Origin of the sequence: Granulicella sp. dw_53 (assembly GCF_018449545.1) — a bacterium.
Taxonomy (GTDB): domain Bacteria; phylum Acidobacteriota; class Terriglobia; order Terriglobales; family Acidobacteriaceae; genus Edaphobacter.
Map to the genome: position 1 here is coordinate 1 of NZ_JAAVUR010000020.1, position 57,671 is coordinate 57,671.

43 protein-coding genes, 1 tRNA gene and 1 pseudogene (1 of these 45 running past the window's edge) are annotated in these 57,671 nt (G+C 59.7%); 22 read left to right on the top strand and 23 right to left on the bottom strand.

Going from position 1 to position 57,671, the window contains the following annotated elements; all coding sequences use genetic code 11:
- Positions 1 to 812: pseudogene (locus tag HB393_RS25405) on the bottom strand (hypothetical protein); the annotation flags it as partial.
- A 163-nt stretch (positions 813 to 975) separates the two neighbouring features.
- Between HB393_RS25405 and HB393_RS22190 the strand changes: the two are divergent.
- Complete coding sequence (locus HB393_RS22190) at positions 976 to 2,763, top strand: tetratricopeptide repeat protein (protein ID WP_213807404.1); 1,788 nt, start codon at positions 976 to 978, stop codon at positions 2,761 to 2,763.
- Positions 2,764 to 2,826: 63 nt separating this feature from the next.
- On the opposite strand, the gene HB393_RS22195 is transcribed toward HB393_RS22190, so the two are convergent.
- Both HB393_RS22195 and galU read right to left on the bottom strand, forming a co-directional pair.
- The gene (locus HB393_RS22195; RefSeq protein WP_213807405.1) at positions 2,827 to 3,294 is read right to left on the bottom strand and encodes a ferritin-like domain-containing protein; all 468 of its coding nucleotides are present in this window, start codon (positions 3,292 to 3,294) and stop codon (positions 2,827 to 2,829) included.
- Positions 3,295 to 3,370: 76 nt separating this feature from the next.
- A complete protein-coding gene (gene galU, locus HB393_RS22200; RefSeq protein ID WP_213807406.1) occupies positions 3,371 to 4,249 on the bottom strand; it encodes a UTP--glucose-1-phosphate uridylyltransferase GalU in 879 nt (292 codons plus the stop codon).
- 171 nt (positions 4,250 to 4,420) lie between these two features.
- Between galU and poxB the strand changes: the two genes are divergently transcribed.
- Positions 4,421 to 6,136, top strand: a complete 1,716-nt coding sequence (gene poxB, locus HB393_RS22205; RefSeq protein ID WP_213807407.1) for a ubiquinone-dependent pyruvate dehydrogenase — start codon at positions 4,421 to 4,423, stop codon at positions 6,134 to 6,136.
- A 203-nt stretch (positions 6,137 to 6,339) separates the two neighbouring features.
- A complete protein-coding gene (locus tag HB393_RS22210; RefSeq protein WP_213807408.1) occupies positions 6,340 to 6,885 on the top strand; it encodes a hypothetical protein in 546 nt (181 codons plus the stop codon).
- Between the two features lie 93 nt (positions 6,886 to 6,978).
- On the opposite strand, the gene HB393_RS22215 is transcribed toward HB393_RS22210, so the two are convergent.
- From HB393_RS22215 to HB393_RS22245, 7 genes are all read right to left on the bottom strand, one after another.
- Positions 6,979 to 8,784, bottom strand: a complete 1,806-nt coding sequence (locus HB393_RS22215) for a DUF885 domain-containing protein (protein WP_213807409.1) — start codon at positions 8,782 to 8,784, stop codon at positions 6,979 to 6,981.
- Between the two features lie 49 nt (positions 8,785 to 8,833).
- Positions 8,834 to 10,531, bottom strand: coding sequence for a trehalase family glycosidase (locus HB393_RS22220; protein ID WP_213807410.1), 1,698 nt, complete (start codon positions 10,529 to 10,531; stop codon positions 8,834 to 8,836).
- 203 nt (positions 10,532 to 10,734) lie between these two features.
- Positions 10,735 to 11,892, bottom strand: a complete 1,158-nt coding sequence (locus tag HB393_RS22225; RefSeq protein ID WP_213807411.1) for a glycoside hydrolase family 172 protein — start codon at positions 11,890 to 11,892, stop codon at positions 10,735 to 10,737.
- A gap of 92 nt (positions 11,893 to 11,984) precedes the next feature.
- Complete coding sequence (gene mfd / locus HB393_RS22230; RefSeq protein ID WP_213807412.1) at positions 11,985 to 15,704, bottom strand: transcription-repair coupling factor; 3,720 nt, start codon at positions 15,702 to 15,704, stop codon at positions 11,985 to 11,987.
- 286 nt (positions 15,705 to 15,990) lie between these two features.
- Positions 15,991 to 17,202: a hypothetical protein gene (locus HB393_RS22235; RefSeq protein WP_213807413.1), complete on the bottom strand. Its 1,212-nt coding sequence runs from the start codon at positions 17,200 to 17,202 to the stop codon at positions 15,991 to 15,993.
- An 87-nt stretch (positions 17,203 to 17,289) separates the two neighbouring features.
- On the bottom strand, positions 17,290 to 18,576 hold the full coding sequence (locus HB393_RS22240; protein WP_213807414.1) for a glycosyl hydrolase family 18 protein: 1,287 nt from the start codon (positions 18,574 to 18,576) through the stop codon (positions 17,290 to 17,292).
- Between the two features lie 161 nt (positions 18,577 to 18,737).
- Positions 18,738 to 19,757, bottom strand: coding sequence for a glycosyltransferase (locus HB393_RS22245; protein ID WP_213807415.1), 1,020 nt, complete (start codon positions 19,755 to 19,757; stop codon positions 18,738 to 18,740).
- A 530-nt stretch (positions 19,758 to 20,287) separates the two neighbouring features.
- Between HB393_RS22245 and HB393_RS22250 the strand changes: the two genes are divergently transcribed.
- A complete protein-coding gene (locus HB393_RS22250; protein WP_213807416.1) occupies positions 20,288 to 21,037 on the top strand; it encodes a hypothetical protein in 750 nt (249 codons plus the stop codon).
- 24 nt (positions 21,038 to 21,061) lie between these two features.
- Here the strand turns inward: HB393_RS22250 and HB393_RS22255 are convergent, their stop codons facing one another.
- From HB393_RS22255 to HB393_RS22270, 4 genes are all read right to left on the bottom strand, one after another.
- Positions 21,062 to 21,901, bottom strand: coding sequence for a glycosyltransferase family 2 protein (locus HB393_RS22255; RefSeq protein WP_213807417.1), 840 nt, complete (start codon positions 21,899 to 21,901; stop codon positions 21,062 to 21,064).
- Positions 21,902 to 22,106: 205 nt separating this feature from the next.
- A complete protein-coding gene (locus tag HB393_RS22260; RefSeq protein WP_213807418.1) occupies positions 22,107 to 24,503 on the bottom strand; it encodes a FlgD immunoglobulin-like domain containing protein in 2,397 nt (798 codons plus the stop codon).
- An 84-nt stretch (positions 24,504 to 24,587) separates the two neighbouring features.
- Complete coding sequence (locus HB393_RS22265; protein ID WP_213807419.1) at positions 24,588 to 27,221, bottom strand: hypothetical protein; 2,634 nt, start codon at positions 27,219 to 27,221, stop codon at positions 24,588 to 24,590.
- A 666-nt stretch (positions 27,222 to 27,887) separates the two neighbouring features.
- Positions 27,888 to 27,979, bottom strand: a tRNA-Ser gene (locus tag HB393_RS22270).
- 61 nt (positions 27,980 to 28,040) lie between these two features.
- Between HB393_RS22270 and queG the strand changes: the two genes are divergently transcribed.
- The 5 genes from queG (at position 28,041) to HB393_RS22295 (ending at position 34,388) form a co-directional block, all read left to right on the top strand.
- Positions 28,041 to 29,204 carry a tRNA epoxyqueuosine(34) reductase QueG gene (gene queG / locus HB393_RS22275; protein WP_213807420.1) on the top strand — a complete coding sequence of 388 codons (1,164 nt, stop codon included), beginning with the start codon at positions 28,041 to 28,043 and terminating at the stop codon, positions 29,202 to 29,204.
- 95 nt (positions 29,205 to 29,299) lie between these two features.
- A complete protein-coding gene (locus tag HB393_RS22280) occupies positions 29,300 to 30,244 on the top strand; it encodes a YihY/virulence factor BrkB family protein (protein ID WP_345945375.1) in 945 nt (314 codons plus the stop codon).
- A 9-nt stretch (positions 30,245 to 30,253) separates the two neighbouring features.
- Entirely contained in the window at positions 30,254 to 32,458 is a 2,205-nt protein-coding gene (locus HB393_RS22285; protein WP_255551510.1) for a SpoIIE family protein phosphatase, read from the top strand.
- A gap of 5 nt (positions 32,459 to 32,463) precedes the next feature.
- Positions 32,464 to 33,006 carry an MOSC domain-containing protein gene (locus tag HB393_RS22290; protein WP_213807422.1) on the top strand — a complete coding sequence of 181 codons (543 nt, stop codon included), beginning with the start codon at positions 32,464 to 32,466 and terminating at the stop codon, positions 33,004 to 33,006.
- A gap of 149 nt (positions 33,007 to 33,155) precedes the next feature.
- The gene (locus HB393_RS22295) at positions 33,156 to 34,388 is read left to right on the top strand and encodes a YncE family protein (RefSeq protein WP_218624046.1); all 1,233 of its coding nucleotides are present in this window, start codon (positions 33,156 to 33,158) and stop codon (positions 34,386 to 34,388) included.
- A gap of 37 nt (positions 34,389 to 34,425) precedes the next feature.
- Here the strand turns inward: HB393_RS22295 and HB393_RS22300 are convergent, their stop codons facing one another.
- The 4 genes from HB393_RS22300 to HB393_RS22315 all read right to left on the bottom strand — a co-directional run bounded on the left by HB393_RS22300 (position 34,426) and on the right by HB393_RS22315 (position 40,138).
- Positions 34,426 to 34,893: a cupin domain-containing protein gene (locus HB393_RS22300; RefSeq protein WP_213807423.1), complete on the bottom strand. Its 468-nt coding sequence runs from the start codon at positions 34,891 to 34,893 to the stop codon at positions 34,426 to 34,428.
- Positions 34,894 to 35,030: 137 nt separating this feature from the next.
- Positions 35,031 to 35,870 (bottom strand): protein-L-isoaspartate(D-aspartate) O-methyltransferase, encoded by an 840-nt coding sequence (locus HB393_RS22305; RefSeq protein WP_213807424.1) that lies wholly within the window; start codon positions 35,868 to 35,870, stop codon positions 35,031 to 35,033.
- Between the two features lie 308 nt (positions 35,871 to 36,178).
- Positions 36,179 to 38,623 carry a glycoside hydrolase family 2 TIM barrel-domain containing protein gene (locus tag HB393_RS22310; RefSeq protein ID WP_213807425.1) on the bottom strand — a complete coding sequence of 815 codons (2,445 nt, stop codon included), beginning with the start codon at positions 38,621 to 38,623 and terminating at the stop codon, positions 36,179 to 36,181.
- Positions 38,624 to 38,701: 78 nt separating this feature from the next.
- Positions 38,702 to 40,138 carry an oligogalacturonate lyase family protein gene (locus HB393_RS22315; RefSeq protein ID WP_213807426.1) on the bottom strand — a complete coding sequence of 479 codons (1,437 nt, stop codon included), beginning with the start codon at positions 40,136 to 40,138 and terminating at the stop codon, positions 38,702 to 38,704.
- Between the two features lie 176 nt (positions 40,139 to 40,314).
- On the opposite strand from HB393_RS22315, the gene HB393_RS22320 reads away from it, so the two are divergent.
- On the top strand, positions 40,315 to 41,490 hold the full coding sequence (locus HB393_RS22320) for an oxidoreductase (protein ID WP_213807427.1): 1,176 nt from the start codon (positions 40,315 to 40,317) through the stop codon (positions 41,488 to 41,490).
- A 65-nt stretch (positions 41,491 to 41,555) separates the two neighbouring features.
- Here the strand turns inward: HB393_RS22320 and HB393_RS22325 are convergent, their stop codons facing one another.
- Both HB393_RS22325 and HB393_RS22330 read right to left on the bottom strand, forming a co-directional pair.
- A complete protein-coding gene (locus HB393_RS22325; protein ID WP_213807428.1) occupies positions 41,556 to 41,792 on the bottom strand; it encodes a hypothetical protein in 237 nt (78 codons plus the stop codon).
- 149 nt (positions 41,793 to 41,941) lie between these two features.
- A complete protein-coding gene (locus HB393_RS22330) occupies positions 41,942 to 42,382 on the bottom strand; it encodes a DUF6526 family protein (protein WP_213807429.1) in 441 nt (146 codons plus the stop codon).
- A 117-nt stretch (positions 42,383 to 42,499) separates the two neighbouring features.
- Between HB393_RS22330 and HB393_RS22335 the strand changes: the two genes are divergently transcribed.
- The 8 genes from HB393_RS22335 (at position 42,500) to HB393_RS22370 (ending at position 51,118) form a co-directional block, all read left to right on the top strand.
- Positions 42,500 to 43,381: a deoxyribonuclease IV gene (locus tag HB393_RS22335; protein ID WP_213807430.1), complete on the top strand. Its 882-nt coding sequence runs from the start codon at positions 42,500 to 42,502 to the stop codon at positions 43,379 to 43,381.
- 155 nt (positions 43,382 to 43,536) lie between these two features.
- Positions 43,537 to 43,830, top strand: coding sequence for a hypothetical protein (locus HB393_RS22340; protein WP_213807431.1), 294 nt, complete (start codon positions 43,537 to 43,539; stop codon positions 43,828 to 43,830).
- Positions 43,831 to 43,981: 151 nt separating this feature from the next.
- Positions 43,982 to 44,209 (top strand): hypothetical protein, encoded by a 228-nt coding sequence (locus HB393_RS22345; protein ID WP_213807432.1) that lies wholly within the window; start codon positions 43,982 to 43,984, stop codon positions 44,207 to 44,209.
- Positions 44,210 to 44,339: 130 nt separating this feature from the next.
- A complete protein-coding gene (gene leuS / locus HB393_RS22350; RefSeq protein ID WP_213807433.1) occupies positions 44,340 to 46,907 on the top strand; it encodes a leucine--tRNA ligase in 2,568 nt (855 codons plus the stop codon).
- Entirely contained in the window at positions 46,908 to 47,867 is a 960-nt protein-coding gene (locus HB393_RS22355; RefSeq protein WP_345945378.1) for a hypothetical protein, read from the top strand.
- A 77-nt stretch (positions 47,868 to 47,944) separates the two neighbouring features.
- Positions 47,945 to 48,115, top strand: a complete 171-nt coding sequence (locus HB393_RS22360) for a hypothetical protein (protein ID WP_213807434.1) — start codon at positions 47,945 to 47,947, stop codon at positions 48,113 to 48,115.
- A 51-nt stretch (positions 48,116 to 48,166) separates the two neighbouring features.
- Positions 48,167 to 49,726 carry a glutamine-hydrolyzing GMP synthase gene (guaA, locus tag HB393_RS22365; protein ID WP_213807435.1) on the top strand — a complete coding sequence of 520 codons (1,560 nt, stop codon included), beginning with the start codon at positions 48,167 to 48,169 and terminating at the stop codon, positions 49,724 to 49,726.
- A 30-nt stretch (positions 49,727 to 49,756) separates the two neighbouring features.
- Entirely contained in the window at positions 49,757 to 51,118 is a 1,362-nt protein-coding gene (locus HB393_RS22370; RefSeq protein ID WP_213807436.1) for a POTRA domain-containing protein, read from the top strand.
- Between the two features lie 77 nt (positions 51,119 to 51,195).
- Here the strand turns inward: HB393_RS22370 and HB393_RS22375 are convergent, their stop codons facing one another.
- Positions 51,196 to 52,185 carry a tagatose 1,6-diphosphate aldolase gene (locus HB393_RS22375; RefSeq protein WP_213807437.1) on the bottom strand — a complete coding sequence of 330 codons (990 nt, stop codon included), beginning with the start codon at positions 52,183 to 52,185 and terminating at the stop codon, positions 51,196 to 51,198.
- An 831-nt stretch (positions 52,186 to 53,016) separates the two neighbouring features.
- Between HB393_RS22375 and HB393_RS22380 the strand changes: the two genes are divergently transcribed.
- Positions 53,017 to 53,871 carry an alpha/beta hydrolase gene (locus tag HB393_RS22380; RefSeq protein WP_213807438.1) on the top strand — a complete coding sequence of 285 codons (855 nt, stop codon included), beginning with the start codon at positions 53,017 to 53,019 and terminating at the stop codon, positions 53,869 to 53,871.
- A gap of 58 nt (positions 53,872 to 53,929) precedes the next feature.
- Here HB393_RS22380 and HB393_RS22385 read toward each other — a convergent pair whose 3' ends face one another.
- Both HB393_RS22385 and rph read right to left on the bottom strand, forming a co-directional pair.
- Positions 53,930 to 54,364 carry a low affinity iron permease family protein gene (locus tag HB393_RS22385; protein ID WP_213807439.1) on the bottom strand — a complete coding sequence of 145 codons (435 nt, stop codon included), beginning with the start codon at positions 54,362 to 54,364 and terminating at the stop codon, positions 53,930 to 53,932.
- Between the two features lie 90 nt (positions 54,365 to 54,454).
- A complete protein-coding gene (gene rph / locus HB393_RS22390) occupies positions 54,455 to 55,198 on the bottom strand; it encodes a ribonuclease PH (protein ID WP_213807440.1) in 744 nt (247 codons plus the stop codon).
- A gap of 273 nt (positions 55,199 to 55,471) precedes the next feature.
- Between rph and HB393_RS22395 the strand changes: the two genes are divergently transcribed.
- The 3 genes from HB393_RS22395 to HB393_RS22405 form a co-directional block, all read left to right on the top strand.
- Positions 55,472 to 55,909: a hypothetical protein gene (locus HB393_RS22395; RefSeq protein ID WP_213807441.1), complete on the top strand. Its 438-nt coding sequence runs from the start codon at positions 55,472 to 55,474 to the stop codon at positions 55,907 to 55,909.
- Positions 55,897 to 57,477, top strand: a complete 1,581-nt coding sequence (locus HB393_RS22400; protein WP_255551511.1) for a sigma-54 dependent transcriptional regulator — start codon at positions 55,897 to 55,899, stop codon at positions 57,475 to 57,477. Before HB393_RS22395 ends, HB393_RS22400 begins: the two co-directional genes overlap by 13 nt.
- A gap of 193 nt (positions 57,478 to 57,670) precedes the next feature.
- Position 57,671, top strand: a 1-nt sliver of a protein-coding gene (locus HB393_RS22405) for a CDGSH iron-sulfur domain-containing protein (protein ID WP_213807442.1). 236 nt of this gene lie beyond the right edge of the window; just 1 of its 237 coding nucleotides falls inside the window; the start codon is cut by the window's right edge — 1 of its three bases falls inside, at position 57,671; its stop codon lies off the right edge, out of view.

A 57,671-nucleotide genomic window follows, 5' to 3' on the forward strand; every position in this document is an offset into this window, starting at 1 on the left:
GGGGGGGGGGGGGGGGGGGGGGTGGGGGGGGGGGGGAGGGGGGGGGGGGGGGGGGGGGGGGGGGGGGGGGGGGGGGGGGGGGGGGGGGGGGCGGTGGGGGTGGGGGGGGGGGGGGGAGTCGCGCGGAGGCGGGACGTGGCGTGGAGAGTGTGCGTGGCGGTGGGGGGGTGGGGGGGGGGGGTGGTTTGGTTGGGGGTGGGGGGTGCGGGGGGGGGGGCTGCGGCGGTGCGGGTTTGGAGTGCGAGGGTGGCGGAGAGGATGGCGTAGAGGGTGAATCCGGCGAGCCAGAGGATGCGCTGGTGATGGAGGGTGAGGTGGGGCTCGATGATGGCGGGGTAGACGAAGAGGGCGAGAAGCGAGCCGATGTTGGAGAGGGCGAAGAGGCGGTAGGGTACGGCGGAGGACTCGGTGCGGGCTAGCCAGACTTGCAGGAGGGGGCTGGTGGAGGCGAGGAGCAGGAAGGGGAGTCCGATGGAGAGCGAGAGGTTGAGAAAGATGGTGCGGACTGGGTTTCCTGAGTTGCTGGGGGCTGTGTAGGGAAGGGCGAGAGTCGCTAGAGCGGCGGCGAGGAGGATGAGGTGCGCTTTCGCGGGCCAGCGTTTGCTGGTGGGCCGGGTGAGCCAGTGGGCGTAGAGGTAGCCGAGCAGGAGGGTGATCTGGAAGAAGACGAGGCAGGTCATCCAGACGGCGGAGGAGCCTCCGAGGATGGGGAGGAGTTGCTTGGCGGCGATGGGTTCTACGAGGAAGAGGAGTAAGGCGGAGAGGAAGATGGTAGAGGCGTAGAGGTTGGTGGTTCCGGTGCCCTTCTGCATGGGGTGAATTCTAGAGCCTGTTATGAACTTGACCTAATACGCTTTGTGCTTGGCTGCGAAGAGCTTGTGCGATCGGGCAGGACTATATATCTGCATCTGCCATCTTCGTCCTTGGATTTGCACTCCAGAGAGGGCGCAGTGAGAATGGGGGCAGGAGTGTTTCTTGCGAAAATCGATCGCTACTTTGTTGCGCTGGGGATCTTTGCATGAGGTGAAGAGCACTCTGTTGCTTACTGGGGTTTGGGTTCTTCTTCTCTACGGGTACTCGATTACAGCGGGTTTTGCGACGTATGACGATTCCGTGATGGTTGTCGGGAATCCGGCGGCGCAGTCTGTAAGTGCCAGCCTGCAATACTTCACCAAGACGGTGTCTTTTGCTTCCGATCTGCGCAGCAGTGGCGACTCGTTCTACCGGCCTCTGTTCTGGCTGAGCCTGGGATTGGACGCCAGTGTGTGGGGGCTGAATCCGGTTGGCTTTCATGTGACCGATCTTGTCCTGCATTGGCTCAATGGTGTCGTTCTATTTTTTATACTGCGGCGGTTGCGTTTTTCTCACGCGCTCTCTTTATTGACCGTCGTGGTTTGGTTGGGCCTGCCTATTCACTCCGAGGCTGTTGCGTGGATTGCGGGGCGCAGCTACAGCCTCTCTACTTTTTTTCTTTTGGCCGCGCTTTTGTGTGGGCAGCGTTACTTGAGTACGCGATCCGGGCTGGCATTCGGTGGCTATTTGCTGGGGGCGGTGTGCGCTCTCTTTTCGCATGAGCAAGGGATTTTGCTGCTGCCGCTGCTTGCTTTGCTGGCTGCGGTTGAAAGGGCAGAGAGGTCCAGAGGGGCGGTGCTGCTTTACTCGGGCGCGTTGGGCGTTGATGTGTTCTACCTTGCTGTTGCGCATCGGGTGGGAGCATCGGTGGTCCATCACTTTGGTGCGCTTTCGTCCATGGCGCTCTATTGGGTGAAGTACATCTGGTGGGTTCTCTTTCCGTTGCACATGAGCATCGAGCGCTCCACGGATGCTCCGGTGGCTGGCTGGTCTTTGAAGGCGGTGGCGGCGTTCCTTGCCGTGGGTGTTGTTGTGGGGCTGGTGGCGTTTTTTGTTCGAAGTGCTCCCAGCGTTCGCCTGGGGCTTGCATGGTTGTTTGTCTGCTTGTTGCCCTTCTCTGGCGTGGTCGTCATTTATCAGGGAATGGCTGAGCGGTTTGCGTATCTCGCGTCTGTGGGGTTGGCTCTTTGTTTGTGCTCGCTTTGTCTTAGCTTGGCGCCCAACGTGAGGACGGTCGCTCTTGCCGGACTTGTGGTGTGGGCGGCGTGGGGAGCGGTGCGGCTCCAACTGCGGCTGTCTGACTGGCGCGATCCGGCGAGGCTGTATGAGAGCTCTTTGAAGGCGACTCCGCGCAGCTTGAAGCTTCACTACAATCTGGGGGCTTTTTGGGAAGAGGACGGGCGCTTCGGCGAGGCGCTCAACAATTATCAAGATGCATTGCAGATCGATAGCAATTACGAGCCCGCGATCGCTGGGGAGGGGAATGCCTATCTGCAGTTGAACCAACCGGAACAGGCTCGGCAGATGTTCGAACGGGCTCTGCTGCTGAAGCGGGACGACGTCAAGACGATCAACAACTATGGGTTGTCGCTGCAGAGGCTGGGGCGGGTCAACGATGCGAAGCTGCAGTATCTGCGAGCGATTGGGCTGGCTCCTACAGACGATACGGCGTACTGCAGCCTAGCGGTGCTTTTCTTTCGTGCGGGGGCTTCCGATGTGGCGGAGATGTTGTTTAAGAAGGCGATTCTTGTGAACCAGACGGACCCGTTGCCGTACTCGAATCTGGCGGAGATCTATGCCAAGAGCGGACGTGTTGCGATGGCGCTTCCGCTCTACAGGAAGGTACTGGAGCTTGATCCAGGTGACTCTTCCGCGCTGGCTGCGCTTCAGAGCCTCAGCTCTGCGCGGTAGATGGTTTGTCGGGGACAGAAGAGTGAAGCCCTGCGACGGGGATGCCGAGGCAGGGCTGGTGGTTTAGTCGGCGATGCCTACGTTGGGGACGTTGATGCCGAGGGCGGTGGCAAGGGCGGTCTGGTGGTCCTGTTCCTGGATGAGGATCTGGCGGATCTGCTCGGCGGTAGCGAACTCGCCTAGCTCGTCGCACTGCTTGATGCGGCGGCGGTAGTTGCGGATGGTCTCGTTCTCGGCTTCGAGGTCGAAGCGGAGCATGTCTTCGGCCTTCTCCGAGGTGCGGACGGGCTTGGGGACGGTGGTGGGCATTCCGCCGAGGTAGTCGATCTGGTTGGAGAGGATGATGGCGTGGGCGAGCTCTTCGGTGGCGTGAACCGCGAGCTCTTCGGCGATGTTCATGTAAGCCGCGCCCTTGAGGACTTGAGAGTAGTTGACGTAGGCGATGATGGCCTGGAACTCGCGGGATAGATCTTCGTTGAGGAGATCTATGAGTTTTTCGCGGGTGATGGAAGGTGCGGTTTCGTTCGGCATGTAATTTAGTCTCTCCGTGCTGGCCATTCTAATTGAGTGATTCAAATAGGATGCGACAGCACGGAGGGAAGTTTGGTTACAGGGGGAAGGTCTTGAGCCAGGCGCGGAAGTCAGGGCCGAGTTTTTCGTGCTTGAGGGCGAGCTCGACGGTGGCGCGGAGAAAGCCTTGTTTGTCGCCGGCGTCGTGGCGCTTGCCTTCGTAGCTGAAGCCGTAGACCTTCTCGAACTGGAGGAGGGCCTTGATGCCGTCGGTGAGCTGAAGCTCGCCGCCCGCGCCGGGGGTGAGCTTTTCGAGCAGCTCGAAGATGCGCGGGGTGAGGATGTAGCGGCCGATGATGGCGTTCTGGCTGGGGGCCTCGGAGGGCTTGGGCTTTTCGACCATGTTCTTGACGGCGAGGAGGCGGGGATTTTTGGGGTCGGGAGTGCAGTCGAGGCAGCCGTAGTTCTGGATGGCGTCGCCGGCGACGACCTCGGAGCCGAGGATGGAGGACTGGGTCTCGTTGAAGGCTTCGACCATCTGCTTCATGCAAGGGGTGGTCGCGTCGACGATGTCGTCGGGGAGGAGGACGCAGAAGGGCTCGTTGCCGACGAGTTCTTTGGCCATGAGGACGGCGTGGCCGAGGCCGAGCGCTTCGGGCTGGCGGGTGTAGGTGATCTTGGCGAGCTTGGAGACGGAGCGGGCGATCTCGAGGAGGGCGGTCTTGTTCTTGGCCGCGAGGGAGGCTTCGAGCTCGGGGGAGCGATCGAAGTGATCTTCCATGGTGGTCTTGCCGCGTCCGGTGACGATGATGATCTCGGTGCAACCGGCGGCTACAGCCTCTTCGACGCCGTATTGGATGAGGGGCTTGTCGACGAGACAGAGCATCTCTTTCGGAGTCGCCTTGGTGGCGGGAAGGAAGCGGGTACCCATACCTGCGGCGGGGAAGACGGCTTTGCGAATTTTCATTTGCGACATTTGGGGAGGAACCTCAAAGCAAATAAGAATGTGACTCGAGTTAAGCGTAACAAAGTGTTGCGTTTTGGACTGTGCAACGTTTGGGGCAGGACATTTGTACCTATTTCTGCGGTTTGCATCCTATGTTTTTACGGACGACGGTCCAGGGATCTTATTTGAGGAGTGGTCGAGATGGCTAAGGCAGCAGAGATCTTTGTCGGGACGCTGGTGCAGGCGGGCGTGAAGCGGGTTTATGGGGTGGCGGGGGACTCGCTGAACGGGATTACAGAGGCGATCCGGGCACAGGACGGGATCGAGTGGATGATGGTGCGGCATGAAGAGGTCGCGGCGTTTGCAGCGGGGGCCGAGGCGGCGATGACGGGGGAGTTGACCGTCTGCGCGGGGAGTTGTGGGCCGGGGAATTTGCACCTTATTAATGGATTGCATGATTGTCACCGGAGCCGGCTTCCGGTGCTGGCGATTGCGGCGCAGGTGCCGAGCGCGGAGGTGGGGACAGGTTATTTTCAGGAGACGAAGCCGGAGCATCTGTTTCAGACTTGCAGCGACTTCTGCGAGGTGGTGACACAGGTGGAGCAGATTCCGCGGGTGCTGGCGATTGCGATGCGGACGGCGATTGCGAAGCGGTGCGTGGCGGTGGTGGTGATTCCGGGGGATGTGCTGACGCGGGAGTGCAGCTCGAAGGCGATCGCGCTGGGGCTGGATGGTCCGGCGGAGTCGGTGCTGCCTCCGCCACGAGCTTTGCAAGCTGCGGTAGAGCTGCTGAATGGCACCAAGAAGGTTACGATTTTGGCCGGGGCTGGATGCGCGAACGCCAGGGCGGAGGTGCTGGCGTTGGCAGAGGTGCTGCAGGCTCCGATGGTGGTGGCGCTGAGGGGCAAGGAGTATCTGGAGTATGACAATCCCTATTTTGTTGGGTTGAATGGATTGATTGGGATGACCTCGGGGCATCGGGCGGTGATGCAGTGCGATACGTTGCTGATGTTGGGGACGGACTTTCCTTATTCGCAGTTCTATCCGGAGGACGCGAAGGTGATCCAGGTGGATATTCGCGGGGAGCAGATTGGACGACGTACGAAGGTGGATGTGGGGTTGATTGGGGATGTGAAGTACACGCTGCGGGCGATGACTTCGATGTTGAAGAAGAAGAAGAGTGGGCATCTGGAGGACTCGGTGAAAGCCTTCAAGAAGGTGCGGAAGGAGCTGGACGACCGGGCGGTGGTGGGGAAGGAGAAGGTGGTGCATCCGCAGTATCTGACGAAGCTGGTCAGTGATACGGCTGCGAAGGATGCGGTGTTTCTTTGCGATACGGGAACTCCTACGACCTGGGCGGCACGGTATCTGGCGATGAATGGACGGCGGAGGCTGTTGGGGTCATTCAGCCATGGGACGATGGCGAATGCTCTGCCCCAGGCGATCGGGGTGCAGGCGTCGAGTGGCAAGCGGCAGGTGGTGGCGCTCTGTGGCGATGGTGGGCTGTCGATGTTGATGGGGGACTTGTTGACGCTGCGACAGCAGAGGCTGCCGGTGAAGGTGGTGGTCTACAACAACGGCGCGCTGGCGTTTGTAGAGCAGGAGATGAAGGCCGCAGGGATCGATATGTATGGAACGGAGTTTGTTCCGCAGAACTTCGCGAAGATCGGCGAGGCGGTGGGGATTCGGTCGTGGCGCGTGGATAAGCCGGAGCAGGTGGGAGCGGCTCTGGCGGAAGCTTTTGCGCACGATGGTCCGGCGCTGATCGATGTGGCTGTGGCGCGGCAGGAGCTTTCGCTGCCACCGATGATCTCGGCAGCGCAGGCGGTGGGCTTCAACCTGTATATGGTGAAGGCGATGCTGCATGGGAATGGGACGGATGTGCTGGATATGGCGAAGACGAATTTGTGGCGGTAGGGTTATTCATCGTCCGTTAACCATCTGAAGACATGGATGTTTGATGGGTAGCTTTCTTTGGGTCTCGAATGCTCAACTGAGGTGAAGATACTGAGCGACGCGGGACCGCCCGGCAATCGGTAAAGCTTCCGGCACGACTGCCGATGGTTCTTAGCACCTTCGCCTCAGAGCTTGTACGCGAATCGAAGTGCGAGGGGTGCCTCATGGAGACCGAGCCATATTCTTTACGCCAACTGTTCCACGAAGTGGTCGCTGAGTGCTACGTCAAACATGCTGGTATGGATGACGGAGAGGTGACGAGTTATGTCGCTGATCTGTTGACCGACTTCAGCAATGCGGATCGCTTGTACAGGCTGCGCGATGCGCAGGGGCGTCCGCTGGAGGACATGGCCACGATGCTGCTGGCGAGCGATCCGGTGCTGGGTTCGGCTCCTTCGTTCGAGGCGGAGCGCGAGATTCGTAAGCATATCGGGGACTACACGCTGTTCCATACGGGGATGTATCCGGAGCTGCTGAACTCCTGGCCGCACCAGGATGGGCAGCGGTATCTTGAGATGGTTCAGGCGGGTAAAGACAGCTACTACGTGGTGAGCCAGTTCAATGTGTTTGAGTATGCGGTGGAAGCTCCGTTGTTTGAACGGTTGGCGGAGAGCTTTGAGCTTTGTATCTATGGGTTGAATAAGGTGCGTGGGGAGTTGGAGCGATTGCATGTGCAGCGGGATCTGGAGAAGCCGACGCGGTTGATGTAAGGGGACGAAGTGCGATTCGCTTCGCGAATACCCCACCCTATTTGCGATGAGACTGCAAAAAGGGTGGGGCACCCGGTTTCGTGGCGTGGGTTATTAGAGGACGGGGGAGTCGTCGTGGAGCATGACTTTGCGGATGATCTTGAGGGGGGCTGGGCCTTGGCGCATGAAGGAGTCGTGGAAGTTCTGGAGGTTGAAGGCTGTGCCTTGTTTGGCTTTGAGGTCTTCGCGGAGCTTCATGATTTCCAGCTTGCCTAAGGTGTAGTAGAGGTAGGTGGCGTCGGCGGTGCCGCGTTTGGTTTCGACGAGGCCAACGGATGGGGATTGGTAGCCTTCTTTGACGAAGAAGGCCGCGGCCTGATCGATGGTCCAGGCGCCGGAGGGTTCGCCCTGGGCGGTGTGGAGCTTGATGGAGTTGACGAAGCGGGCGTCGCGGAGGAGGGCGTCCTGAAGCTGGCCGAGGCGGATGAGCTTCGATTCGCGTTCGGTGAGCTTTTTGTCAGAGCCGGGTGAGCTGGAGCCGGGTGCGGCGTAGCCCTCGTCGAGCATCATCTGTTCGGTGTAGTGGGCCCAGCCTTCGATGTTGCTGTTGGATCCGACGAGCTTGCGGACCTTGGAGGGGAACTGATCCTGCCAGAGGAACTGGATGTAGTGGCCGGGGTAGGCCTCGTGGACGGCGGTGGAGATGATGGTGCCGATGTTGAACTGGGCCATGTGTTCAGCGAGGTGCTCGGGGGTCCAGCTCTTCTCGGGGAGGGTGACGTTGAAGTAGGCCTTGGTGGAGTGGGTCTCGAAGGGGCCGGGAGGGTCCATGGAGGCGGAGGTGGTGGCGCGCATGAAGGGCGGCGTCTCTTCGAGGGTGGGCTCGACCTTGGAGGGAACGGTGATGATGTGGTGGGTCTGGATGAAGTCGACGAGACTGGCGAAGGTGTCCTGGAAGGCGCTGAGGAGCTTGTCGGGCGCGGGGTGGATGGTGGCGAGCTCGGCTAGGACCTGGTCGGGGGTCTTGGAGGGGTCGAGCTCGTGGGCGATGCGTTTGAACTCGGCCTGGTTCTTGTGGAGGTCGGTGTAGGCGATGTCGAGGAGGCGGTCGAGGGGGATGTCGACGGCTTCGTCGTAGAGGAGCTTCTTGCGGAAGGTGTCGGGGCCTAGGCGGTAGTCCCCGTTGGAGCGAGGGAGGAGGTCGGACTTCATCCAGGCGCCGTAGTCCTTGAGCGCTTCGATGACGGCGGCGTTGGACTTGGCGAAGGCGGCTTTGGCGTTGGCGTCCGTAGCGTCTGCGAAGGCCGAGGGGACGTCTTTCTGGAAGAAGCTGACGAGGCCGTCGATCTGTTCGAGGGCGATCTCGGTGAAGATCTTGGGCGGGTTCTTGAGGTTCTTGCGGGCTTCGAGGAGGACGGCGGGCATCAGCTTTTCGCGTTCGACGGCGGCGCGGAGGCGGGTGTTGACGGGGGCGTAGGGGCGCTCCATGAGGACGAAGACGCTGCCGGTGATGCCGGAGGAGTAGTTGTCGGGGTTCTTCTCCCAGTTGCGGATGACCTCGAGGGAGAGAAGCTGGGAGCGGATGCTGGAGAGGAGGATGTCGCGGTCAGCGGCGATGGAGGCGTCGAGCGCCGCGGGGTCGATGGCGGCGATCTTCTTCTCGTACTCGTGGAGTGCGGCGACCTGCTTCTGGATGGTGGCGGCGGAGTAGTCCTCGAGTTGGGTGTCGTACTGGTGGAGGCCGACGGCGGTGCCTGCGGTTGGGGAGAAGTGGAAGTAGACGTCGTTGAAGTACTGGTCGGAGAAGAAGGAGAAGGTCTGGACCGCTCCGTCGGCGGAGAGGCGCTGGGCTGGAGCGGTGGGGGCGAGAGACAGGGCTGTGGCGAGCGCCGAGATGGCGAATTTGAAGAAGCGTGACATGCGGGGACGGGCCTCTGGAGACAGTGTAATCGGAGGCCCGTTTTGTTGGTTAGTGGTTAGGTTTTGGGGCCAGGAGGTTAGTCATGCGGAGGTAGACTCCGTTGGTCCAGCCGAAGCCTACGACGTTGGCCTTGTATCCGGCGGCGACGCTGATGTTGGCTGAGCCGCTGACGACGTTGTATTTCTCGCGGATGGTGCCGTCGTGGCGGTAATTCTCTGCGACGGTGCGGGTGAATTTGCGGGAGAGACGCTGGGCGTCGGCGTGGAAGCCGTAGGCGTCGAGGCCTTTGACGGCGAGCCAGTTGGTGGGAGCCCAGCCATAGGGGAGATCCCATTGGGTGCCGGAGTTGTCGTCGCTGTTGGCGAGGCCCCCGTCGCGCTCGAAGAGGCTTAGGTGCTGCTGGATGGCGGCGGCTTGTTTTGGAGTGGCGAGGCCGGCCCAGAGGGGGTAGAAGGCGGTGAGGTAGTTGTAGGTGGAGGGTTGGCGGGTGACGAAGTTGTAGTCGTAGAACATGCCTGCGGTGGGGTTCCAGAGGAGGCGGTTGATGGCGGCTTTGCGTTTGGCGGCGCGGTTGGCCCATGTCGAGGCTTCGCTGGGGCGGCCTAGGATTTCGGCGAAGTGCTGCATGTCTTTTTCGTACTTGTAGAGGAGGGAGTTGAGGCAGACGGGGGCGAACTGATCGGTGGAGCCGCTGAAGGGGCCGAAGCGAAAGCTGGTGTCGAAGCCGGACTCGCGCATGGCGCGGTCGCCGCTGAAGAAGGCGGCGGTGAGGCGGTGTCCGTTGGCGTAGGCGGAGGCGCAGACCTTGAGGGCGCGGATGTCGCAGCTTGTGGTGGCGAGGGTTTCGGCCTGGGTGGGGGTGGGGTGTTCAGACGCTTCGAGGAGGTAGGAGGTCTTGATGTCGGGATGCGATAGGAGCCAGCGGATGACGTCGGGGTAGTAGGTGCTGTCGTCGGCCATCTCGGGGACAGGGCCGGGGGCGACGTCGGAGTAGCGGGCGAGACCGGTGTCGCCCGCGAGGTGGGGGGCGGCGGTCCAGAGGGCGTAGTCGCGCTGGGCGTAGGCGTAAGCTCGCTCGAGCCACTTGCGGGATTGCAGGGAGCTGGGTGATTGCTCGTAGACCTCGCGGATCATGGAGCTGAGGAAGGGCGGCTGGGAGCGGGTGAGGTAGTAGGTGCGGTTGGCGTTGAGGAGTGCGCCGTAGTTCTCGATCTCGAAGAAGAAGTTTTCGACCATGCCGCGGGCGAGGTCGGTGCGGTGGTCGGCGACGAGGCCGAGGAGGATGAAGTAGCTGTCCCAACCGTACATCTCGTTGAAGCGGCCGCCGGGGACGACGTAAGGGTTGGGGAGGTAGAGCAGGCCCTCTTTGGGGATCTCGGAGACGCGGACGTCGCCGAGGTGGGTGATGGCGCGGGGGAGGTGTACGATCTGGACTCCGCACTGGGTCTGCAGGGCGGCTACCGCGGGTGGGATGGGCATTCCGGCGGGGAGGTAGAGGATGGGGGCTGCGGAGGCTGTTTGGGGGGTGGCGGTGAGCTTGGTGTTGTTTTCGACTTTGATGTCGACGATGGATTTGCAGTCGGACATGGAGCGGCTGAGGGTGTCCCAACTGGAGTGGATGTAGGGGAGGATTGCAGGCCGCTGCGATGGTTGCTGCGCATGGCTGGCTGGGATGAGGGTGAAGGAGAGGGCAAGAGCGAGCAGCTGAGTGAGGATTTTCGTGCGGCTCTGGATGGAGTGGGCCATGCTCATCCTCATCAGATGCAATGGGAAGACTGTTGGTTATAGACCGGATGGTTGGCGGATGGGGAGGTTGCGGATGATCTTGTGCGGGAGCGTGTGCCGGCGGGCGATGTCATCGGGGAGATGGCAGGAGAGAGCATAGGAGGATTGTAGTCGTGCTGGCTGTTGGATTTGGTCCGACACTGCAGACCTGGAGGCTTGCGTGGTCAGCGATTCGGGGTGGTGGGCTGGCCGGTGGGGCTGGTGTTTCCGGGGCCTCCGACGATGTGGAGCGTGGGGACTCGTTCGTCTACAGGCGGCAGTGGCGGAAAGGCTAGATGCGGCTCACTCTGATACCAGTAGGCGACGGAGGAGTAGTTGTCTGAGCGGTGGTTGGCGTGGCCGTGTTCGATTGTGGCACGCATGCTCTTGGTGAATGGGATAGGCGAGTCGAGGTGGAAGCGATAGACGCTGCTGCGCGAACCGGCTTCCTCCTTGCCGACGACGGGTGCGCCGTAGAGCTGAAAGGAGAAGGGGGAGCCGAAGTCCCATGCGCCGAGGAAGTAGTCCTCGGCACCGGTTCCGGCGATGGCGGGAAGTGGGGCTTCGTCGATGAAGAACATGTCGTTGCCCTCGCCCCACCAGCCGTCCTGATTCTGCAGGATGGACATGGTGACGCCAAGGAAGTGGCCCTCGCCCTTGGCTTCGAACCAGATGTAGTTCTCGTCGCCGTTGGGGTTGCGCTTGAGGTTTACGAGTGGGTCGGCGTTGCCGTACCACTCGCCGGTCCAACCGTGGTTGGGCGATGCCTGACGGTATTGAGCGTGGAAGTAGTAGGTGTATGGAGGCAGAGGACGGGTGTCGGAGCGGTACTCGATGTTGTAGTAGAGGCTGCTGGCTGTGAATTTTCCCTCGTTGGTGACGGTGATCCGGGCGTGTTTGGCGTAGGGCATGGGGAAGAAGCTGTTGAGGGCTCTGTTGTTGCCTACGGAGAGCAACTCGGATTGCCAGGCGATGTAGTCGCCGGTGCCGAGGCCGAAGAAGTCCCCGATGGGAGCCTCGACGCTGGGCGTGGCTTCGCCGTCCCAATAGATGCGGAGGACGATGCGCTTGAGGTGATAGGGTTCGGGGTCGCTGATGGTGAACCAAAGATGGGAGAGTAGGCCGGGACCATCGACGTCGAGTACGGTGCGTGTCTCTCCGGGGCCGACTCCGCGGTAGTCGGCGTTGCCTCCGGTTCCTTCTTTGCTGGTCGCGCGATGGAGGGTATAGGTCTGCTTCTGCGTGATGTCGGGCATCCAGCCTGAGTTTTGGGCGAATGTTGTCGTGGAGAGCAGGCCGAGGATAAAGGCGGCAGAGAGTGAAAGCTGTGGCAGCGTGCGCATGGCTCTCCTACGAGATGAGCTGGTCTCGGCGTGGCAACCTATTGAACTCCAGATTCGTTGAAAAGGTCAAAGAATCTGGAGCGATGGTTTTGCTAAGTGGATTGCAGAGCGTCGAGGAGAGCGCGGGTTTCGGTGAGGACGTCTTCGGCCTTTGCGGAGGTAAGCGGCCAGCGGAGGATACCTTGCGGTGTGAACTGAGCTCCGCGTTTGGTGTTGCGGCTGACGAGGCGCATGAGGACGCCGGGGTCTACGCGGTGATCGCGGGCGGGTGCTACGCCTGGAGCTGTGGCCGGGGCTCCGCCGGAGAGGGCTTCGGCGAATTTGAGGTGGAGCATCTCTACGAAGGTCTTCAACGGCTGTTTCTTGTTGCCGTTGGGGTTGGGCAGCTCGATCTGGGTACGTTTGCGGTCGAGCTGGGCTATGCCTAGCTGTTCGCAACGGAGGCGGAGCTCGCCGGCGGCGAGGAGGTTGAGTACGGAGTCGGGTGGGGCGCCGTAACGGTCTTGGAGCTCGGCGCGGACGTCGTCGAGGGTGGCCTGGTCTTCGGCTCCGGCGATGCGTTTGTACATGCGAAGGCGCTGGTTCTCTTCGGGGATGTAGTCGGAGTCGATGCGGACGGAGACGCCGAGGTTGATGGTGGTGCCGGCGTGGGCGGGCTTCTCTTCTTCGCCCTTCATCTTTCGGACGGCCTCTTCGAGCATGGTGGTGTACATCTCGAAGCCGATGGCTTCGATGTGGCCAGACTGTTCGCCGCCGAGCATGTTGCCTGCCCCGCGGAGCTCGAGGTCGAGGGCGGCGATCTTGAAGCCTGCGCCGAGGTCGGAGAACTCCTTGAGGGCGGCGAGGCGGCGGCGGGCGATCTCGGTGAGCTGCTGCTCGGGTGGGATAAGGAGGTAGGCGTAGGCACGGCGGTTGGAGCGGCCTACGCGGCCACGGAGTTGATAGAGCTCGCTGAGGCCGTGGCGGTCGGCGCGGTTGACGATGATGGTGTTGGCGAGGGGGATGTCGAGGCCGTTCTCGATGATGCTGGTGGCGACGAGGACGTCGTACTCGTGATTCATGAAGGCGAGCATGACGCGTTCGAGCTCGGCTTCGGGGAGCTGGCCGTGGCCGATGACGACGCGGGCGCTGGGGACGAGCTCGCGGATCTTGGCGGAGAGCTCGTAGATGGTTTCGACGCGGTTGTGGACAAAGTAGATCTGGCCGCCGCGTTCGAGCTCCATCTCGATGGCGGTGCGGACGAGCTTTTCGTCGAACTTGGCGACGATGGTCTGGATGGCCATGCGGTCTTTGGGGGGTGTCTCGATGACGGACATGTCGCGCAGGCCGATGAGCGACATGTGCAGAGTGCGGGGGATGGGCGTGGCGGACATGGAGAGCACGTCGATGGCGGCGCGCATCTGCTTGAGGCGCTCTTTGTGGCGGACTCCGAAGCGCTGCTCTTCGTCGACGATGAGCAGGCCGAGGTCCTGGAACTTGAGGTCCTTCTGAAGGATGGCGTGGGTGCCGATGAGGATGTCGATCTTGCCTTCAGCAGCCTTTTCGAGGATGACTTTTTTCTCCCTGGCGGTGCGGAAGCGGGAGATCATCTCGATGTTGACGGGGAAGTTGGCGAAGCGCTTTTTGAAGGATTCGTAGTGCTGGAAGGAGAGGACGGTGGTGGGGGTGAGGACTGCGACCTGTTTGCTATCCTGCACGGCCTTGAAGGCGGCGCGCATGGCGACTTCGGTCTTGCCGTAGCCGACGTCTCCGCAGAGGAGGCGATCCATGGGCTGGGTGGACTCCATGTCCTGCTTGATGTCGGCGATGGCGGAGATCTGGTCGTCGGTGGGGCTGAAGTCGAAGGCGTCCTCGAACTCGTGCTGCATGTTGGTGTCGGGCGAGAAGGGGGTGCCCTGGGCGGCCTTGCGCTGTGCGTAGAGGATGAGCAGCTCGGCGGTCATGTCCGCCATCGCCTTCTTGACGCGGGCTTTGGTCTTCTGCCATGCCTGTGTGCCGAGCTTGTTGAGCTGAGGGGCGGGGCCAGTGTCGCTGCTGCGGTACTTCTGGATGAGGTCGAGGCGGGTGAGTGGGACGTAGAGCTTAGCCTCGTCGGCGAACTCGAGGATCATGAGTTCGAGCGGCGGGGAGTTGGGCTCTTCGATGACGCGCAGGCCGCAGTACTGGGCGATGCCGTGCTCGACGTGGACGACGAAGTCGCCGACGGTGAGGTCGCGGAAGTCGGAGATGAAGGCGGAGGTCTTGGACTTGGAGCGGCGGGCGGGGCGAGCGGAGACGTCGGCGTCGTCGACGAGATCCTGCGCGCCGAAGAGGACGATCTGGGAGGCCGTCGCCTGATTCAGGTCGAGGACCTGGACGCCGTTGGCGATGGGGGTCTTGACGATGACAGGGGTGCGGAGGTCCCCGGCGAGGTAGCTGGATTCGGAGTAGACGGTGGCGGAGCCGGGGGTATCGTTGCGGGAGCCGAGGCGGTGGGGGACCTGGTACTCCTGCAGGAGACCGGCGAGACGTTCGACCTCGCCCTGGTTGGGAGCGGTGAGGAGGATGCGGGCGTCCTGCGTCATCAGGGACTTGATGGCGTCGATCAGGGCGGGGATGGAGCCGTGGAAGCGCTGGGTGGGACGGGTGGCGAAGTCGACCTCGGAGAGATCGCTGCGGTCGGCGTCGAGGATGTCGACGAGGCCGAGTTGGTCGAGTTCGCAGCCGCTGTATTTGTGGAGGAGGTCGTCGAGGTCCCAGGGGGAGAGGTAGATGTCCTCGGGACGGACGAGGTTGCCGATGCCGGAGCGGTCGTGGCGCTGCTCGACCTTGTTCCACCAGCGCTCGCCCTGGTTTTTGACCATGGAGGGCTCTTCGATGAAGACGCGAGGGGTGGGGCCAGAGGCGGAGAGGAGGTCGAGCAGGGTGAGGTTGGCTCCGGCGACGGGAGCGAAGAACTCCCAGCCGGGGAAGATGGTGGCTTCACTTCCTGTTCGTGCGGAGACGTGGGTGAGGAGCTCTGCGGGCTCTTCTCCGCCTTCCAGCGTGGCTCCGGCGAGGCCGCTGCGGGTGAGGCGGGCGTTGATGGCGGAGAGAAGTTTTTCGGTGACGGGGGTCTCGGTGAGAGGCAGAAGGAGGGCGTCGTCGAGGGGAGAGCTGGAGCGCTGGGTCTCGGGGTCAAACTTGCGGATGGACTCGATCTCGTCGCCGAAGAAGTCGATGCGGACGGGGCGATCCATCTCGGGAGAGTAGACGTCGACGATGCCGCCGCGGATGGTGACCTGGCCTGGCATTTCTACGACGTCGACGCGGGTGTAGCCGACGGAGAGGAGATGCTCGAGGAGCATCTCGGGGAGGTGTTCTTCACCGACCTTGAGATGGAGGGCGAGGCCGCGATAGAAGTCGCGGGGAAAGAGCCTCATGCAGGCGGCTTCTAAGGGCGCGATGACAAGGCGGGCTTGCGAGTTCGCTATCTTCCAGAGGGTGGCGGCGCGGGACTCCTGGATCTCGGGGTGGGGTGATAGGTTCTCGAAGGGCAGGACATCGTGGGCCGGCAGGCGGAGGACGGACTCGGGAGCCAGCGCTCCGGTAAGTTCGCAGGCGGCAAGGACGGCAGCGTGGAGGGCTTCGGCGGCCTTGTTGTCGGCGACGACGATGACGCAGGGCGCTGCGGCAGCCCGGACGAAGAGCGGGAGATAGAGGGCGCGGGCGGTAAAGGTCAGTCCGGAGACACGTCTGCGCCCCGTGCCGGCGCTCAGGTGGCGGCGTACACGCTCAAAGGCAGCGGAGTGTTCCAGGTCCGCCAGAAGTTCACGGACGAAGGGAAGGATCATGCCTCTTCATCTTAGATGAAGAGGCATGAGGGTGTGTTAATGCGCTGTTAGGCCCTTTAGTTACGCTCGCTGCAAAGCATCGTGCTGCGGTCCGGTCCAATAAAGATCGCTGTATCGGTCTCCCACTCTTTACCGAAGTAGGCGCGAAAAGAGTAGCGCAGCTTCAAAGGGGTAATGATTGATCAGGATTGAATTCGTCTACTGGGCGTTTTGAGAATCGCTGCTTCGAACGTTGCATCCTCGGCTTGCCTTGTAAGCCATAGTGGGGCTCCGTCATGCGAGGATGTCATAGCTGGGATCGAGTGGCGTGATGGGCTGCTTTCGATTGGATCGGGCTCCACTGCAGAGAGCGGACGCGCAGGACGTCGCCCAGCAGGTTGCCACGGGTGGCGAGGTTTTGGTTGCGGTCGTAGAGGGCGGGGGCGAGGCGGACGAGGACATCGGCGAGAAGGCCGCGGCGGCGCAGGACGAGGTCGACGACGCGATCGATGGGGAAGGAGTGTCCCATGGGATGGGAGGTGCCGCCGAAGAAGCTGAGACGGGCGGCGCCGCGGGATATCTCGTCCTCGATGAGGAAGGCACGGAAGGCAGTGCCGAGGGAGAACTTCTCGAAGCCACGGGCGTTGGACTGCCATTGCAGAAGGGTGGTGCTGTGCTGACGCCAGCCTCCGGCCAGGCTGAGCCAGCGTCCGTCGGCGTGACGAAGGCCGCAGACGAAGCCGCCTGGGGTGCGGGCTGTGGTCTCGTATTGGAGGTCGAAGGTGTGCTGGGAGATGGGGTCGAGGGAAGAGCTGTTGAGCGCGGCGAGTTGGGAGCGATCGATATAAGGGGTTACGTCGGCGACGAACTCGCAGGGCAACTCCTCTTGAACGCGTTTGCGGTAGTAACGAAGGTGGGTGCGGGTGCGTTTGCCCAAGGTGGAGAGCGTGGCGTCGAAGGTGGAGGCGAGGGGAAGATGGTCGTAGATCTCACGGTCCTGGGTGGCCCAGAGGCCGGAGAGTCCAGCGGGAAAGTGCGGATGGCAGGGAAGATCGGTGGGGAGCTTGAAGGACGCGAGAACGATGCGTCCGTTGCGGAGCAGTTCGGCTGCAGTGAATGCGGTGACGTCAACGCGCAGTTCCGGTGGGGCGAAGACGGTGCGGACGCCCGTGTTGTCGCCGGTGGCGAATATGCCGGTCTTCCAGAAGCGGATGTGGTACTCGAAGAACAGAGCGCAGCCCAGGAGGGAGTTTAGTGTGAGGGAAGCAGCTTGCGCGCCAGGAGCAATCAGGCAGACGAGGTGAGGGATCTTGCGGGCCGCGTACTCCTGATTGAGAGTGAATTGGAGACCGTGCATGGAGGCGAACTGGCCTGTTTTACATGCGTAGTCCTGTAGCAGGATGTGATGCTCGAGGATGGCGTCACGGCCGGTGAGGATGAGCACCTGCGCCGTAGCGAGATTCTGGCTTGATTCGCCCAGTGGTGCTTCGAGCGAGTTGCTGAGAGGAGTGTGTAACAAACAGATAACCCTTGATATTCAAGGATGCTCTGTTTCTAGTCCGCGAAGGTACCTTTGTCGCCGCAAGCCGACATGTCTTTCGAGGTTCTACTTGGTAGCTGTCGGGGTGGGAGACGAAGTTTGTTGCGCGGTGTCGACCGAGGGGTGGGTGAGGCTGGTATGTGCGGCGTGGAGCAGGAGACCGGTGGAGGTGTCCTCTCCCAGTTCCCAGATCATGAAGCCGCCGAGATGTTGCTGGTGGATGTACTCGGACTTTTGCCGAATGGAGGTGGGGTCTTCGTAGGTCCAGAAGACGTCGCCGTCGAAGATCCACGGGGCTTGCGAGAGCTCGTCGCGATAGACGGTGGACTGCTCGATGATGTCTACGATGCTGCGGTAGGGCCGGTCGCCGTGAATGGACTGGCCCTCCTGGAAGAGGCCGTTGTTATCCTCGGTGACTTTATGCCAGCCGTAGCCGTAGAAGGGAAGGCCGACGAGCAGTTTTGAGGCAGGAACTCCGGCGGTGATGTAGGACTGAACGGTGTGCTCCACCGTGCCGCCTTCCTGGCCTTCACGGGCACGCAGGGGAGCGATGAAGCCGGTGGTGGCGCTCCAAGGTCCGTTGAAGTCGTAGGTCATGAGGCCGACCTGGTCGACGAGTTTGCTGACGGCGGCCATATCGGTGCCGGGGTACATGCGAGGACTAGGACCGACGGCGACGTTGAGCAGCAGACCAGGCCGGAGCGCGTCCATCTTTTTACGGAATTCGGAGAGAAGCGCGAGGTAGTTCTCGGCGTCTTCGCGGTGGGGGTACTCCCAATCGATGTCGATGCCATCGAAGAGTCCGGCGGCTTGTATGCCTGGAGCGAGGTTGCCCTTGAGGAAGAGATCGATGCAGGACTCTACGAAGGCTGCCCGGTTTTGGGGCTGGGCGTCTTCGGCGAAGGAGGCTGCGCGGCCCTCAAGCGAGATGATGAGCTTGAGGTTGGGAAGCTTCCGCTTCAACTTCACGAGCTGGTTGAGATTGCCGCGAAAGATCTGATCGGGCTTATCGGCTACTCCATCGACGCTTTGCTCGGCGGGGAAGGTGTAGTTGAGGTCGGCGTTGGGATCTGCGATGGAGCAGCGACCGCCGGTAACGAAGGCCTGTGCGTAGTTCATCTGATCGAGGACAGATGCTCCGCCTATGGTGAGGAGATTCTTTACGGTGTACTGCGGCTGGTTGTAGAGGCCCCACTGCGGGAAGTAACCCGTAAGAAGTGGGCGTTGGATTGCAGAGGAGGCGTCGCGGGTGTTAGACGGAGGAGAGGCTGACCAGAGAGGAGTGCATAGCAGGAGTGCTAAGGGAATGACAGTCGTACGAAGCAAGGATCGCAGGTTTGGAACGCCGGTCATATAGAAGAGACTCTTTTGGGCGGGGAAAGGGTGCATGGAGCGGGCTAATACATGTTGATGGCGAGTAAATTTTCGGCGTTGTTGTTGCCGAGCGTGGGATGAGAGTTCGCCTGCCTTCCAGGATTTCGATTGGGACGAGTGTTGTGAGATGCGAGTGGTTTTTATAGCTTCGTTTGACTGCCGTCGATTAGATGCTGAAAGAAGTCAAGATAGTGTCTTGCGACCACATCAGGTCTAAATTGCTCTAGATGCTGATCCGCGCGACTTACATATTGTTCCAGCTGAATAGGATCGGTTAGCAGAAGCTTGATCGCACTTGCGAGTGCCGATATGTCTCCGTTAGGGAAGAGGATACCGCAAGAGTTCACTGCCTCTCCCAGGCCCCCTTTGGCAGAGGCAATGGGAACGCACCCGGATGCGATGCCTTCCAAGGCGACGAGGCCGAAGGGCTCCTCCCATCGCGAAGGGATCAAGATGATTTTGTGTTCGGCGATTCGCTTGCCTCGGCCAACTGTTATGGAGCCTAAGAAGGTCACCTGATCGGAGAGACCTAGTTTGTCGACTTGCGCTTCCAGTGCCAATCTTTCTGGTCCTTCTCCAATGATGGTGAAGCCGGGAGTAATACCTTCGGCTTTCAATTGAGCTAGAGCTTCAATCGCCAGATCGCATCCCTTGTCAGAGACAAGACGGCCGACGAAGACGATGTCTTTAGTCTTGGGTAGTTGGCGATAAGGAGAAAATTCTGATATCTCGAATGGGTTTCCGATAAGCAAGGACTTTACGGGTAAAGCGGCTGCGATGGCTTTACTGATTGCGATGTTTTTGCAAAATCTTATAACAAAGCGTTTGAGTCGATCTTGCCAGCTTATGCGACCATTGGGGCGAGTTAGCCATGTGTGGTGAGCAATAACAATGTTCTTCTTTGTGAAGAGTAAGGGTACAAGTGTGTTCAGAGAGATATTGCTTTGAAATACTATGTCTGCTTCCCGCCCTAATCGCCGGATAGTGCTTCGGGTTGGACGTCGTACGATGCGATATTCATATTGTTCTTCCCCTGGAGTCTCCGTTATTACGGTCACTTCAGAGCCCGCCTTCGTGAACTCCTCGGCCAAGATGCGAGAGACTGTTTCGATTCCTCCAACACTCGGATGGAAGCAATGCGAGCAGATAAGAATCTTCACTTTGGGTCCTTATGTTTGTTAGCGAAATATGATCCGATGGGCTCGGCGCCTGCCCATCATCTCACTAAGAGAGAAGGCGATGCTTCTCTGGATTCGTTACCATACGCTATCTTTTTGATACAGTAGCAGAAGAGTAGTTATTGGAAGCGATCTTATCTTGATACGGGGGCTGTTGCTTGAGGCTATTGCAACTTGTGCCTAGACTTCCTCCGCGGCTGGATGGAATTGGCGACTATTCGCTTCTTCTCGCGGAGCGATTGCGTGACAATCACGGGATACATACCTCTTTCCTGGTAGCCGATCCAAGTTGGAGCGGTGAAGCGGAGATCGATGGCTTTCCTGTTCATCAGTTGGCCGCTCGAAGCCGGAAGGAACTCTTCCGAACTCTCGATCTCTGTTTAGGAGTTGCTTCCTCTCCTGCAACACCGATTCTGCTGCAGTTCGCTCCTTATGGCTATGAGGCGCGGGGCTTTCCCTTGTGGCTTCTGCGAGGTCTTCGCGACTGGACCTCGCGTCGGCCCGAGCCTCTGATGACCATGTTTCACGAGCTGAATGCAGGAGTTGGAAAGCCCTGGAGCAGCACCTTCTGGCTTTCGGCTTTGCAACGGGTTCTTATCCTGCAAATTGCTCGCCTGAGCGCGGCTCGTCTTACGAATACCCAGTTTCACCGTAAGAAATTAATGGACTGGGGTATTACCAACATCTCTTTGATGCCTAGCTTTTCTACCATTGGAGAGCCATCGTTCGACGTGCCTATTCGTGAGCGGCGCCGGCAGTTGGTTGTATTTGGCAGACCGTGGCAGCGTCAGCTTGCATATTCGGAGGGGGCCGCAGCCCTTGCCAATGCCTGCACGCAAATTGCCGCGGAGAGAATCATCGATATAGGCGATCCTATTCCCGGTGACGAGCGTAGCGATGTGGGTGGAGTTCCGTTGGTGCGGTGTGGAAGCCTGCCAGCCGCAGAGGTTAGCGGGTGGATGCATTCCTCTCTGGCTAGCTTCCTCTTCTATCCTGATGCGCTGCTGACCAAGTCGACCATTTATGCAGCAACGTGTGCCCACGGAACGATCCCGTTTGTGGCCTCTAACTGTGAGGAGTCGCTTCGGGAGACCGAACTATACAAGGGAAAAGATTACATCCCGCTACAGGCAGGTTCACCCAAACTCGACCCCACCGAGTTCCAGGAAATCTCTACGACTGTCTATGAGCGATACCAGGATAGAAACTCTGCTGCGTCCGCCAAACAAATAGCTTCGATTATGTTGGCATTGCCAAAATAAATTGGGATCGAAGAAGCGCAATCGTTACTTGGGCTGAGTTGGAGACGCGATGGACTGCGTTTCAATCTCAAATAGCTTTGCATCCACCAGGAAGCGAAACCAGAGAGTTTGGAGAACGCAAAATATCAGGCCTTCTTTGCCATCCAAGAAGCCGAATCGAATGATGTAACGATAGATGAACAATCCGAATGCACGGAGAAACATGGGCGACTGGTCATAGAAGCCTCTTAGATAGCGTCGTCTTTGTACAACGTCGCCTGTTAGTTTCGATTCAATTCGTCCGACTGAGATACGAGCCTGGATCTCGCGAACCTCAGCATCCGACCAGCGATTGTGCCTAGAGGTCCACTCGGAGAGCGACATGCGAATGTCGTCGATCATTGAGCCGCCTAGTTGAGCTGTAGCTCCCAGGCAATAGAAGTGTTGGTCGTATTCCCGATCTTCACATCGGCCCCGGCCAGAGCGGAAGAGCCTCATATGCCATGTTGGAGCTAGATTGTGTTTCAAAGTTCGGTTCATGAATCTTAAGTATCGTTGGATGAAAAATCCATCTTCGGAAGGATCCTCAGATAGATTTAGAATCTCGTCCCGCAGTGCAGCGGTTAGTTGCTCATCTGCATCTAAATGCAACTGCCATTGATACTTTATCGAAAGATTTTCGATAGCCCAATTTCGCTGATCGCCATAATTTAGAAAATTGTGATGACATATCTTCGCACCGAATTGCGATGCGATATCGAGGGTTCCATCCGTGCTACCTGAATCGACGACATGAATATCGTCTGTCAGTGGGCCTATGCTTGCCAAGGTGTTCGAGATTGAACCGCTCGAGTTATAAGTAAGAATAATGACTGTTGGTTTCATTAGGTTGTTATCGAAGAATATTTCGGCGTACTGTTGCTTAGTATTGTTAGCGCTTCGAGCGGAGTTGGATGCGAGACTGAATAGCCAACTAAAGACTGATGATTTCGTTGTAAAAGATCTTTAGATGATTTATATCCCTACAAACTATCACACATGAGTGAGCATTGCGCTCAAACTCGCTGTGGTCTTTGACAATGATGTGTGACTATGGGGCGAGTTGTATCGAGGTCCCAAGTTTTCCGCTGCCTATGGATTCGGCTATCGAACTTAGGTTCGAAATCTTCCAGCGTTGTACCGGCGTGTATCCAGCTTCAACGGCCATGTACATGTATATATCTCCGGCGACCATTACAAATCGAGTCGCAGCTATATTACCTGCAGACCCGGCGGGTCTATGGCCTGCGACAATAAATTTTTCTTGTCCAAACTGACCGATCATCAAGCCGTCTGTCCAGTAGTGGTAGTGCTGGTTCCCCCAGGAGGCGTATTGCCCATCGTAGGATGCGAAGATATTATCTCCAACTACACTTGTAGCTATTCCATTGTGTCCACCAAATCCAGTGCCGGCGGGGAATGAACCGGCGGGGTCGGGAACCTTGATATTAGCTTCCCTCATGGTCTTCCAAAGAAATGAACTTCGACCGGCGATCATGCCTCCCAGATGTGGGGCACCTAGCGCGTAAGGACCGGTAGTAAATATTGGATAGACTCCTGACTGGCTCCTCTGGAGAGGTTCGGTTACGCCCCAGCCAGAGCTGAAGCGGGGTTCGGAGGTTTCGTTGTAGTTTACGGTTGCGACGTCTCGATAATCATCCCGAATCGGATTATTGTTCTCGTCAAATCCTAACAATCGCTTTTTCTGAAATGTAATTGTTCGGTTAGGGGATTTTCCAGATGTAACTTCCTTCATGAGGCTCCCGTCCGTCTGCAGAGGGTAGTCTCCTTGATTGACATTCAAGGTGCTAATGAAACGTAGGGGCGCCGTCCCAGATAAAGGAAGTTCCACTTCACTATAACGATGTGTAACTCCATCAACGATATGTGCGTAGATGTGTCCGTTCGACAGGATCTCGGGGTTTATGATGCCTGAGCCGCCGGCAAGTGGCTGATAGTTCGCTGGCAGAGAGCCTTTGGCGCCCTCCGCTCCGACTGACCAATTACGAACCATCTTCCACGATCCATTACCGCCGCGAAGGGGATCGGGGTCGCCGGGCAACAATGGGACTGCATAGTTGATCTCGTACTCAATGCCTCCCCTGAACATGCGGTTCGGAAGGCTTTGACCTATACCTACGGAGTAGGTCTCCTGCTGAAATTGAATTTGATCGATGTAGGTATTGGTTGCAGAGATATGAAGAATCCTTCCAGCATTGCCTCCATCACAGAGCCATAACTCATTTTCAGGAGATACCCTAAGCCATGAGCTGGTCGATGTAGGAATACCCTTCGTCGCTGTGTTATCCAGCAAAAGGCGTTTGTTGGTGATGGTGGGATTCCAATCCGTATAACCACCCAGATCCCCGTAGGTACGGACGAGATGATCGGAAAGATCAAACTCCTTCACCTGTTGCGACGTACCGCCATCCAACACAAAAACGTGATTGTTTATCTTATTGGTTGTTAGATACGCCGGCATCGAAAGTCCCTTGAGCGGCTGAAGAAGTTTGTTGGTGCGGCCTGGGTCCGAGACGAAATAGATTGTTGCATCAGAAAGGATCCAAAGACCCTTCGATGTGAAGCCTATCGATTTGGGTTTGGGAACCGATAAGGCTTGACCATATGCGGTGCCGGTCGCCTTGTTGAAGAATTGAATCTTGTCGTCTGCGGTATAGGCTACCGCCAGGACCGATCCTGTCTTCTGCACAGCAATAGCATTCGGAGTCGCAAGTCCTTTCGGGCTCACGGCGATGCCATTCAAGGGAATATTTCTCCAAGAAAAAGGAAAAGCTATCTCATGCCCAGAGATAAATGCCGCGGGGCTTCCGTCGACTGCACTGAACTTAGTAACGAAGTTCTCTCCACTCCACACAGCTTGATTTGCCATATATAGATATTCACCGTCGGTGTCGATGTCGATGAAATTAACGTTTTGGCTGGCATACTTGGCATTCACCGCTTTTGGTGCGTTGGGATTGCGCGGATCCAAACGCAATAGGTTGGCTAATCCTTCGGAGTATCCGGTTGCAGCCCAGAGTTTGCCATGAGCAAAGGCAAATCTAAGTTGCGTGGGAATGTAGCCCAGGCCGTCCCAAATGTCTGTGCTTGATGTCCAAGCGGCCTCGGTGTTGCCGATCACTCCCTCCCAGCGATAGGTGACATTACTATGCAGCACCTTGATGGTCCAGGTGCCTTCCGACGCCACGGCCGCACCCAGATCGTCTTTGCCGTCCCAGGCTTCAGAGTAGGTTCCAGCCGTCTGTGGCTTGTTGGACCAGAGAGTTCGAACCAAGGCTCCAGTCGAATCGAAGACGCCTGCACTCGTTCGTGCGCCATTAGAGAGTGTGTAGGAAAAGCGGGTAACCGGGTTCTCACGACCAATTTGAGCGCCAGCCGGGAGTAATGCTAGAACGAGCACAAAGAACGCACAATATATCGCTTTCATGTGAGTATTTATAGTCTGTTCGGTCGGGTAGGTCACTACTTCGGTCTTGAAGACCCGTAATTGGTTCGTGGTTAGTCGGAGTCATTAGTGAGTGCCGAGTACGGTCGTTTGTCCCAATGGTACGAGCGCGTTTAGTTCATGAATGCTTCCCAGGCCGCCGATCTTCCAGCGATGGATTCCGGGATGATAACTCTCGTCGCTGTTGTAGAGATAGACATCGCTGCCTACCGTGACCGACGCCATCGTTGCGATGTTTCCGGCTGCCCCTGGATAGAGTGTTCCGTTCGGAGCAATCCCACTTGCAGGATGTCCAAATTGCCCGATCATGAGCCCGTCATCCGACCAGTGCATCCATTGGCTTGAAAATGTGCCGTACTGGCCGTCATAGCCTTCGATGACGTTGCTGCCCTCGACGAGCGCTGCGATGCCATTATGCCCGCCGTAAGAGTTCACCTCGGGAAAGGTTCCCTTATCATCGGGAGTCGAAAGGTTGCCTCCAGGGCTTGTCTTCCAGGACCAGTCAGAGCCACCTGCAACGAGTCCGCCGAGGTGGAACGTCGACCCGCCTAAAACGGGAGCGGTCTTGTAGGTTATGAGATACCCGTTGTCGCTTACTTTAGGGAAGGTCGACATTCCCCACCCACCAAAACCGAAGGGGCCCAGCGCCTCAGCAATAATACCGTTTGAAGTGACCGACCCAATGACATGCGGGTCGCTCCAAGCCGGAAATCCATCAGAGGTCTCGCCCTTGAGGTCTTGTTTGTAGGCGGTCATCGCCGCGGTTGGGATAGTGGTTTGGGAGAACTTCCAGTATGCCAGATCGCCAACATCATCGATGTACTTGTTGTATTGACCATCTGCTAGAAACTGTCCGCTTGGCCTTACTGGACCCGAGTTAGGAAGCTCGACAAGCTCGAAGCGAAGATAGCCAGTGAGCTTGCTGTTCGAATTAAGTAACTCGGCGTATGTCTTTCCATTGCTGAGCGTAGTGGCACGAAACATAGACAAAGTGTATTGAGAGGGAAGACATACAGACCAGTTCTTAGCTAGGGTCCAACTGCCGTTTCCGCCCTTCGCCGGATCGGGATCGCCAGGCAGAAGATCCTTTGAGTAATCCACTTTATATTCGAGCAGATCAGCAAAGACTCGCGTCGGATCGCCATGATCGGCGGTTACGGTGTAGAGCATCGGTATAAAAGAGAACTGTTCGAGATATCTCCCGCTGGCCGAGACGTGTAAAGCTCTGTCATTCCCCCTATCTCCGACCCAGAAAGAGCTGTCATCTCCAACCGAAAGCCATGTGCCCGGCTGTTGATTTCCGGCCCCATTTCCCGCGGTTGTATCGAGATAAAGGCGGTCCGTGGTAACTACAGGGCTGCAATCGGCATAGCCTCCTAACTGTCCATAACTGGAGAGTAACTGACCATTCCGAGAGAATCGCTTGACCTGCTGGCTTACTCCACCATCTGCGACGAGGATGTCGTCGGTCGATGGATCGACAGCGATCGCTAACGGCTTTACGATGCCCTGAAGACGCACAACGACACTGTTGCTGGACCCAACGGAGGAGAGGCGCATGACCTGAGCTCCTGATATTATCCATAGGTCACCGTTCGTTGCGAACGCGATGCGTTGTGGGTCATGAATCGCGATCTTGCCTACGCGAGCTCCCGAAGTCTTGTCGAACAGGCTGATCTGCTCCTCGCCCAAGGAGGTTATAGAGGTGCCTGGGACAGTATAGGAACCATGGGACACTGCAAGCAGTTTTCCCGACTTCTGGACAGCAAGGCCTGTCTGTAAGTGAAGGCGGCTATCGCCAGTAAGTGTAGTTGCGCTGCTGTCCAGATCGATCACTCCTCCAAGTGGGTAACTACCGTTAGCTAGCTTCACGCCACTAGGGAAGTTATAGGGCTTCCTTGTTGCAACGTCATATGCCAGGACAAACGCGACGCTTCCAGCCCACCCATCTCCAACGTTCCCGAAGTATGCGAGATTCCCATCGGTCGCTGCAAAATCCAATTGCACATTTTGGCCGATATTGAAGAAGGCTTGTGGGGATTGAGGATCCGCTACCTGAAAGGTAGAGGCGTTTGGCCTCCCTTCCGCGTAGCCATTCGCAGTTATCACGGTGCTGCCGTCCATCGCAGCGTCCATAGGGAATGTTCCTTGAGTATCCCAATTATTAGGGCCTGCCAGGGTGGACGAGGTATCTCCTATAACTCCCCAATCGTAAGTCACGTTGTTATAGAGAAGCTTCACCTGATACTGCGCCGTCGTTGAGTGATTGCCTTGATCGTCTAATCCGTCCCATATTCCCAGATGCGGTCCGGCGGAGAAGGCCTTATTACTCCATAGCGTACGGATCAGATGCATCTTGCTGTCATAGATCCCTGCGCTGGTTCGTGCGCTCTCAGGCAGAGTAAAAGCGAAAGAGATTTGTCCGCTGACATTTGACGGCGTGATCACCTCTAGCGGCAGTGACGACGCAACCGAGATGTCTTGATGAAGTCGCGCTCCAATCGTTACCGTCGCGTTGAGCTGAGCCGGCGCCGTGTAACTGCCATCGGAGGAGATCAGACCGGCAGTAGGTGTTCCACCCGGCGTTCCATTGACCAGCCAGTCCACCGAACTCGAACTATCTCCGCTCACGGTCGCAGTGAGCTGAGTCGACTGACCTCCAAGCAGAGTTGCGTCAGGCGCGGAGAGCTTTATGCTCACGGGTTGAGTTACGGGTTGAGTTACGGGTTGGGTGGAGGGTTGAGATGGCGAGCTTATCAGAGACTGAATATTGCCGCCACATCCGGTCAAACATAGAGTGAAAATCGAAATGCGAATCAATGCGGGACGAAGAGGATGAGATCCCTCGTCCAATACATCAAAGGCTTTATCTGCGTGCCTCTTGGGTCGGCTGAACATGCAGACCTTATCGGCTTGCATCGGCACAGAAGTCCAAGTCGGCGTAGCGCAGCGTCAGTCTTTAGTAACGTGACCTAAGTTCTTTTGGGCGGTATCAAAAAGGGAAACGGAAGCGCCTAATCGTTAGTGACGGGGCTCGCATAGTTACGGGAAGAGCGATCGCCGCAACTATTACTTAGGGCAAACAATATCGAACCGGGGCTTCGGGAAAACTAAGCCTGTTTGCATCCTGCAGGCTTATTAATGGAGCCGGCGATAGCCTGGCTGTCGATCGGATCTCCGATTCCACGTCCCTGGAAACAATCGAAGGCATTCCTTCTGCTCCAACGCCAGAAGGAGAAGTGTATTTGGCCGATCGACAGAAATTGGACGTCGAAACTTCAGAGGATATGGGTTCTAAGAGAGGAGGATGACGACAGAGGAAGTGAACCTGGATGTACGGATAGCGATTTAGCTACGAATTACAAATGGCGGAGAGGGGGGGATTCGAACCCCCGATAGACTTACGCCTATGTCTGATTTCGAGTCAGGTGCATTCAACCGGGCTCTGCCACCTCTCCGTTGGTTCAGTTTACCTTGAATGTTGGGGTTGGCCAAAATTCAAGGCCGGGGGTGTTCTTGGTGGCGGAATGGACGAACGAGCTGGAACAGTGGCTGCGAGAGGCCGCGGTGGAGGCGGGCTTCGATCTTTGCGGCGTGGCCGGGCTCGCGGATTCAAAGGAGCTGCTGGGGGCAGCGCGGTTTTCGGATTGGGTGGAGGCCGGGCGCGCCGGTGAGATGGAGTATCTGAAGCGGCGGGACGAGGCAGGGGTGTTGTTGCGGAGCGCGGTACAGGTGGCTATGCCGTGGGCGCAGTCCGTGGTGGTCTGTGCGATGAACTATAACGTGGGTGGACCACTTTCGACCGCTCCGGCCGCGGTGGGAACCGGCTGGATAGGCCGGTATGCGTGGAGCGGGAGCGATCCTGAGGAAGAGGCTGGCTGGGAAACCCACGGAGTTGTGGAGGGATTGGAGGCGACGGACTATCACGACGATCTGCTGGCGAGGCTGCGGAGGGTCGAGACTGCATTGCTGTCGCGGACATCGTGCGAGACGAGATGCTATGTAGATACAGGTCCGTTAGTGGAGCGGTCGGTGGCAGCACGAGCAGGAATTGGATGGATCGGCAAGAATACCTGTGTTCTGAACCAGGAGTTGGGGTCCTGGTTGCTCCTGGCGGTGATCGTGACCTCGTTGCCGAAAGGCGAGAGCGTGTTAGTACACGAGGCGGCCGACCGGTGCGGGAGTTGTACGCGCTGTATCGATGCCTGTCCAACCGGGGCACTGGTGCGTGAGCGGGAGATGGATGCATCGCGGTGTATCGCGTATCTAACGATCGAGAAGAAGGGAGAGATTGACGAGGGATTGCGGGAGGGAATGGGGCGGCAGGTCTTCGGGTGCGACATCTGCCAGGATGTCTGTCCCTGGAACAGGAGTTCGCCGATCGCCGTAAAGAAGGGCAGCCTCGCGAGGCAGGAGTTGATCAATCCTCCATTGGAATGGCTCGCAGGGTTGGATGCCGCCACGTTCAAACGCTGGTTTAAGGGATCGCCTCTGGAACGCACGAAGCGCAAGAGGCTGCTGCGAAACGTGGCAATTGCTATGGGAAACAGCGGAGAGTCACGCTTCTTACCCCAGTTGCAGCAATGGGAGAGAGGCGAGGACCAGATATTGGCGGAGGCGGCCGGGTGGGCCATCAGGCGCATTGAGCGTATTGGGGGCGAAGAGGCCGGTTCTACCTGCTAGCATCGGGTATCGGTTGGGGGCGAGGACGAAAGCTCCCCCTGATGCGTCAACGCTTTGATTGTGGGTAAGACAACACGGCCGGAATGATTGGGTTTGTGACGGTTAGAGCTTTTGGCAAAGAGATCGATCTTGGGGACGGGGCGAAGCCATTGAAGGATGTCGAACCGATTGAAGATGTCGAACCCGTCGTGTTTCGGAGCGGCTTGTGGGCACAGCTGGTAGCGTTGGCGCGTTATATGGCGCGCTCAGATGTACATACGTATGCGTTCAGCGTGGCGGCCAATGCAATCCTCTCGTTGTTTCCGTTTATCGTGCTTCTGCTGACGGTGTCCCGGCAAGTCTTCCATTCGCGGGCGATGGAGGTGGTCGTCGCGGACATGATGCGCAACTTCCTTCCAACGGGTCAGGATTTTGTGATCCGCAATATGCAGATACTGGCCCATCCCAGGAAGGGAACGCAGGTCTTTTCGGTGGTGATGCTGCTGATCTCATCGACCGGTGTCTTTCTGCCGCTCGAGGTGGCATTAAACGATGTATGGGGAGTGAAGAAGAATCGATCTTATTTGCACAATCAGGCAGTGTCGCTGGGGCTGGCGTTCGCTGTGGGAGTATTGGCGATGGTATCGGTCGCTTCGACGGCGGGACAGAACACACTGTTGGGATGGTTATTTTTCGGCCATACACAAAATCAGTACTACCAATTCGCATCCCATGGGGCGATGAAGTTCTTTGCTGTTCTAGCCAGTATTTTGTTGTTCTTCCTTATTTATTGGGTGCTGCCGTTCCGAAAGGTGCCGGCACGGGCGGTGCTTCCAACGGCCATCATGATTGGCCTCTTGTGGGAAGTCGCGAAGAATCTGTATGTTCGGGCGTTACCTTGGCTGGACTTTGAATCGGTATATGGACCTTTTTATATCTCTGTCGGACTGATGATGTGGGCGTTTCTGTCTGGATTGTTGCTCCTCGCCGGAGCGCATTTTTCGGCCACGCGCTATACGCTGAGACTGGCGCGAGAGGCAAAGAGCGAGGAGGCTCGGTAGGGCGAATCGATGACGACACAGACGTTGACACAGAAGACGATAGACGCGAAGTCTGGATGGCGGCCCCCCACGGGGATGGCTGGCGCAGCTTTCTGGCTGACGGTGTGGTTCTGTCTTCTGTGGTTTTTACGGCTGATTCCGGGGATGTTCGGGAGCTTCTTTAGTGGGTTGCAGATCCTGGTGGGATTTGCGCTGATCGGGGTGACGGTTCCGCTACTCTTGCGGCTGGTTCGACGGCATATGCTGTGGAGCCTGCGGAACAAACTGGTCCTGACCTACCTGCTCATTGGGCTCGCTCCAGTGATCCTGTTTGTGACGTTGGTGACCATCTCGGGATATGTCGCAGCGGGACAGTTTGCCATTCACCTGGCGGACACGCGATTGCAGGCCGAGCTAAGCCAGATGGCAGATGAGAACGCAAACCGGACTCGCGGCTTTGCGCAATATATGGACTCTCATGGACTCGCAATCCCGCAGCTAGCTCCGCAGGACAGTCGAGCGCGGGGTGGCTTGGTGGAGCTCGACGATCCTGGGCGGACGAGACTCAAGCGGGAGACGACGGCGTTTCTCAACGGGGTTCCGCTGTCGCTGGAAGGTGCCCCTGTCGAGATGGAAACTCAGCGGGGGAAGACTCCGTTTGGCTTACCGCCTTGGGCGGCTCAGCTTCCAGGTGCGGAGTTCCATGGATTAGTGCTGGATGGAGGCGAGTTGTACCTTGTGGCGGTGCATCAGCATCGGCTCTCGGATGGGCATGTCTTCAGCATGATGAGCAGTCTGCCTGTGGACGGTACGGTGATGGACCTCATTGCGAATGGCTTGGGACGAACTGGGCTGCTTGCCGGAAGGGCTGGAACGTCATCCAACAGTCCTGTTTATGGCGAAGGACGACGCGCGCGAGGCCAGGCTCGAAAGGGTGAATCGGCCTGGATCTCTGGCGGCAATGCTCCGCGAGGGTTGAACCTGGCGGATATTCGGGTGCGCTTTCTGTCTACGGTGTCGATGACCGATTGGGATACTGGCGAGTCAGGAGATATCCCGATCGAGGTGACATCGCGCCCTTCGCTGCTGTATCGGCAGTTGTTCGGGACCTCGCTGGGTGGAATCGTGACGAGCGTGATTCGGACGGCGCTGATCGCGCTCTGCGTGGTCTTCCTGCTAATTGAGCTGCTGGCGCTGGTCTTGGCGATTCGGCTGAGCAAGACGATTACAGCTTCGGTCGCGGATCTCTACGAGGCGACGCTGCGGATCGACCGTGGCGAGCTGAACCATCGGATTGGCGTAGAGCGAGAGGACCAGCTCGCAGAGTTGAGCCGCTCGTTCAACCGCATGACCGGATCGCTGCAACGGCTGCTGGTAGAGCAGCAGGAGAAGGAGCAGATGCAGAACGAGCTCTCCATCGCGCAGGAGGTGCAAGCGAACCTGTTTCCTCGTCAGGACTGCGATCTGCCGACGTTGCAACTGCATGGCGTCTGCCGGCCGGCGCGGACGGTGAGCGGCGATTACTACGATTTTCTTGTCTTTCATGAAGAGGCTCATGACGGACACGCGGCGGGACGCGAGACCGGAGTCGGGATCGCATTGGGCGACATCAGCGGGAAGGGAATCTCCGCGGCACTCCTGATGGCGACGTTGCACTCGGCGGTTCGAGCCTACCGCTTTGCCAGCGAGGAGCTGGTGTACAGCGAGTCGCATGTTGCGGGGCTCACCGCCAGCCGCGAAGGGCGCGGCGGAGAGTGCGACGAGCTCTTCCAGTCGCCGGGGCGTATTCTGTCGCTGCTCAATCGGCACCTTTACCGGAGCACCCAGCCGGAGAAGTATGCCACCTTGTTCCTGGCTCACTACGACGCCAAGTCTTCGCTGCTGACCTACTCGAACGCCGGGCAGTTGCCTCCGCTGGTGCTAGGGCGGGACGGTGCGATCCGGCGGTTGGACAAGGGTGGAACCGTCGTCGGGTTGATGGATGGAATGAGCTACGAGGAAGACCGGTTCAAGATGGAACTCGGAGACATCCTGGTGGCTTATTCGGACGGCGTAACCGAGCCGGAGAACGACTTCGGCGACTTCGGCGAGGAGCGGCTAATGGAGGTGGTGCATCGCTACCGGGACGAGCCGCTGCACGTAATCTCGTCGCAGGTGATGCAGGCGCTGGACGCCTGGATCGGAGCCGAGGAGCAGCCGGACGACATCACGCTGGTGCTGGCTCGGCAGAGGTAAGGTCGATGCATCCTTCGATCACTTCCGTTAGTCTCAGCTCTACGCATAGCTTCAGCAAGGCGACGAAGACGTCGATTCGTCTGCTTGCTGGCCTCGGAGTTGAAGGAGATGCTCACATGGGAGCTACGGTGAGGCATCGCTATAAGGTTCGCAAAGATCCTACGCAACCGAACCTCTGTCAGGTCCATTTGCTGCAGCATGAACTTCTGGACGAGCTCCATCTCGCCGGGTTCGAGGTAGAACCGGGGCAGATGGGCGAAAATGTCACCACGCGGGGCCTCAATCTCATCGCGCTTCCGACGGGGACTCGGCTGGCGCTGGGCGAGAGCGCGGTGGTCGAGGTTACAGGGCTGCGCAGTCCTTGCTCCCAGATCAATGGGTTTCAGGCTGGGTTGATGAAGGCCTGCTTCGGCCTAGACGCTCACGGCAAGAAGGCTCCGCGGGCTGGGATTATGTCCATCGTGATCGCTGGCGGTGAGGTGCGGTCAGGCGATTCGATCGGCGTTGAGCTTCCGGCCGAGCCGCATCGTGCGCTTGTTTGCGTTTGATGACAGACGCAAGTAAAAAGCAAAGACGAGAGAACAGTCGTTCCGGCTATTTTTTGACATGCCGCAAGCCATGCCCTTAACGGGACAAGCATTTGAGCGAGGATGCTCCTTGCGGGGCATCTGTCCTGCCCGATAGACTCGCAGAAGTGTTGAATCCCCACCGACTTATCTTCCGACCGCTTCTCGACTCTCGCTGCTGCGTTCTTGCGCTCTCTTTTCTTCTTTTCACTGCGGGGTGCCGCCGCAATGCCTTCCCCGATGTTCCGGATGGTTATCGCGAGTTCGCTTACGTGGCGAACAGCGGGGCGAACACGGTGAGCGTGCTCGATCTGGTGTATCTGCGGGGGGACCGAACCCTGCAGGTGGGTCTCAATCCGACGGGGCTGGCGGTCAACCCTGTGCGGAACGAGGTGTATGTGGTCAACACCCAGTCGGGGTCGGTGTCGGTGATCGACGCGACGACCAACCGTGTGGTGGCGACGATCCCGGTGCATCGTCTGCCTTACTTCATCTCGGTCGAGGCGTCCGGGCATCGCGCGTTCGTCGCCAACTCCGGCTCGAACACGGTGAGCGTGCTGGACCTCGATCGGCGGCGGGAGATCGCTGTGGCCGGCACAGGAGAGCTGCCGGGAATGGCGGTTATCTCGCCGGATATGCGCTCGCTGGTAGTGACAAATCGGGGCAGCGGAAGCGTCTCGATCTTCGAGGTCGCGCCATACGACGCCAAGGCCTTCGGAGCCCACTTGCTACGGTTCCGCGCAGCGTTCTCCGGTTGCCCGGGAGCGACCGACGCGGTGATTCTTCCGGACTCGGCCAAGACCTTTGTGGCCTGCTCAGCGGGGCACCAGGTGATGGCGATCAGTCTCGCTGCGGAGCCGGGTTCGTGGCCGGCGCGGCAGGATTCGGCTGCCTTGACCGACCACCTGCTGACGTTCCTCGACGTCGGGCTGCATCCGGTGCATCTGGCGATGAAGCCGGATGGTGGCGAGATCTTTGCCGCGAACTTCGGGTCGGACTCGATGTCCGAGATCTCCACCTGGACGAACGAGGTGAGCGGGACCTTCCCGATCGGCGACAAACCGGTGCGGAGCATCGTCAGCGGTGATAACACCATGCTCTGGGTATCGAACTTCGGTGCCGACTCCATCGGAGTCTATAGCATCGACGACGGGCATCTGGTCTCCAGCGTCCGTACCGGGTCGGCCCCGGATGCGCTGGCCTTCTCGGCGGATGAGCACCTCCTGCTTGCAGCAGATGCCCACTCAGGCGATGTCGCGGTGATCCGGACCCAGGGGAAGACCAGCGCCACCTTGTTCACCATGCTTCCTGCTGGCGGGCGTCCCAGTAGCGTGGTGGTGAAGTCGTTTACGTTGCCCCGTTAGATCTCTCCCTTGGGATATTTGGCGTAAGTGGTTTTATTTATGGATTTGGCTGACCCGCTTGCATGGGTGGGCCGACGAGAAAGCAGCCATAGCTGGCGGCGATCTCCAGGGTCTTATCTGCGGGGCTGTCGCGTATGGTCTCGATGCATCTCTCGAAGCCTCCAGGAGTCAGAACGACCAGCAGCCGACTCGGTGCCTCTGATATGTTCAGCCAGCTATGCCGGGCTCCCTTCGGAACGGTGACGCTGGTGCCGACCGGCGCGTCGATGAGCTCGTCTTCGATCAGGATCTGATACCTTCCCGCGATGACCACGAAGTGCTCCTCTTCATTGCGGTGCAGGTGGACGGGCGGGCTGCAGCCGGGAGCCGCGACAGATTCGACGACCGCGTATGCGCCGTGGGTCTCTGCGCTGGAGACGCGCACGGCGATCCGTTCTCCGGCGGTTCCTTCGTGCCAGGTTCCTGTATCGGTGCCTATCGGCAGAGAGGATGTTTTGTCGCTCATGCTCGATCCATTCTTGTAGTGCGCATCGAATGTCGGGGCGCTACAGTTCGAAACTTAACAAATCCTAGTAAGGGGAACACTGGAGGTGCGGGTCTATTCCTGAATTCCATACCCAGAGGACTCGAACTGAGACGGCTCTACGTTGTGGAGAGCCACCAGCCAGGACCGGAGCACCAGCAGGTATCGTCGGGCGTGTCATTGCGGTGCAGGGATTTTATTTTGCTCCAGTTTTCGTTACGAAAGGCTTCAGTTAGCCTTTGAGCTGTGGTCTCGATCCTTGCGCCGACGCATGGGACGAACTGGGCCTGCACGAGAAAGCTGGCAGCGTAGGTGTGATCTTCTTGTCTGGTGATGAGGAGCATGGCTCCTGCTCCGGCTGCGGGTGTCATGGGGAAGAGGAGTCGCCCGTTGGGGCGGAGGGCGTCGAGCCAGGCGCTGAGGGGTTCGGTCGCTCCGGCATTGACGTAGAGGATGTCGCATGGAGGCAAGGGTCCTTCTGTGCCGGATCTTGCGTGCAGAATGACCTGGCGGAGTGGGGCCAGATTGGTGATGGCGCGTTGCGCCAGCTCCGGTTCGATCTCGTATCCGTCGACGGTGCCTGAGTCGCCTACCAGCTTTGCAAGAAGCGTTGTGTAGTAGCCAGTGCCTGCTCCGATGTGGACCACTTTTTCTCCCTTCTTTGGAGCGAGTGCGGCGATGCAGAAGGCGTGGAGGGTCGGTTGGCCGTTGTTGAGAGGTGCATCGGTGCCGAGGGAGACTACGACGTCCTGGTAGAGGAAGGTCGGATCGTCGGAGAGGGTTGCTATGTAGCCGACGGGGGTAAAGATCTTCCAGGGTGGAGGGCCTACGAACTGTTCGCGGGGCGTCGAGGCAAAGGCGGCTGCGAGTTCGCTTCCGGGCGGGATGCCGGCGTTGGCAGTGACCAGGTTGGCGAAGAACTGTCGGTGGGCTTGGAGATTTTCCGGGGTGGTCGGCATAGGGGGTATCGGGGTCGGATTTATTTTGCACTTTTGGGGTTGGGGTGTCACCCACACAAACTCTCACCTCCGCAAACCGCCCGGGTGCCCCACCCTTTTTGCAGCTTCATCGCAAATAGGGTGGGGTATCGTGCAAAGCACGACCGCTTTCCCATCCCAACCTCAACCGCCTCGGGAACGGAGAACAACCGTCCCTCCACCCCACCCCAAGCGCCCGGGTGCCCATCCTTCGCGCCTTTGTCTCTAGCGAAGGGTGGGAGGTAGAATCCTTCCCCGAATCGTGGCTTTCGATCGTTTGTTGTCCGGTTTTAGAAGCTGTGTTGGCTGGTGGGCTGTTTGGCGGTGGTGGCTTTCAGGGTGAGGGTCGCTGGGGGTACGCCGGGAGCAGATGCGGTGATGGTAATCGTGCCTATGGGGGCAGTGGCGCGAAGCAGGGCCAGGGCAGTGCCGTTATAGACAGCATGGTCGGGGGATTGGAAGGGCTCGTGGTCCAGGAGGTTCCCATTGTCGGTCGCAAGAATGGTGGCTGGGCCAGCGGTGGTGAAGTGGACGACGGTGGTAGTGTCGGGGACCGGAGTTCCGGCGGCGTCGACGAGGGTGGCGGAGACGTAGGTGATGTCGTTCCAATCAGGGGTGAGGGTCTGGTCTTTGGGTGAGGGAGCCAGTGGGTTCAGAGCGGTGGTGAGCAGGATGCGGGTGGGCTTGCCGGCGGTGCGGAGGGTGTCTTCGGCCACGACCCTACCAGCGGTGCGGGCGACGGCTTTGAGGACGCCGGGGGCGTAGGGAACCTGGAAGGTGATGGGAGTGGCGTCCGGGTGGAGCTTTTGCGTGCCGAGCGAGGTCTCGTTGAGGAGGAGTTCGACCTCTTCGGCGTTAGTGTAGACCTCGATATTTTCCGTGTGCGGGGATGAGTTGGCAGGGGTCCAATCCAGGACGAGAGGCTGGGTAAAGCGTGTGGGAGCGGGAGCGTTGGGTGCTTCGTAACCAGGGTCGGTGGGGGACTTCTGAGTGATGGCGACGCGGCGGGCGATCCGAACCATGGGGGTCTCGCTCCACCAGGACTGGCGCTCGTAGGCGCGGGCGCGAGGAAGAGAGGTGGTGAGAAGAAGGCCGGAACCGGAGCCGATGGCGGGCCATTTGCCGGCTTCGCCGAGGTAGTCGATGCCGGTCCAGAGGAACTGGCCGGAGTACTCGGCGTGGTCGCGCATGGCAACCCACTGGTTGCGGTCGTGGGTATTTTCGGTGCCGACGATGGAGCGGGTGGGCTTGTCGGCATGAGCCTTGAGGATCTCGTTCTCGCGGTAGTTCTGGCCGATGACGTCGAGGAGGTCGGCGAGGCCGTTGTCGTAGTCGTGGGAGACGTTGGGGCGGAAGAGGGCCTGGGTGACGGGACGGGTTGGGTCGTATTGGTGGAAGGTGTCGACCAGGGACTTGAGGATGGGGATGGCGATGTCGGGGTGAGGCGTGTCGTGGATCTCGTTGCCGGCGGAGTAGAGGATGATGCTGGGGTGGTTGCGGTCGCGGCGGACGGTGTCGGCGGTGTCGCGGAGGGACCACTCTTTGAAGTAGAGGTGGTAGTCGTAGGGGTTCTTGGCGACGGTCCAGGCGTCGAACATCTCGTCCATGACGAGGAAGCCCATGCGGTCGCAGAGGTCGAGGAACTCAGGCGCAGGCGGGTTGTGGGCGGTACGGATGGCGTTCACGCCGAGCGCGCGCAAAGCGGTGAGCCGCCGAGCCCACGCGGCGAGAGGCACAGCGGTGCCGAGGGCTCCGACGTCAGTGTGGAGGGCGGCTCCGTAGATCTTGTGGTGAGTGCCGTTGAGGAAGAAGCCCTGGTTGGGGTCGAAGTGGAACTCGCGGATGCCGAAGGGGACTTGCTCATCGTCGATGGGCTTGTTGTTCGCCTGAAGCGTTGCTGTAGCGGTGTAGAGGGCGGGATGGTCGAGGTCCCAGCGGTCGGGGTGCGGCAGGGTGGTCTCGACATCGAGATCCTGGGTGGTGTGGGGCGCGAGGGTGGCGGGCCGGCTCGCGGCGATCAGGCTGTGGGTGCCCGATGGTGAGGTGAGGTCGGCGGATAGGGTGATGGTGGCAGGAGAGTCGGAGTCGTTGGCGGCGGTGGCACGAATGTGGATGGTCGCTTGATCGCCGGAGACTTTCGGAGTGGTGACGAAGGTTCCCCAGGGAGCGATGTGGACGGCTGCGGTGGTGACGACACGGACGTGGCGGTTGATTCCGGCTCCGGGGTACCAGCGGGAGGCGGGTTGCCGGGAGTTGTCGGCGCGGACGGCGATGAAGTTGATGCCTGCGTGGAGGTGCGGGGTGAGGTCGTAGTAGAAGCTGGTATAGCCGTAGGGGTGGTGGCCGAGAAAGGCCCCGTTGCAGTAGACGTCGGAGTTGGCCATGACGCCGTCGAAGACGATATAAGTGCGCCTGGTGGGATCGAGCTTCGGCAAATCGAGAGTCTTGCGGTACCAGGCGACGCCGGTGGGGAAGAAGCCTCCGGCGGGGCCGCTGGGAGCGGTCTGGGAGACCGGGCCTGAGATCGCCCAGTCGTGGGGCAGGGTGACGGTCTGCCACTGTCGGTCAATAAAGGCGGGGGATTTGGCTTCGAGGTCGGCGGGATCAGATTGCGAGAAGCGCCAATCAGTGTCGAAGGCCTGGATACTACGGGGCGAGGTCGGCGCGGGTTTGGCGGCGAAGGTGGTGCAGGAGAGCGATGCGGCGAGAGCGAGGACCGAGAGGGTGCGGGGCATGAGCTTCTCCGGAGAGCGGTGGAGACGAGATGAGGGCCGCCCAACTGTGGACGGCCCTGGGAACAGACTACAGACAAGCTACTTCGGGGTCGTGGTGGGAGTCGGCTTGGTGGGGTTGAACTTTGCCGCCAGCTCCGGAGTAGAGAGAACCTCAGACGGGTTAGGATTGGAGGCCTTGTCGACCTCGACGCCGAAGACGTAGCTGGTGCCGAACATGTTGCTGGTGAAGAAGATGAGCTTCTTATCGGGCGAGAAGCGGACGTTAGGCTCCAGGCGGTAGTTGTGGTGGGACATGTTGACGAGACGTTCGGAGTGGAAGACGCCGGGCTGCCAGAAGTCGGGTCCGTTGAGGGCGCCTTCACCGGCGATGGTCTTGGGGCGGAAGAGCTCGATCCACTCGCCATCGGGAGCTTTGGCGACTTGTCCAGGATCGCCGCCGTCGCCGGTGAAGAGGTCGAGGTCGCGGGTGAGGTTGAAGTGAATCGACCACTCGTTGCGCTGCATGTGGTACGCCGTGCGTTTGCCGTCGGCGAGGTTATATCCGGCGAGGAAGAAGTCTTCGCCCTTGGGATACTGCCAGTCGTACCAGATGGTGGTGCCGTCGAGACCCCAGAACTCGTGCCCGGCGATCTCCATGGCCATGGTGCGCTTGTGGATGAGGGTGTTGTGGGTGCCGTCGGTGTGGATCATCCAGATGCGGTCGACCTTCTGCCAGGGGCCTTCGTGGCAGTACATCAGCAGGGTAGGATCGTTGGGCGAGAAGAGCAGGTGGTTGACCCAGTCGGTGGAGTGGAGGAGCTCCGTGACCTTGCCGGTCTGGAGGTTGATGGTGAAGAGGACGAGCGGGATGCGGGCGGCGAGGCGAGCCTCCATCATCTGACCCTTGTTCTCAGCCTGGACCAGAAAGCCGGGCTGGGTAGGGGGCCGTGTGCTCTGCGCGGCGGCGGCCGTGTTGGCCGGGGTTACAGGCAGGTTGCGGCCGAACTCCTTGTTGTAGTCCGCCTCGTTCTCCATGAAGGTGCCGGCGGCCAGGGTCTCGTCGGCGTTGACGGTGGCGATGGAGGCCCGGGCGGGCAAGGTGGCGAGCTTAGTGATCTCTCCGCTGTGGAGGTCAGCCTTGTAGACGGTGCTGAGGTGGGTCTCCGGGTCGGTCTTGGTGAAGAAGACGCTGTTGGTCTTGTGGCCTACAACGACGGTGTGGACCCCGTTCCGTCCGGGCGGTGCATCGGCGGCGGCGGGCGGGTTGGAGACCAGCAGGCGGGTCTTGTGCGTCGCCAGGTCGTAGGTGTGGATCCCGGCGCGGCTGTTGTAGACCATGAGCTTGCCGTCCGGGGAGTAGGCGTTGACGTTGAAGTAGAAGCCGGAGGAGCCGGGCTCGTCGGTGATGCGGATGACGCGGTGGCCGGTATCCTTGTCGACCCAGGTCTTTGGCGGGGCAGGGGATTGCGCGAGGCTGGAGGCGGCGGCGAGGGCCAGGGACGCGAAGATCACTGTGGGGCGGATGCTGGGGGCCATGCTGGTGCTCCTGATGGTGGACCTGAGTTGAGTGCTGCGGAGTTCGGAACTTTGGGCGGCGTCTGTGGCACGCGAAGACTTTATACACTGCGCAATGTGCAATTGGGAAATAATTCCCGTCTCGGATTTCCGGGATGGAGTGGCCAACGGAGGCGATGCGTTTTACGATAGAAGATATGACTGAGACTGAAACTCTGGACACTCCAAGCGCGTCGGGACACGCGACGAAGTACACACGGAACAACCCCTACTTTTCCACGGTGACTTATAACGAGCTGCTGACGGGCGAGGGATCCGAAAAAGAGACGCGCCACGTCGAGCTCTCCCTCGAAGAGGGCATGACGTATACCCCCGGAGACGCGGTGGGAATTCTGCCAGAGAATCGTCCCGAGGCAGTAGCGGAGACGCTGACGGCGCTGGGCTTCAAGGGCGACGAGCGCGTTCTGGACCACTACAAGGTCGAGATCAGTCTGGAAGAGGCTCTGCGGACGCGGTTGCAGATCGGCAAGCTGGCGAGAGGCAGCGTCACACAGTTGGCGAAGCTGGCTCCCGAGCTCGAGGGGTTGAAGGTGATGGTCGGGCCGGAGAACAAGGCTCGCGCCGAGGAATACTGCTGGGGACGAGAGTTTGTCGACCTGGCGACGGACTTTCCAGGAGTCGTCAAGGAGCCGCAGCAGTTGTTCAATATCCTGTCACGCTTGACGCCACGGATGTACTCGATCGCGTCGAGCCAGGCGATGCACAAGGACAACGTGCAGACGACGGTGCGTGTGGTACGGTACGAATCGCATGGCCGCGACCGGCAGGGCGTGGCAAGCGGGCATCTGGGCGACCGCGCCAATACGGGTGTGTTGATGCCGATCTTCCTGCATGCCAACAACAACTTCCGTCTGCCGGAGGATACGTCGGCCCCGGTCATCATGATCGGACCGGGAACCGGGATCGCCCCATTCCGTGCGTTTCTCGAGGAGCGGCAGGCTACCGGACAGCCCGGCGACAACTGGCTCTTCTTCGGCGAGCAGCGCGAGAAGATGGACTTTCTCTACCGGGAGCAGTTCCTGGGAATGCACAAGGACGGCGTCCTGACCCGTCTGGATACGGCGTTCTCCCGCGATCAGCACGCCAAGATCTACGTGCAGGATCGTATGCAGGAGCGCGCAGCGGAGCTGTTCGAGTGGCTGGAGCGCGGAGCCTACTTCTACGTCTGCGGCGACGCGACCCGCATGGCGAAGGATGTGGAACTGGCGCTGCTGGACGTCATTGCAAAGGGCTCGAACGGAACCCTGGAGCACGCAGCCGAGTATCTCGCGACCATGAAGAAGCAGAAGCGCTACCAGCGCGACGTGTACTAGAAGCCTGAGATCGTACTTCCAAGGGCCGGAGGCTTAATTGCCTCCGGCCCTTTTCGTTTCTCCTGCTAGAGAGGTGGAGAGTGGCGGTGGAACTGGACGGGGCGGGGACCTCGTCCATGGTGCCGAAGATCGGTAGGAGGCGAGGATACGAGCTGTCCGCTGTTGCCGAGGCTGGACGTATGGGAGTAGGGCAGCAGCCGATAGCCGTGATCGGGACCGCATCCGGTGACGATAGCGGAAGTGGCGAGAAGAACGGCGGCTGGGATGGCTTTGCGAGCTCGTGTCGGGAGAGAGGCACTCATCGGAATCTCCTGAAAATTTGCACTCCGTTGAGTGCAAATGGATGCGATCGCTTTTCGTTAATCTAGACGATCTGGGTCGAATTCGAGTTGCAAGGCGCTTCTTAATATTTCGGCGCGTTTCAGAATGGCTTTAGCGGACTGCCTGGGGTCTAAACGCGGTGATAGTCGGGCCGCCACTCGGCAACGCTTTGCTTGATGGCCTTCGAGTCGAGCTCCTGGCTGACGGCGCGAAGGGTCAGCGCGGGAAGCTCCTGGTTCGAAGCGAAGCGCAGGGCGATGAGCTGCGAGGGAGTGAGCTGGGAGATCTTGGAGTGCTCGGAGGACGGGAGCAGGGAGGCGAGGCGGAGACGCTCCTCCAGGCAGATGACCCGGTCCTGAGCTTTGAGGGCGAAGGCGCGGGAGCGTTCGGCCATGAGCAGGAAGACGACGGACATGACGATCCACCAGAGATGGCGAGCGAGGTCGACCGATCCCTGGTGGACGGCGGTGTAGATGCTGTAGCCGATGTTCAGGGCGAGCAGAGGGACGATAACAAGATGAAACTGGGGATCGATACGGGCGTGGTTCTTGAAGGTTTGTGGGGCGGACATGTTCTTCCTTTCGGGTGCTGTGCTGGCAGAAGTTTTCCGGTGGGGAGAATCATACAGGGCCTGTCGATTGGTGCCAGGGAAGGTGCATGGCGAGGCGCGAGCGTTTAGGCTGGAAGGATGAGTAAGAGCATAGGTGGAGTGAAGAAGCAGCGCATCGGAGTGCATGTCGGCACGGCAGGCGGGAGCTGGACGGCGGTGGAGCGGGCAGTGGCGGCAGGGGCGAATACGTTCCAGTTTTTCTCGTCGAGTCCGCGAAGCTGGAAGGCGGCCGCGGTAAAGCCTGAGGACGCGAAGAAGATGCTGGACCTGCGGGCGAAGCACGACGTGGGGCCGGTGGCGATCCATGCCAGCTATCTGATCAACCTGTGCAGCCAGACGGAGAGCGTGCGGGTAAATGCGACGGCGGCGTTTCGAGGCGAGGTGGAGCGGGCGCTGGCTCTGGGCGCGGAGTATCTGGTGCTGCATCCGGGAAGCTGGAAGGGCCTGACGCGAGAGGAGGGTCTACGGCTGGCGGCCGCCTCCATCGAAGAGGCGATCGACGGTCTGGCCTGGCAGGGAAAAGACTTTCGGATTCTGATCGAGAATACGGCGGGAGCGGAGTTCTCTCTGGGCGGAAAGCTGGAGCAGGTGGCGGAGCTGGTGGAGACCTTGAAGCCATGCGCTCCAGTGGGGGTCTGCCTGGATACCTGCCATGTCCATGTGGCCGGGTACGACATCGTAACCCCCGAAGGATACGAGGAGACGATGAAGCTGGTAGGAGAGACGGTGGGCTTCGAGGCGGTGAAGGTGTGGCACTGCAACGACGCGAAGGCCGAGAAGGGATCGAAGCTGGACCGGCATGAGCACATCGGCGAGGGGACGATCGGGGCGGGGGCGTTCCGTCGGCTGCTGCGCGATGCACGCTTCGGCCACGCGGTCTTTATTGCGGAGACGCCGGTGGACAATCCTGGGGACGAGGCCCGGAACGTAGGGGTGTTGCGGACCTTGGCGGCGGGGTGAGGGTGTGGCGGCGTCGATGTTAGAGGAATAGGACGGTCAGCCGATAGAGCTAATAGCGGAGTTGGCGCACGCCGGTAATGCGCGGGCGAATCGTCGTTGGCGAAAGGGCAAGATCGATGTCTCTGATTCAGACCTGTAAATGCGAAGAATGCGAAATGCAGAAGTCGTTCGCGAACCACTGGGTGATGCTGTACGAAAAGAACGGCAACCTGGTGATTCTGCCAAAGTGGGATCCGAAATTAATTCGGCGTACGCGGCACTTTTGCGGGCGGGCCCATGCGAGCCGGTATGTGGAGCGCTGGATCGGGAGTCTCGCGCTGGCGATGACCTCCGATGCGTCCATTGAGCCTGGGCCGCAGAAGACCTGGCAGCCTCAACTGGTCTCGCAGGTCATCTCGGACGAAGAAGACGAGGCCACGGCGCTGGAGTTGGCGGCAAGGTACGGCTGAGGTGAGGGCGATTGTTGCTCTGGCGTGGCTTCTCCGATAAATTTCGATGTTTTTTGCGGGTCAAGGCTCATGTTAGCGATGGATCTGCCGATGTGGTGCAGTACGGATGCCTCCAATCCGGGGAGCACCCGCTATTGATAAGGAGAGCGACTTGACCCGCTATCGGATTTACCGCAATTCGGCAGGGGATACCACCTATATCTCCGCGTACGACGTGAGGGAACGCCAGAATCCCCAGGAGTTTCCAAGTCTGGATATCGCGCTGACCGCCTTGAGGCAGGGCGGCATCCCGGAGTATGAGATCAGGCGGGTAAGCAAGGAGCTGGCCGCGATCAACGGAGCGATTGTGCAGGTTCCGGAGTCGATCGAATTTGTTTGAGCTTGGCGCCAGCCCGAGGGTTCCCGGGCGACGATAAGGAACACTTCAGTGTGCTTGGAGCACTGATAAAACCCATGTTTGAAGGCTTGTCGGTTTGGAGTTGGTGCGGAGTTCTTTACAATCGGATGATATGTCCGAGATTTTGATCAACGAGAGCGAACGGCAGGGACGCTATACCCCTGCGGAGATTGAACCAAAGTGGCAGGCGCGGTGGGACGCGGATGGCGCTTTGTATGCGGCCGAGGGGCATGACTCCGGGAAGCCGAAGTTCTATTGCCTGGAGATGCTGCCCTATCCAAGTGGCCAGTTGCACATGGGGCATGTGCGGAACTACGCCATCGGCGATGCGCTGGCGCGATTCATGTGGATGCGCGGGTACAACGTCCTGCACCCTATGGGCTGGGATGCCTTCGGGTTGCCGGCCGAGAACGCCGCGCTGAAGAACAACACTCCTCCCCGCGAGTGGACGCTGACCAACATCGCCGCCATGCGCAAGCAGATGCAGCGGATGGGGTTGAGCTACGACTGGTCCACAGAGGTCACGACCTGTCTGCCGGACTACTACCGCTGGAACCAGTGGATCTTCCTCAAGATGTTCGAGGCCGGGCTGGCCTACCGCAAGAAGAGCAAGGTCAACTGGTGCCCGGAGTGCCAGACGGTTCTGGCGAACGAGCAGGTGATCGACGGCTGCTGTTGGCGGCACGAGGACACCATCGTCGAGCTGCGCGACCTGACCCAATGGTTTTTGCGAATTACCAAGTACTCCGACGAGCTGCTGACCGGGCTGGACAAGATGGACGGCTGGCCGGAGAAGGTCCGGACCATGCAGCGCAACTGGATCGGGCGAAGCGAAGGCACCTTGGTCGACTTCGCGGTGGACGGCGAAGTCAAGGCCGAGGGGTCTACGGGCGACTTGGCGAAGATCACCGTCTTTACGACCCGTGTCGATACGATCTTCGGCGCGACGAGTGTGCAACTGGCTCCCGAGCATGCGGTGGCGAAGGCATTTGCGGCGGCGGACGCATCATTGGCCGCGCAGATAGAAGAGTTGCTGGAGCAGCAGAAGAGGGCCCGCGAGGCCGGAGATGTCGGCGCGATCGAGAAGCATGGCATCCCGACAGGGCGCTTTGCGGTAAATCCGTTCAACGGCGAGCGTGTGCCCATCTGGGTGGCAAACTACATCCTGGCGGACTACGGGACGGGCGCGATTATGAGCGTTCCAGCGCACGACGAGCGGGACTTTGAGTTCGCCCAGAAGTACAGTCTGCCGGTACGCCGTGTGATCGCTCCGAACGTGGACACCGACGCCGCAGGGTTGGAGCTGCCCTACACCGGCGAGGCCGAAGCGGTGCTGATCGACTCCGGACAGTGGACGGGCGAGGCTTGCCTGGAGGCGCAACAGAAGATGGCGGCCTTTGCCGCAGAGAAGGGATTTGGCACAGCCACAGTCACATACCGCCTGAAGGACTGGGGCGTAAGCCGCCAGCGGTATTGGGGCACGCCGATCCCGATGGTGTACTGCCAGCAGGGCCACGAGGGGTTGGAGCCGGGCGGCGTTGTCCCGTTGCCCGAAAGCGCACTGCCGGTCGAGCTCCCCCCACAAGTAGAGATTACACAGCAGGGCGGCTCTCCACTGGGACGCGTTCCCGAGTTCGTGAACACCGTCTGCCCCGTCTGCGGCGGCCCTGCCCGGCGCGAGACGGACACGATGGACACCTTCGTCGACTCCAGCTGGTACTTCTACCGCTACACGGACGCGAAGAACTCCACGGCTCCCTTCTCCAGCGAGAAGGCAAAATACTGGTTCCCGATCGACCAATACATCGGCGGAGTCGAGCACGCAATTCTGCACCTGATCTACTCGCGCTTCTGGACCAAGGTGATGCGCGACCTGGGGCTGATCCAGAACGACGAGCCCGCCGCCCGGCTGTTTACGCAGGGAATGGTCGTGAAGGACGGCGCGAAGATGTCCAAATCGCGCGGCAACGTAGTCAGCCCGGACCTGATGATCGAGCGCTACGGCGCGGACGCGACGCGGATGTACGCGCTCTTCGCTGCTCCGCCGGACCGCGACCTGGAGTGGCAGGAAGAAGGAGTCGCCGGAATCAGCCGCTTCCTGAGCAGGGTCTACCGGCTCACCATCAAGTACAAGGACGCGCACACTGCGGCAAATACGCTGGCCTCGCAGTCGGTCGCAGGCGAGAAACTGCTGCGCAAGCTGCACCAGACCATCGCCAAGATCACCCAGGACTTCAGCGGCCGCTGGCACTTCAACACCTGCATCGCGGCCATCATGGAGCTGGTGAACGAGGTGCAGTCGGCCGAGGCGGCGATGGACTCCGGCGAGGTGCCCACAGCCACCGTCGCGGAGGTCTTCCGGACGCTGGTGCTGCTGCTCGCTCCGTTCGCGCCCTTCGTCTCGGCGGAGCTGTGGGCAGAGATCGGCGGCCAGGGACAGGTCTTTCGAACCCCGTGGCCCGTCGCAGACGAAGCCATCGCACGAGAAAGCGAAGCGGAGATCCCAGTGCAGGTTAACGGCAAGCTGGTAAGCGTCGTGAAGGTTCCCGCAGGCAGCGAAGACGCCGTGGTGAAGGCAGCCGCGCTGGCCGATGCAAAGGTGATCGCAAGGATCGAAGGCAAGACCGTCGCCAAGACGATCCTGGTCCCCGGCAAGCTCGTAAACCTAGTGGTGAAATAGGTGGCCACTCAGGTGAACGGCGGAACCGGCGTTCCGATCCGCGGAACGCAATCCCTCGTGCACACGCTGGCTCGATGCTGGCGGCAGCCCTCGCTCACAGGTCTGGAAGTGCTGTGGCGCTGGATCTTCGGAGTCCCCACGCTATGGGTGGTGTACGTGCAGATGCGCAGCATCCTGCTGCTGCACACCGACGGCACCATGGACGTAGCCCGCCTGGGCATCGACCGCAGGCTCACAGCCGATCCGGTCGGCGTAGCCGCTGCCGATCCGCTGGGCGTAACCGCCAAGATCGGCGAGGCGGTCGGAATCCTGCTGCCGGACATCCTCCATGTGGCGCTGTGGCTGGTGCCGGTGCTGATGGTCGTCTGGGTGGTCATCTCGTCCGTGGGACGCACGCTGATGCTGCGGCGGATGGACAAGGCCCTGCACACCCGCATCGGAACTCTCCTGGTCCTCCAGGCTGTTCGGATGCTGGCGCTCCTCGGAACCTTCGTGTTGTGGATCTACTGCCTGCGCTGGGTAGCGGACATAGCCGTCACACGCCCGATTACAGCCGGCCAGGAGCCCAACCTCGTGCTGTACTTCGCGCTGATGATTGTAGCTACCTTAGGCCTATTTTCCGCATGGGCAGTAGTGAGCTGGGCGCTCGCCGTAGCTCCCCTGGTAGCGATGCTGCGGAACGTAGGTGTCGGAAGCAGTCTCCAATCCGCATTCCGCCTAGGAGCACTGAAGTCGAAGCTGATCGAAGTAAACCTGGTCATGGGGATCGTCAAGATCGCCCTGATCGTCCTCGGAATGGTATTTTCCGCCACTCCGCTGCCGTTTGAGAGCGCGACAACGCCCGAGTTCCTGCGCGGATGGTGGATCGGAGTGACGATCCTCTACCTGGTCGGCTCGGATTTCTTCCACGTAGCCCGGCTCATGGCGTACCTGGAGCTCTGGCGGGCCTACGAGGAGTGAAAATTTTCTCTCCGTGCCAGACGCTAGTCGGCATCTGAATAGAGAAGTGAGTGCTCGCCGGCTCGCGCGGAGTGATTATGTCTTTCGGTATTTATGCGATTGGGTATCTGATTTTGATCATTGGAGTGGCGTATCTGGCGCACCTGATGCATATTCCCCAGTCTTATATCGTGGCCGGGGTCATTATTCTGACGGGCATCGGAGTCGTTACCGGAGTGCAAAGCACGCGGCACAAGGATCCGAGCTAGGGCGCACTGCGAGGAAGCTGACGCCGCACTCCCAACATTTACACTGGGAATGTGGATACCTCAACGATAGTCATTCTGGACTTTGGATCGCAATACACACAGTTGATTGCGCGGCGGATACGGGAGTTCAACGTCTTCTCCGTGGTGCTGCCTTGCACGGTCTCATTGGAGCAGATCAAGGAGCTCAACCCAAAGGGATTGATCCTCTCGGGCGGGCCCAGCTCTGTCTACGACGCCGACGCTCCCAAGGCAGATCCCGCAATGCTGACGATGGGTGTGCCAGTCCTTGGCATCTGCTACGGGCTGCAGTTCATCGCGCATCATCTTGGCGGCAAGGTGGAGCCGGCCCCAGCGCGGGAGTACGGACACGCGCAGATAACCGTGATCGCGGAAACGCCGCTCTTTCACAGACTGCCCCAGACGATGGACGTGTGGATGTCGCACGGCGACGAGGCCAAGGCCCTGCCGCCGGGATTCAGGCTGACGGCGCAGTCGTCGAACGCTGTGGCCGGAATCGAAGATGAGGCGCGACGAATCTGGGCGGTGCAGTTCCACCCGGAGGTCGCGCATACCAAGCAGGGAATGGAGCTGCTACGCAACTTCGTCGTAGGGATCTGCGGCACAGAGGCGGATTGGACGCCGGAGCACTTCATCCAGACCACGGTTGCGCGGGTCAAGGCACAGGTCGGGAACGGCCACGCCATCTGCGGACTAAGCGGAGGCGTGGACTCCTCCGTTGCCGCGGTGCTGGTGGCCAAGGCGATCGGCGACCGCCTGACCTGCATCTTCGTCGACAACGGCGTGCTGCGCAAGGACGAGTTCGCCAAGGTCCAGAAGACCATGCGCGAGCAGTTAGGCCTGAACGTCGTCGCAGTCGATGCGAGCGAGCGGTTCCTGGCCCGGCTGGCCGGCGTGACCGATCCCGAGCAGAAGCGCAAGGCGATCGGCAACGAGTTCATCGCCGTCTTCGACGATGAGGCGAAGCGCATCTTCGAGGCGGAAAAACACGACGGCGAGGACGTCGCCTGGCTGGTGCAGGGCACGCTCTATCCGGATGTAATCGAATCATCCAGCGTTCACGGCCCCTCGCACACCATCAAGAGCCACCACAACGTAGGCGGTCTGCCCGCGGATATGAAGCTCAAGCTGATCGAGCCGCTGCGCGATCTCTTCAAGGATGAGGTCCGGCGCATCGGACGCGACCTCGGCATGCCCGATGAGATCATCGATCGGCAGCCATTCCCCGGACCGGGACTCGCCGTGCGCATCCTGGGCGAGGTAACAGCGGAGCGCGTCGCAATCCTGCAGGAGGCGGACCAAATCGTCGTCGACGAGATCAAGCGCGCCGGACTCTACCGCAAGGTCTGGCAGAGCTTTGCTGTGCTGCTCCCGGTGAAGTCGGTCGGCGTCATGGGCGACCAGCGGACCTACGCCAACACCTGCGCGATCCGCGCGGTCGAGAGCGAGGACGGCATGACGGCGGACTGGGCGCCGCTGCCCTACGAGGTGCTGCGCACCATCTCCAGCAGGATCGTAAGCGAGGTGCGCGGCATCAACCGCGTCGTATACGACATCACCTCGAAGCCGCCTGGCACGATTGAGTGGGAGTAAGACAGCAGGATCGGTATACTGACCGCACCTATGCGACTTACTCCCCTGGTTTCGACGCTCTGTGCCGTCGTGCTGGCTTCACCTTCCGGTCTCGCCTCTGCGCAGGCGGCTAAGCCCCATCCTGCGTCCCCAACTGCGACTCCAGCCGCGTCCCCAACTGCGTCCAAGCCTGCGTCCTACATCATTCATCAGATCACCTTCCAGGGTTCGACGCCTTACACGCAGGCCGCGCTGGAGAGCGCCACAGGGCTGAAGGTGGGCTCGACGCTCACCGACGCAGGGTTGCAGGCGGCTGCGGAGCGGCTGGTCAATACCGGGGCATTTGCCGACGTCGGAGCCTCCCTCGACGGACCGATCAAAGCCATCAACGTCATCTTCAAGGTGCAGGCGGTCGGCCCGGAACATATGCTGCGGGTCAGCTTCGACAACTTCGTCTGGTTCACGCACGAAGAACTGGTAGCGGGCATTCAGAGCCGCGTTCCGCTCTTCAACGGCTCGATCCCCGAGGGTGGCACCGTGCAGGCCGCCGTCGAGGATGCCTTGAAGCAGATGCTCCAGGCCAAGGGCATCAACGCCAAGGTCTCTTCGCAACTGGTCGCTCCCGGTCCCGGGCAGCCCTTCCGTATGGCCGAGTACCGTATTGACGAGCCCAGCATCCGCATTCGGCACTTCGACGTAGCGGGTCTTCCCCCAAAGTTCGAGCTTTCGACCGACAAGGTAGTCCGCAAGCTGATGGATTCGCCCTACAACGATGGCCTGGGCAACGGCCTCTCGGACCGCATCCTGGAGGACTATCGGAACGCGGGGTACCAAGAAGCAAAGCTTATCGACCTCAAGTCAACTCTTGCCGTCTCTACCCCCACCCAGGTGGAGGTCGATGTGACGGCGACGCTGCAGCCGGGCGAGGTCTACCGCCTCTCCAAACTGGTCTGGGCCGGGTCGCCGCAGATGAGCGCGGAGGCCTTCGCCGCCGCTGCCAAACTGCATCCCGGAGACATCGCCTCACAGCAGGCTCTGCAGGAGTCCCTGGAGGGCCTCGACGCCGCCTACCGCAGGCAGGGCTATATGGACGTAATTCTGGACGCCGTTCCCAAGCTCGATTCCGCGGCGCATCAGGTCTCATACACCGTGACCGTGATTCCCGGGCCGCAGTACAAGCTGCGCAGGATCGATGTGCACGGACTCTCGCTCGCGCAACGGAAGCAGTTTGACGCAGCCTGGAAGCTCAAGGCCGGCGACGTCTACAACGCCGGATACGTGAAGGGCTTTCTAGCCAACAACACCGCCCTGCCGACCTTGGCCGGTCTCTCGGCCTCGTTCAAGGCGAACGAAGATCCCGAGGCCGCATTGCTGGATCTTGACGTCTCGTTCTTCAAAGATCCCGGAAAGTAGCTTGTCTCGTAAGACAGCAAAAAGCCGACCCCAAGAGGTCGGCTTTGCTATTGGTAGTGCCCAGAGCTATGCCAAGGTTAGAGGCCGACCTTGGAGTGCCACGAAGTGGCAGCCTTCAGGGCGTTGTTGACGTTGGTGATGTTCTCGACGCCGGTAGTGTTGAGCCAGTCCTCGAAGGCCTTGGGGCCCTGCTTGGCGAAGATCGGAATGCCGTCCTTCCACGTCGCTCGTCCACAGAGAACTCCGTTGAACTTGGTGCCGGACTCGCCCGCGAGCTCGAGAGTCTCAATAAACACCGGGTTGGAGACCCCAGCCGAGAGGTAGATGAACGGCTTATGCGTCATGGACTCGGCATCGCGGAAGTGCTGCAGAGCCTCGGCCCGTGTGTAGGCCTTCTCGCCCTTGAAGGAGCGCGTGCCTTCGACGTAGCTCATCTCGATGGGGACCTCGACCTTGAGCACGTCGACGTTGTAACGCTCCTTGCCGAACTCGGCCATGGAGCCCGAGACGATCTCCGGCTTCTTGAGCGCGTAGGCCAGGGACTTCTCATCGCTCCCCTCGGCGTCGTACCCGACGAACTCCAGGAAGAAGGGGATGTCGTGGTACATGCACTCGTCGCCAATGCGCTCGATCCAGGCCTGCTTCAGGTCGTTGATGTGCGTCTTCTCGTAGGGGCTGTAGTACAGCAGGATCTTGATGCAATCGGCTCCCGCCTCCTTGAGGCGGCGGACGCTCCACACGTCGAGCAGATCTGGCAGACGGCCCGGAGTGGCGGCGTCGTAGCCCGTCTTCTCATAGGCCAGCAGAAGGCCCTTGCCGTTGCGGTGCTTGGAAGCAGGCAGGCCATACTCAGGATCGAGCAGAATGGCGGAGGCATGCTTGGTGAGAACGCTGGTGACGAGGGTCTTAAACTCCTCGAGATCGTGGGCGTCGGCGGCGGCTCCGCGCTCCTTGGCGAGGGACTTCTGGAGGGAGCCGCGCTGGTCCATGGCGGCGGCGGCGATGACACCGTTGGCGTTCGATACGGCGTTCAGCCCGGCAAGTTTTCCTGGGGTCAGCTTCGGCATTCGAGTCTTGTCTCCTGTTTCCTTGAGTGAAGCGTACACGCCGGATTTTACACAGCGAAGGATGTGTTGGTCAGATTCTGGCGATTATCGGCGACCTCATGAGGCTGGTCGACCGCGGACAAAGACGGTAGAGACAACAGCAAAGACAACAGCGTAACAGTGATTCAAGGAATAACAACTGATAAGAGCCGGTGAGGAAAAAGCTTAACACCGATCTCCACCGAAACCACCGATCTTCGCTACAGGATGCTCCGGCTTTTCCACTCTCCCAGCCTCAACATCCCGGGTGCCCCATCCTTCGCGCCTTTGTCTCTAGCGAAGGGTGGGAGGTAAACATTCCCAGCCGGGAGCCTCTCTTCACAAAGACCACCATCACGCCCAAGAAAAACCGCTCTCCAAACAGCACACCTCATATTTAATTCCACAAAAACCCCAGCAAAATCACATGTCAACCCCCAAAACCACCTAACCGATTTATCAACCTCAACTTACAACTGGCACTTTAGTTTCGGTCAAACCCATAAAATGGAAGTAGAGATCAAGAAAGCGCTTAGGACTTCCCTAAATCAACCAGCTAAGTCCAGCGCTGACACATATTTGGACGCAACCCCAATGGTTGCAATATTCTAGCGAGCCCTTGCCCCGCTATCTCTATGCAACAACTGCGCTTACACGCAGGCAAGGGGGGACACCCCCCCGGCTGTGTCCATAGGCGAGTGTTCGCCCCACGAGCCTCCTTTTCATAGGCGGAAAATCCCCACAAGGCGCGCATAGGTTTCCCATCCGACCACACACCGGAGGCATCCTATCGCGACAGGAGGATTTACAGGAATGCCTTATTTGGAAACGGACGACGGGGTGGAGTTGTTTTACAGGGATTGGGGAACAGGAAAGCCGGTGGTGCTCATCCACGGCTGGCCGGTCAACGGCGAGATGTGGGAGCAGCAGGCGACCTATTTGGCGGAGCACGGTCTGCGGGTCATCACATATGACCGGCGCGGATTCGGACGCTCAGGACAGCCCTGGACCGGATATGACTACGACACCCTCGCGGCAGACCTCAACGCCGTGATGGAAGAGTTGGAGCTCGAGGGAGTAACGCTGGTTGGCTTCTCGATGGCAGGCGGCGAAGTAGTGCGGTATCTGAGCGAGTACGGTTCGGACCGCGTGGAGAGAGCCGTGTTGCTGGCCTCCGTCACCCCGTACCTGTTGAAGACGGCCGACAACCCCGGGGGCGTGGACGGGAACGTCTTCGACCAGATGGAGCAGCAGATCCGCGACGATCGGCCCACCTTCCTGAAGGAGTTTGCACTGCGCTTCTTTGGACGCACCACACTGAAGCACACAGTCTCCGAGCCAGAGCTGGAACACAATCAGATTATGGCCTTGACGGGCTCGCCACGCTCGACGCTGGCGCTGATGAAGGCATGGTCGACGACCGACTTTCGCGAAGAGATGAAGGCGATCACCATTCCAGTGCTGGTGATCCACGGAACCAACGATGCGACCGTGCCGATCGATCTCTCCGGCAGACTCTCGGCGAAGCTACTCCCCAACGCCACCCTGAGCGAGTACGAAGGCGAGCCGCATGGGCTGTACCTGACTGCGGCGGACCGAATTAACCGCGAGTTGCTGCAGTTCATCGGCGGAGGAACAGAGCCGATCAGCGCACCCGTCCTGGCATAGATTCAAAACGCTCTAATGCAAGTGGCGCGGCGACCAGCCGCGCCACTTGCGTCTAAACCTAGTTTTGCTGCGCGTGATGTTTTACTTTGGCTTCGCGTTCATTGCAAGCAGCCTTGATGGCTTCATAGCGAGCCTGCAGCTCATCCAGTTCCAGATCGCTGAGGTTCTCGATGTCGATCATCTGATCGCGCGCCTTGTCGATGGCGCGAATCAGCTCATTCAGCTTCAGGTTGATCGCGCGAGCGTCGCGATTTTGGGTGTTCTGAATGAGGAAGACCATCAGGAAGGTAACGATGGTCGTTCCTGTGTTGATCACCAGTTGCCAAGTGTCGGAGTAGTGGAAGATAGGACCGAGCGCAGCCCAGACGACGATAACTCCGGCGGCAGCCGCGAAGGCCCATTTGGAGCCGAGCCAGCCGGAGGCAGTCGCCGCGAAGTGACCGAAGCTATCGTTCGTGGTTCGAGTGTGAACTTCGGGAGGAACGGTTTTCATATGTCGGCTTTTCAACCTTGTGCCAAGCTTGCGCATCTTCTTGGATGCGAAGGAAAGGCGAGGGTTGTGTCAGCCGAATCGATGACCCCTTCAGGCCGAAGCGAGCGCCGTTTGCTGCGCAATGAGCAGGCTGCGAATGCCGCCTTCAGCGATATCCAGGAGCTGGGTAAGCTCGGCCCGGGAGTAGGAGTCCTTCTCCGCAGTAGCCTGCGTCTCGATAAGACCGCCATCGGCGAGCATGACGACGTTCATATCGACAGTTGCACGAGAGTCTTCCTCGTAGCAGAGGTCCAAAAGAACATGACCATCCACGATGCCGACGCTAGTCGCCGCGACCATCTGCTTGAGCGGCGAGGTCTTGAGGGTTCCGGCGGTGACGAGCTTGTCGAGCGCGATGGCAAGAGCAGCGCAAGCCCCGGTAATGGCGGCAGTGCGAGTTCCTCCATCGGCCTGGAGGACGTCGCAGTCGAGGATGATGGTGCGCTCACCAAGAGCCTTCATATCAACCACGGAGCGCAAGGACCTTCCAATGAGGCGCTGGATCTCGTGGGTGCGGCCGCCGATCTTGCCGCGTTCGGACTCGCGTGCGGTGCGTGTGAGCGTGGCGCGAGGCAGCATGCCGTATTCTGCCGTAACCCAGCCGCGACCGGAGTTGCGCAGCCAGCCCGGGACGCCCTGCTCGATGGTGGCGTTGCAGAGAACGCGGGTGTTACCTGTCTCGATGAGGACGGAGCCTTCTGGGGTGGAGACGTATCCGGGGGTGATGCGTAGGGTGCGGAGGGAGTCTGCGGAGCGTTGATCGGGACGGAAGAGCTGGGTGGAAGGTTCAGGCATTATGGGGTGATTATAGTGATCATGAATAGAGCCGAACTGAATCAGACGGGTTCCTATATGAAATAGTTTCGAAAATGGTTGTCCTGACTTTTTGTAAATCGATTATCCTTGTTCCGAAATGGGAAAAAGAGGAGAAAATGTGATCGTTTAGAAAAAAATAGTGCGAATGACCTAGAAGCGATCACTTAGACTGAGTTCCAGATTGGTACTAAAGTAATTCAAGTAACGCATCCCACGGTCACCAGAGTAAATGGCGGGGATGGAGAGTGAACCATGCGGGCAATGCAGAGCAGTACAGCCTCAGGGGTAGCGTGTCGCGGAGAGCAATCCGCGGCGTTTCGTTTTATAAGCCGGCATCTGGCCAAGGATGCCGCGTGGCCTTCCACGGAAGCTTCGCTGAATGCTTCCGCCGGGAACGGCGTAGCCGGGGAGCGTCTTCGCGACGTGGGCGGCGAGGCGGTTCCGGAGTGGGTGCAGGCAGCACTGTCATGGGTCGCAACTAAGTTGCTGCGAGAGATGCAGTTGCGCAATTACCGGCTTGCAGAGGATGCAATTCCACAAGAGGAGCGGGCGCGTTCTCTGGCAGAGCTTGGATCTCTGCGAGACGAGAGCTGCGCGCTGCTGGAGTGTTACTTGCGTCAGGCGCGTGGGGTAAACCGTTTACATGCGCTCAAGAACGGGGATGCGAGGTGGTTCGCATGCCAGGCATAAATGGGATTCCAACCGGCAAGACGGAGGATCGCGAGATGGCAGCTGTGCAGGGATTGATGGGGAGCGCAGGTCTGAAGGGTGTAGCGAGTTCAGCGGCGGAGTCTGCTCCAGTGGCAACGGGCGACACGGCAGGAGAGCGGGATAGACCGGTTTTGCAGGTGTTGGTCGTAGATGACGATGTGGACCTGCTGCAGGCCTGCAGCGAGGTCGCGGTAGGAATGGGCTGCGCCGTCATGCACGCGGAGAGTGTCGAAGCGGCACAGACGATTCTGAAGTTTCAGAAGATCGATCTGCTGCTGCTGGATCTGCGGCTGCCAGGCGGTGGTGGACTGGCGTTGCTGGAGCAGGTAAAGACCCTCTATCCAGAGACGGGCGTGGTGGTAATGACCGCGTTCGCAACGGTCTCGTCGGCTGTCGAGGCGATGCGGATCGGCGCGGGAGATTACCTGACCAAGCCGTTTGCCGTGGAGGACCTCAAGACCGTGATCGAGCGGGCGGGGCAGCGGATGCACTTCCACCAGGAGAGTCGTCGTCTGCGAGAGAAGCTGCGGACGCGGCAGGGAATGGGAGACCTGGTAGGACAGTCTCCGGAGATGGAGAAGCTGTACCGGATCCTGTCGAAGGTCGCATTCTCCACGCACCCTGTACTGATTCTGGGAGAGAGCGGCACCGGCAAGGAGATGGTGGCGCGCTCGATCCATACGAACGGACCGAATGCGGACAAGCCGTTTCTGATGGTGGACTGCGGTGCGTTGGACCCAACCTTGATCGAGAGCGAGCTCTTCGGGCATGTGGAAGGTGCGTTTCCGGGAGCGGATCGGGCCAAGGATGGCATTCTGGCTTCGGCTCATGGAGGCACGGTATTTCTCGATGAGATCGGCGATCTGCCACTGCCTCTGCAAGGCAAACTGCTGCGGGCGCTGCAGGAGAAAGAGGTCTGCCCCATTGGCTCGACTGATGCAGTGCCGATCTCAGGTCGGGTGTTGGCGGCGTCGAATCGCGATCTAACGGCGATGGTCGCGCAGGGGCGGTTCCGCAAGGACCTGTACTTCCGGCTGAATGTGGTGAATCTACGGATTCCCCCGCTACGGGACCGGCGCGAGGATATTCACGCCCTGGCGCTGCATTTCCTGGAGCGAATGGAACGGGAGTCGGGAGTAGCACGAAGCTTCTCTGAGGACGCGCTGCGAGTGATGTTGGAGTACAGTTGGCCCGGCAATGTGCGGGAGCTGGAGAACACCATTGAACGGGCGTGTGCGTTCTCCAGCGGGCCGCTCCTGCATATGGGCGATCTGCCGACCCAGTTGCAGGACTTCCGCATTCACCGGGCCGCAGAGGCCAAGCGCGCCGCGGAGATGGACGGCATGATGGACGGAACGATGGCTGCGATCGCCCGGCGAGCGGGGATCGTCTCCATCGCGACGATGGAGCGTCACGCGATCCTGGGGACGATCCGGCAGTTGAAGGGTGACAAGCTGATGGCGGCAAAGCTACTCGGAATCGGGAAGACGACGCTCTACCGGAAGCTGAAGGAGTACGGCATCTCGGACGTCAGGGATGCGATGTAGCTTACGCGAGGATCGCGCAGGTCGGGAAGAAGGCTTAACACCGATCTGCGCCGATTTCACCGATTTAAGGCGACAGCCGCGGAGTTGTCGTTACCCGATGCAAGTGGGGTTGGATGTGGCTGCGAGACGGCTATCGGATAGGGTTTGTTATTCTGGGCACATCCTTCTGGATATAGAGAGCGAGTAGCGAACGA

What these genes read in the sequence shown, in the direction of transcription:
- HB393_RS22370 (WP_213807436.1), top strand. Translation starts at nt 49,757, where the DNA reads ATGCGACTTACTCCCCTGGTTTCGACGCTCTGTGCCGTCGTGCTGGCT.
- HB393_RS22255 (WP_213807417.1), bottom strand. Translation starts at nt 21,901, where the DNA reads ATGAAACCAACAGTCATTATTCTTACTTATAACTCGAGCGGTTCAATC.
- HB393_RS22340 (WP_213807431.1), top strand. Translation starts at nt 43,537, where the DNA reads ATGCAGAAGTCGTTCGCGAACCACTGGGTGATGCTGTACGAAAAGAAC.
- HB393_RS22395 (WP_213807441.1), top strand. Translation starts at nt 55,472, where the DNA reads ATGCGGGCAATGCAGAGCAGTACAGCCTCAGGGGTAGCGTGTCGCGGA.
- HB393_RS22225 (WP_213807411.1), bottom strand. Translation starts at nt 11,892, where the DNA reads ATGCGCACGCTGCCACAGCTTTCACTCTCTGCCGCCTTTATCCTCGGC.
- HB393_RS22335 (WP_213807430.1), top strand. Translation starts at nt 42,500, where the DNA reads ATGAGTAAGAGCATAGGTGGAGTGAAGAAGCAGCGCATCGGAGTGCAT.
- HB393_RS22220 (WP_213807410.1), bottom strand. Translation starts at nt 10,531, where the DNA reads ATGGCCCACTCCATCCAGAGCCGCACGAAAATCCTCACTCAGCTGCTC.
- HB393_RS22380 (WP_213807438.1), top strand. Translation starts at nt 53,017, where the DNA reads ATGCCTTATTTGGAAACGGACGACGGGGTGGAGTTGTTTTACAGGGAT.
- HB393_RS22325 (WP_213807428.1), bottom strand. Translation starts at nt 41,792, where the DNA reads ATGAGTGCCTCTCTCCCGACACGAGCTCGCAAAGCCATCCCAGCCGCC.
- poxB (WP_213807407.1), top strand. Translation starts at nt 4,421, where the DNA reads ATGGCTAAGGCAGCAGAGATCTTTGTCGGGACGCTGGTGCAGGCGGGC.
- HB393_RS22300 (WP_213807423.1), bottom strand. Translation starts at nt 34,893, where the DNA reads ATGAGCGACAAAACATCCTCTCTGCCGATAGGCACCGATACAGGAACC.
- HB393_RS22240 (WP_213807414.1), bottom strand. Translation starts at nt 18,576, where the DNA reads ATGACCGGCGTTCCAAACCTGCGATCCTTGCTTCGTACGACTGTCATT.
- rph (WP_213807440.1), bottom strand. Translation starts at nt 55,198, where the DNA reads ATGCCTGAACCTTCCACCCAGCTCTTCCGTCCCGATCAACGCTCCGCA.
- HB393_RS22210 (WP_213807408.1), top strand. Translation starts at nt 6,340, where the DNA reads ATGGAGACCGAGCCATATTCTTTACGCCAACTGTTCCACGAAGTGGTC.
- HB393_RS22400 (WP_255551511.1), top strand. Translation starts at nt 55,897, where the DNA reads ATGCCAGGCATAAATGGGATTCCAACCGGCAAGACGGAGGATCGCGAG.
- HB393_RS22215 (WP_213807409.1), bottom strand. Translation starts at nt 8,784, where the DNA reads ATGTCACGCTTCTTCAAATTCGCCATCTCGGCGCTCGCCACAGCCCTG.
- mfd (WP_213807412.1), bottom strand. Translation starts at nt 15,704, where the DNA reads ATGATCCTTCCCTTCGTCCGTGAACTTCTGGCGGACCTGGAACACTCC.
- HB393_RS22330 (WP_213807429.1), bottom strand. Translation starts at nt 42,382, where the DNA reads ATGTCCGCCCCACAAACCTTCAAGAACCACGCCCGTATCGATCCCCAG.
- HB393_RS22260 (WP_213807418.1), bottom strand. Translation starts at nt 24,503, where the DNA reads ATGAAAGCGATATATTGTGCGTTCTTTGTGCTCGTTCTAGCATTACTC.
- HB393_RS22385 (WP_213807439.1), bottom strand. Translation starts at nt 54,364, where the DNA reads ATGAAAACCGTTCCTCCCGAAGTTCACACTCGAACCACGAACGATAGC.
- HB393_RS22290 (WP_213807422.1), top strand. Translation starts at nt 32,464, where the DNA reads ATGCATCCTTCGATCACTTCCGTTAGTCTCAGCTCTACGCATAGCTTC.
- HB393_RS22315 (WP_213807426.1), bottom strand. Translation starts at nt 40,138, where the DNA reads ATGGCCCCCAGCATCCGCCCCACAGTGATCTTCGCGTCCCTGGCCCTC.
- galU (WP_213807406.1), bottom strand. Translation starts at nt 4,249, where the DNA reads ATGTCGCAAATGAAAATTCGCAAAGCCGTCTTCCCCGCCGCAGGTATG.
- HB393_RS22285 (WP_255551510.1), top strand. Translation starts at nt 30,254, where the DNA reads ATGACGACACAGACGTTGACACAGAAGACGATAGACGCGAAGTCTGGA.
- HB393_RS22360 (WP_213807434.1), top strand. Translation starts at nt 47,945, where the DNA reads ATGTCTTTCGGTATTTATGCGATTGGGTATCTGATTTTGATCATTGGA.
- HB393_RS22195 (WP_213807405.1), bottom strand. Translation starts at nt 3,294, where the DNA reads ATGCCGAACGAAACCGCACCTTCCATCACCCGCGAAAAACTCATAGAT.
- leuS (WP_213807433.1), top strand. Translation starts at nt 44,340, where the DNA reads ATGTCCGAGATTTTGATCAACGAGAGCGAACGGCAGGGACGCTATACC.
- HB393_RS22310 (WP_213807425.1), bottom strand. Translation starts at nt 38,623, where the DNA reads ATGCCCCGCACCCTCTCGGTCCTCGCTCTCGCCGCATCGCTCTCCTGC.
- HB393_RS22320 (WP_213807427.1), top strand. Translation starts at nt 40,315, where the DNA reads ATGACTGAGACTGAAACTCTGGACACTCCAAGCGCGTCGGGACACGCG.
- HB393_RS22250 (WP_213807416.1), top strand. Translation starts at nt 20,288, where the DNA reads ATGACCATGTTTCACGAGCTGAATGCAGGAGTTGGAAAGCCCTGGAGC.
- HB393_RS22375 (WP_213807437.1), bottom strand. Translation starts at nt 52,185, where the DNA reads ATGCCGAAGCTGACCCCAGGAAAACTTGCCGGGCTGAACGCCGTATCG.
- HB393_RS22305 (WP_213807424.1), bottom strand. Translation starts at nt 35,870, where the DNA reads ATGCCGACCACCCCGGAAAATCTCCAAGCCCACCGACAGTTCTTCGCC.